We start from the raw sequence: 44110 nt of genomic DNA, 5'->3' as shown, positions 1-44110 counted from the left end.
CGGATGAAGCGGGAACGATCTCCCGCTTCGATGGCAACTTCTTGTTTGTCATGTAAATCCTCCCGGGGCATATTGTCCCCTATTCGGAAGTCCATGAAACCCGGATCATCTCAACCTGACCCCAGCTTTGTGACCCCAGCTTTGGGGTGAGGTGCAGCTTGTCGGCATGGACCGGCGTTGCGCCGCGTGGCCACGGCCAGGCATCGCGCCGCGCGCGCAGCTGCATGCGTATCGCGGCCGACGGCCACAGGGCCAGGAACAGACGCGAAGTCGATTGCTGGCCCATGATCTTCTTTTAGAAGCAGTGCTCCGGCGCCGGGAAGCTGCCGTCCTTCACGGCCGCGACATAGGCCATGACGGCCGCGTCGATGCTGGTCTGGCCGTCCATGAAATTCCTGACGAAGCGCGCCTTGCGGCCCGGGAACACGCCCAGCAGGTCGTGCATCACCAGCACCTGGCCCGAGCAATCGGGACCGGCGCCGATGCCGATGGTCGGCACCGACAGCATCTCGGTGACCTCCTTGCCCAGCGCGGCCGGCACCGCCTCGAGCAGCACCACGGCCGCGCCGGCCGCCTGCAGCGCCAGCGCGTCGTTCTTCAGGCGCTCGGCGCCTTCGCCGGTCTTGCCCTGCACCTTGAAGCCGCCCAGCTGGTGCACGAATTGCGGGGTCAGGCCGATGTGGGCGCACACCGGAATACCGCGCTCGACCAGCAGGCGCACGGTGTCGGCCAGCCAGGCGCCACCCTCGATCTTGACCATGTGGGCGCCGGCGCGCATCAGCTGCACCGCGCTGTCGTAGGCCTGCTGCGGATTGCCGTAGCTGCCGAAGGGCATGTCGGCCAGCACCAGCGCGTTCTTGTTGCCGCGCGCGACCGAGGCCGTGTGATAGACCATGTCCGCCACCGTCACCGGCAGGGTCGAGTCGTGGCCGGCGCAGACCATGCCCAGCGAATCGCCGATCAGGAGGATCTCGACACCGCAGCGGTCCATCAGCGAGGCGAAACTGGCGTCGTAGCAGGTCAGCATCGCGATCTTGTCGCCGGCTGCGCGCTTGGCGAGCAGCGCGGGAACGGTCACGGCCTTCGGCAACGCGGGCACCGGCGTCGGCACCGTGGCGGCGCCGGTCGAGGCCATATCCTTACCCTGCAAATAAGAGCTCATACAAATCCTTTGGTAAAACTGGAACGTCCAGATTCGCGTAGTGTAATGCGGCGCCCGCGAACCTGCAGGCAAATGGTCATGAACGGAAGATGAAGTAGACGGCGCCGACCAGGCACAGGCCCGCCCAGACGTAGTCCAGCTTGAATGGTTCGTTCATGTAGAACATCGCGAACGGCACGAACACGGTCAGGGTGATCGCCTCCTGCATGATCTTCAGTTGCGCCAGCGAGAACTGGGTATGGCCGATGCGATTGGCCGGCACCTGCAGCAGGTATTCGAACAGCGCGATGCCCCAGCTGATCAGGGCCGCCACGTACCATGCGCGGTGCTGCAGGCCTTTCAGGTGGCCGTACCAGGCGAAGGTCATGAAGACGTTCGACAGGATCAGGAGGCCCGTGGTCTGGGCCCAGACGGGCAGGTTCATGGCGTGCGCTTTCTACGCGAGCTTGGCGATGGTCTGGCCGGCCACCAGCGCCGCGAAATTGCGCGCCGGGCCATGGCCGGGAATGTCGATGTCGGGGGCGATCTCGAGCAGCGGCTGCAGCACGAAGGCGCGTTCATGCATGCGCGGATGCGGCACCGTCAGGGTCGGGCTGGCGATGACTTCGTCGCCGTACAGCAGCAGGTCGAGGTCGAGCGTGCGCGGCGCGTTGTGGTAGGGCCGCTCGCGGCCATGGGCCTGTTCGATGTCCTGCAGCGCTTGCAACAGGTCGTGGGGCGCCAGCGTGGTGTCGAGGCAGGCCACGGCGTTGATGTAGTCGTCGCCGCTCGAATCGATCGGGGCGGTGCGGTACAGGCTCGAGGTGTGCAGCAGCGTGCTGCCGCCCTGCCGTGCCAGGCGCGCCAGCGCGTCGAGCACGTTCGCCTGCGCATCGCCCAGGTTGGCGCCGATCCCGACCCAGGCCTTCATTCCTCGCTACCGCCCGCTGCCGGAGCCGGGGTGCCTTCGCCACTGGATTTGCGCGGACCGCGACGCGGACGGCGCTTCTTCGGCGCGCCGTTGGCGGCGCCGCCTTCGCGCTCGCGCGTGCTGGCCGCAGCCACCAGGCGCTCGCGGTCGCCGCCTTCGGCCGCATAGAACTCGGTCCACCATTCGCCAACTTCGGCCGGCAATTCTCCCGAGGCGCAGCGCAGCAGCAGGAAGTCGTAGCCAGCGCGGAAGCGCGGGTGCTCCAGCAGCTTGTACGGCGCGCGGCCGGCGCGGCGCTCGAAGCGCGGCTGCATGGCCCAGATGTCACGCATATCGGTGGCGATGCGGCGCTGCAGGGCCAGGTTCTCGGTCTGCGTTTCGAGAACGGCGTCGGCCGCCAGGTGCAGCGCGGGAATCGGCGACTCGCCGGCGGCGCGGTAGGCGGTCCATTTTTCCAGCACCTGGTGCCACAGCAGCGACGCGAACAGGAAGCCGGGCGAGACGCCCTTGCCGGCTTTGACGCGCGCGTCGGTGGAGTCCAGGGCCAGGGTCACGAACTTCATGCCAATCGGCTGCTCCAGCACCACGTCCAGCAGCGGCAGCAGGCCATGGTGCAGGCCGGCCGAACGCAGCTCCTTGAGGCAGGCCAGTGCGTGACCCGACAGCAGCAGCTTGAGCATCTCGTCGAACACGCGCGCCGCCGGCACATTGTCGATCAGCGGGGCCATGACGGGGATCGGCGCGCGCGTGGTCGGCTCGATCGTGAAGCCCAGCTTGGCCGCGAAACGCACCACGCGCAGCATGCGCACCGGGTCTTCGCGGTAGCGCGCCTCGGGCATGCCGATGATGCGCAAGGTCTTGGCGCGGATGTCCTCGATGCCGCCGTGGTAGTCCAGCACCGACTGGGTGGCCGGATCGTAGTACATCGCGTTGATGGTGAAGTCACGGCGCGCCGCGTCTTCGTGCTGCGGACCGAAGCTGTTGTCGCGCAGGACGCGGCCGTGTTCGTCCTTCGGCGCGTTGTCGCTGCCGTTGCCACGGAAGGTGGTCACCTCCAGCAGGTCCTGGCCGAACATCACGTGCACGATCTGGAACCGGCGGCCGATGATGAAGGCGCGCCGGAACAGTTTTTTGACCTGCTCGGGCGTGGCGTCGGTGGCGATGTCGAAGTCCTTGGGCTTCACGCCCAGCAGCAGGTCGCGCACGGCGCCGCCGACGACGAAGGCCTTGAAGCCGGCTTCCTGCAGGGTTTGCGTGACGCGGATCGCGTTGGACGAGACGTTCTTGGGATCGATGCCGTGTTCGGCCGGGCCGAGGATGGTCGGTTCGGTGGCGTCGCGCTGGTCTTTCACACCCAGGATTTTACGGATGAATTTTTTAATCATTGAATAGTTGGATGGTTGGCCAGCCCTGTTGCTGCGCGTAGCTCGCGAGCGCGGCGCTCGGATTGGTCGCGACCGGATGGGAGACGATGGACAGCAGCGGAATGTCGTTGTGCGAATCGCTGTAGAAATGGCTGCGGCCGAAGCTGCCGAACGGCTGCCCCAGGCGTTCCAGCCAGGCGTGCATATGCGTGATCTTGCCGGGGCCCGAGGTTGGCGTGCCGGCCAGGCGTCCGGTGAGATTGCCGTCGGCGTCGCGCTCGGGCATGGCCGCGATATGGTGCTCGACGCCGAAGGCGGCCGCGATCGGCGCCGTGATGTAGTGGTTGGTGGCGGTGATGATCGCCACCAGGTCGCCGGCGGCCTGGTGCTCGCGCACCAGCTTCAGGGCTTGCGGCTTGATCGCGGGCTCGATCACTTCGCGCATATAGCGCGCGTGCAAAGCCTCGAGCTCCAGGCGGGGAAAGCCCGCCAGGGTGCCGAGCGCGAACTCGAGGTATTCGACCGGGTCGAGCACGCCGGCGTTGTACTGGGCGAAGAAGGCGTCGTTGCGGGCGCGGTAGGCATCGCCGTCGACCGCGCCGACCCGCGCCAGGAATTCGCCCCATTCGTGGTCCGAATCGAGCGGCAGCAGGGTGTGGTCGAGGTCAAACAGGGCAAGGTTTTTCATTCTTTGGGTTCAAGCGGCAGGTTCTCTTGCAACAGCAGGTCGCGCAGCAGGGGCAGCGTGACCGGGCGCTGGGTCTCGAGCGAATACTGGTCCAGCGCGTCCAGCATGGTCGACAGGGAACGCATGTCGCGTTTGAAGTGAGACAACAAATAGGGTAACACGCTGGCCGACAAGGTCAAACCGCGCGCCTCGGCGGCGTGCGTCAGCGCTTCGATCTTCTGGTCGTCCGACAGGCCGTGGATCTGGTACACCAGGCCCCAGCCCATGCGGGTGCGCAGGTCTTCGCGCACCTGCAGCACGGCCGGCGGCACCGGCCCGGTGCAGACCATGTAGGCGCCGTGCTCGCGGATCTGGTTGAACAGGGCGAAGGCGTCGATCTGGCGCTGCGGGCTCAGGCGGTCGCAATCGTCGAGCAGGTAGAGCGTGACCTCTGGCGCGTGCAGGAAATCGGCGGCAGGCGCGTCGGCCGCGATATAGCGCGACGCCGGGCTGGCCGCCAGACCCTGCAGCAGGTGGGTCTTGCCGGCGCCGGTATCGCCCCACAGATAGGCGAAGTGTTCACGCGAGCTGCGCTCGGCGAACAGGTGCATCAGGTGCGCCATCTCGGCATTCGCCCCCACCTGGAAGGTGTCGAGGCTCTGGGCCGGTTCGGCGCCTAAATCGAGCACCAGCTGTTTCATGGCGTGGGCCGTTTCATGCCTGACGTGAGGAAAAATGGCATGCCAGTAAGGTCAAGTTTCGCTGTTATATTCGTTAAACGGGATATTGGATGAACCGTTTTGCTAAAATAGTGGATTGACCAGTTTCGCCGGTCGCCTCCTATTTTACCGCCTCCGCTGCCAAATACCATGAGCCAACCATCTAATGTTTCTCTCTCCTACCGCGACGCGGGTGTCGACATCGATGCCGGCGACGCCCTGGTCGAAGCGATCAAGCCCCTTGCCAAGCGCACCATGCGCGAAGGCGTACTGGGCGGTATCGGCGGCTTCGGCGGTCTGTTTGAGATCAGCAAGAAGTTCAAGGAACCGGTCCTGGTCTCGGGCACCGACGGCGTGGGCACCAAGCTCAAGCTGGCGTTCGAACTGAATCGTCACGACACGGTCGGCATCGACCTGGTCGCCATGAGCGTCAACGACATCCTGGTGCAGGGCGCCGAGCCGCTGTTCTTCCTCGATTACTTTGCTTGCGGCAAGCTGGACGTGGCGACCGCCACCGCCGTGGTCTCGGGCATCGCCAAGGGCTGCGAAGAGTCGGGCTGCGCGCTGCTGGGCGGCGAAACCGCCGAAATGCCGGGCATGTATCCGGACGGCGAATACGACCTGGCCGGCTTCGCCGTCGGCGCGGTCGAAAAATCGCAGATCATCGACGGCTCAAGAATCGTGCCGGGCGACGTGGTGCTGGGCCTGGCCTCGTCGGGCATCCACTCCAACGGCTACTCGCTGGTTCGTAAAATCATCAGCGTCGCCAAGCCCGACCTCGAGGCCGATTTCCACGGCCGCAAGCTGTCCGACGTGCTGATGGCGCCGACCCGCCTCTACGTCAAGCCGCTGCTGGCGCTGATGGCTTCGATGGAAGTGAAGGGCCTGGTGCACATCACCGGCGGCGGCCTGGTCGAGAACATCCCGCGCGTGCTGCAGGATAACCTGACCGCGGTGCTGGACGCTTCGTCGTGGACCATGCCGCCGCTGTTCAAGTGGCTGCAGCAGCACGGCGGCGTGGCGGATGCCGAGATGCACCGCGTGTTCAACTGCGGCATCGGCATGACCGTGATTGTCTCGAAAGAAAACGCCGATGCGGCGTTCGCCCAGCTGGAAGCGGCCGGCGAGACCGTGTACCGCATCGGCGAGATCCGCGCCCGCGAAGAAGGCCAGGCGCAGACTGTCGTGCTGTAAGGGCAGGACTGCCGAAAGCAAGACGGGCGCACGAGGGCGCCCGTTATTCATTGCGCGCTGTCGTTATCGCGCCGCGCCGCTGCCGATGTGCCGGTCCAGGAATTTCTCGACCCGCTCCCAGAAATCGATACGGTTCTTTTCCAGCGTCCAGCCGTGGCCTTCTTCGGGATACTGGACCCACTCGACCTGCTGGTTGGTGCGCATGACCGCGTTGCGCAATTGGGTGCCGTGGTTGAGCGGCACCCTTTCGTCGACTCCGCCATAGGCCAGCAGCAGCGGCTGGGTAATGCGCGCCGCCTGCTGGATCGGCGAGGTGGCCTTGAAGCGTTCGGCATCCTTGATCGGGTCGCCCAGCATCTGCGGCAGGGTATAGGCTTTGAGCTCGTCCGTCGCATCCGAGCTGTACACCCAGCCGTTGTCGAACAGCAGTCCCAGGTCGGTGACGCCGACCCAGTTGATGCCGCACTTGTACAGATCGGGATCGTTGATCAGGCCCATCAGGGTGGCATAACCGCCATAACTGGGACCGGCGATGCAGATGCGCTTCGGATCGACGATGCCCTTGTCGATGGCCCAGCGCGCGCCGTCGGCGATATCGTCCTGCATCTTGAGTCCCCATTGCTTCAGGCCAGCCTGGAAGTGGTGGACGCCGAAACCCAGGCTGCCGCGGAATTCCGGTTCGAGCACCGCGTAGCCGCGCGAGGCGAGGAACTGCGATTGCTCATCCCAGCCCCAGGAGTTGCCGCGCACATAAGGGCCGCCGTGCACCAGCACCACCAGTGGCAGTCCGCCCGGCTTGGCGCCGGCGGGCAGGGTCAGCAGGGCGGGAATCTCGAGCCCGTCGCGTGCCTTGTAGCGCACGAATTCCTGGCGGCCCATCTGCGCGGGAACGATGCCGGGACGGGAGTCGGCGACCTTGTTCACTTGCCCGGTCTGGCGGTTGTACAGGTTGTAAAAGAGCGGGATGCGGTCAGAATACGAGGCCACCAGCGCCCATGGCGAATCGGCCTGGGCCGGCACCGACAAGACATTGATGGTGGCCGGCAGCGCCTTGTCGACGGCCGCCTGCAGGGTTTTCATGCCAGGATCGAACCATTCGTTCGACAGCGCATCGGTACGCAGCAGCATGCCCAGGATCTTGTCGCGGTTGACGATCAGGCTGCCGTCGACGTCGTAGCCGGCGGTGCTCAGCAGTGGCTCGGCGCCGAGCTTGCCGGTGGCCACGTCGTAGGCGTACAGCGAGAAGAACTTCTTGCCGCCGCGCGCCAGCACGTACAGCGTGCCGTCCGGCCCGAAGCCGACTGGTTGGATGGCGTTCTGGTCGTTGCCGAAGATCGCGTAGCTGGCCAGCTCGCGCCAGCTGCCGTCGCCGGGCTCGCGGTAATGCAGGGTGATGCGGCCGTCCTCGCTGGTGCTGGCCAGGCGCGGTTCGCCCTTGTGGTCGAGCAGCCAGCTTTTTGCATTGCCTGGGCGCGGCACGGCCTGGGTCGAACCGGTGCGGGTGTTCAGGCGCAGCAGATTCACGTAACGGACCTCGCGCTTCATGTCCAGGACTGGGCTAATGATATAGACGTGATCCGAATCCTGGGCGCCGCGCTGGCCCAGCATGAAGGTATTCCAGGGCAGCAGTCGCCGGCCCTTGGGGCTGCCGGTGACGATGCCGCCGCCGGTACGCTCGGCCAGTTGCACGAATTGCGCGCCGTCGCGGTCGACCGCGTACAGGCCGGGCGCCTTGCGGGTGTCGCCCAGACCGAGGCTGCGGTCGCGGGTATTGAAGATCAGGCGCTCGTTGTTGACCCACTCGAAATCGCCGACGTCGGCGTCGTTGTACGAGGCGACGATCTTGCCGCTGTTGTTCTGCAGGTCGATGACGACCAGGAAGTCGCGCTGCCCCTTGGTGCTGGAGCGCGCCGCCAGGTGGCGGGCATCGGGCGACAGCTTGGCGCCGCCGAAGGCGGCATTGGCGAAGAAGGCGGAGATCGGCGGTGGCGTGGGGGCGGCCGGCGCCTGGGCCAGGGCGGCCGGCGCGCCGCACAGCACGAACGCGGCCATGGCGGCGACGCGAACGGCGCGGGTAAAGACGAGCATGGTTTTTCCGTGAAAAGATCGTTGTTATATTGCCGATGTCGGCAAGAACGAGCCTAACATTCGTCGACCGTCTGGAATCTCATCAATTTTCACGGAAGGGAGCCGGTTGTCCTTCGATGATCGGCTACTCCGGTGCGCGGATATAGTCGACCATGCCCTCGCTGCCCCGGCTGGGCGGCGCGGTGAGCAGGCTGGCCACCACCACGGTCAGCATCCCGGCAGGCATCCCGAACACCCCGGCCGCCATCGGCAGGATGCCGAACCAGGCGGCATCCATGCTGCCGCCCAGGGCTGGACTCGTGCTCAGCATGTAGCAGAGGCAGACCGCGAAGCCGGCGAGCATGCCGGCGATCGCCCCCTGGTGGTTGGCGCGCTTCCAGAACACGCCCAGCACCAGCGCAGGAAAGAGCGTAGAGCCCGCGAGCGAGAACGCCGCAGCCACGAGCGACAGGATGTCGGCCGGCTTCTGCGACGCCACGTAGGCGGCGATGAACGCCACCCCCAGCAGCAGCAGCTTGGAAATCGTGACCCGCTTCTGGGTCGAGGCGCTCGGGTTGACCATCTTGTAGTAGACGTCGTGCGACAGCGCATTGGAGATCGCCAGCAGCAGGCCGTCGGCGGTCGACAACGCCGCCGCCAGGCCGCCGGCCGCGACCAGGCCCGCGATCACGTAGGGCAGGCCGCCGATCTCGGGCGTGGCCAGCACCAGCACGTCGGCGTCGATCGCGAATTCGGCCAGCTGCACGATGCCGTCGCCGTTGATGTCGGCCACGCTCACCAGCGGATTGGCTTTATCGACATTGGCCCAGTACGAGATCCAGGTGGGCAGCGCCGAGAAGTCGCTCCCCACCAGCGAGGTATAGATGTCGTACTTGGCCAGCACCGCCAGCGCCGGAATCGTCAGGTACACCAGCAGGATGAAGAACAGGGTCCAGAACACCGAGACCCGGGTGTCGTTAACCGACGGCGTGGTGTAGGCCCGCATCAGGATGTGAGGGAGCGCCGCGGTGCCGAACATCAGGCAGAACACCACGGCAAGGAAGTTGTTACGGCGCTTATCCGATTCTTCTTTCGTGGCGCCGGGGAAGGGCTGTGCGTGCGGTTCGGGCGGCCGTGCCCGCGCCAGGTTGGCGTCGCGCCGCTCGCTCCATTGCGAGCGCGCCTCGTCCACCGAGTTCGGATAGGTGGCCAGCGTGCGCTCGGCCTGGCGCACCTCGTTCAGCGAGGCATTGCGCGCGCGCGCAGCCGCCAGCTGGTGCTGGGCTTCCAGCTTGCCGGCCTCCCACGATTCCGGCAGCGCCTCCAGCCGCGCCGCGTACTGCTCGGCGCGGCGGCGGAACTCGGCGCGCACCTGTTCTTCGCGCGGGTCCCTGGCCAGTTCGGCCTCGCGCGCGGTCAGCTTGGGCATCAGCGAGCCATAGGCCACCGCCGGGATCGGGTTGTCGGCGTGCTTGGCCGACAGCCACATGGTCGGAATCAGGAAGGCGACCAGCAGGATGATGTACTGCGCCACCTGGGTCCAGGTGATGGCGCGCATCCCGCCCAGGAACGAGCACACCAGGATGCTCGCCAGGCCCAGGAAAATCCCGACCGAGAAATCGACCCCGGTGAAGCGCGAAGCGATCAGGCCGACCGCGTAGATCTGCGCCACCACATAGGTGAACGAGACCAGGATGGTGGCGCCGACCGCCATTGCGCGCACAGGGCCGCCGCGTCCTCCGGCGCCGCCGCCGTAGCGCGCAGCCAGGAAGTCGGGCACGGTGTATTGCGCGAACTTGCGCAAATAAGGCGCGATCAGCAGCGCGACCAGCACGAAGCCGCCGGTCCAGCCCATGATGAAGGCCAGGCCGTCGAAGCCCTGGAGATAAAGGCCGCCGGCCAGGCTGATGAAGCTCGCCGCCGAGATCCAGTCGGCGGCGGTGGCCATGCCGTTGAACATGGCCGGCACGCGCCGTCCGGCGACGTAGTATTCGGTGACGCTCGAGGTGCGGCAGATCACGCCGATGATCGCGTACAGGGCGATGGTGGCGAACATGAACAGGTGGCCGATCCACAGGCGCGGCATGCCTTCCTGCTCGAGCAGGGCGACGGCGACCAGGAACAGCGCGAAGCAGCCGGTGTACCAGAGATAGTAGCGCGCCAGCTTGCTGAAATACGGTGGCTTGCCGCTCATCGTGGCGCATCCCCGGGCTTGGCCGCAGCATTCGCAGCCGCATCGCGGTCCAGCCGGCGCATGCGCCAGGCATAGAAGCCGATGATGGCCAGCGACACCAGCGAGGCGCCTTGCGCCGCCATGTAGAACGACAGCGGCCAGCCGAATACCTCGACACGCGCCAGCTCGCGCGCGAAGAACACGGTGCCGAAGCCGGTCGCCAGCCACAGCGCCAGCAGCAGCAGGGTCATCTTGCGGGTGCGTTCCCAGTGCAGGGCGTTGGCGGCGCGGCGGCGCGCCGCGTCGTCCTGGTGGGGGTCAAGGGGCGGCGTCGGGTTCATGGAGCGGAGGAGGGAAGGTCAGGCGGAACAGGCTGCCGGGGAAGCGCTTGGACTGGCTGCGTGGATTGTTGAAGATGTCGATCTCGGCGCCGTGCTGCTGGGCGATCTCGCGCACGATCGCCAGGCCCAGGCCGCTGCCCTGGGTATTGCTGCCCAGGATGCGGTAGAAACGCTCGAACACGCGTTCGCGCTCGTTGGGGGCGATGCCGGGGCCGGTGTCCTCGACCTCGAGCAGCGCCCGCTCGCCGTCGCGCCGCACGCGCACCGTGACGCTGCCGCCGGCCGGGGTGTAGCGCAGCGCATTGTCGATCAGGTTCGACAGCAGCTCGCGCAGCATCAGCGGCTGGCCGGCGATGACGACCGGGCCTTCGTCGGCGGCCGGCGGCTCGAAGCCCAGGTCGATCTCGCCCGCGAACGAGGCCTGCACCCAGTCCCGCACGGTCTCGCGCGCGAGCACCGGCAGGTCGATCCCGGCGAAGGCCAGGCCGGCCTGCGGCTGATTTTCGGCGCGCGCCAGCGCCAGCAGCTGGTTCACCAGGCGCGTGGCCGACTCCGAACTCTTGGCCAGCTGTTCCAGCGAGCGGTGGATCTCGGCCGGGTCGAGCTGGCGCAGGGCCAGTTCGGACTGCATGCGCATGCCGGCCAGCGGGGTCTTCATCTGGTGCGCGGCGTCGGCGATGAAGCGCTTCTGCATCGCCATCGATTCGCCCAGGCGCTCGAGCATGTCGTTGAAGGAGCCGACCAGCGGCGAGATCTCTTCCGGCACCTGGCGCGGATCGATCGGCGACAGGTCGTCCTGGGGCCGCGCGCGGATGCGCTGCTGCAGCTCGGCCAGCGGGGTCAGGCCGCGCGACAGCGCAAACCACACCAGCGCCAGGATCACCGGCAGGATGATGAACTGGGGCAGGATCACGCCCTTGATGATCTCGTTGGCCAGGTGAGCACGTTTGTCGAGCGTCTCGGCCACCTGCACCAGCGCAAGGGGAGGCAAATGAGGCGGCTCGAGCGGCGGCTGCGGGGAGCGTTCGTGCAGCGGGTCGAGGTTGATATAGGTGTAGGCGACCCGGATCGGCGTGCCGTGGATGCTGTCGTTGCGGAACTCGACCGCGCCGCTGCGCGCATGCTCGTCGGCCGCGTTGACCCGTGGACGCGGCAGGTCGCGGTCGCCGTCCAGCAGTTCGCCGTCGGGCCCGGCCAGCAGGTAATAGACGCTGTCGACGTCGTCGGCGCGCAGGATGTCGCGGCCGGACGGATGCAGCTGGCCGGCGGCCTTGCCGCCCACGCTGCGGATCTGCTGGCCCAGCACCGTGACCCGGTCTTCGAGCGCGTCGTCGAAGGGCTGGTTGGCGATCGACTTGGCGACGAGATAGGTGATGGCGATGCTCATCGGCCACAGCAGCAGCAGCGGGGCCAGCATCCAGTCGAGGATCTCGCCGAACAGCGAGTGCCGGATGTTTTCGTCCGGCTCGGGATTTGGCGGGACGTAGGTCGGCTCGGCCGTCGTGGCCGGGGTGTGCTCGGATCCGGCCGTGAAACCGGCGTCGCGTTCGTTCACCTGTCGGCGACGGTTGCCGCTGCCGTTCCTGCGGCGCGTTCGGCGGCGGCGCTTGCTGCGGCCTCGGAGTATTTCTCGAGGCAGTAGCCCAGGCCGCGCACGGTGGCGATGCGCACGCCGCCGACTTCGATCTTCTTGCGCAGGCGGTGCACGTAGACCTCGATCGCGTTGTTCGAGACTTCCTCTCCCCATTCGCACAGGTGGTCGACCAATTGTTCCTTGGATACCAGGCGCCCGGTGCGCGCCAGCAGCACCTCGAGCAGGCCGAGCTCGCGCGCCGACAGGTCGAGCATCTGGTCGTTGATGTAGGCGCTGCGGCCGACCTGGTCGTAGACCAGCGGGCCGTGGCGCACCACGGTCGGGCCGCCGCCGGCGCCGCGGCGGGTGAGGGCGCGCACCCGCGCCTCGAGTTCGGACAGGGCGAACGGCTTGGCCATGTAGTCGTCGGCGCCCAGGTCGAGGCCTTCCACGCGCTGCTCGACGGAATCGGCGGCGGTGAGGATCAGGACCGGCAGCAGCGAGGCGCGGGCGCGCAGGCGGCGCAGCACTTCGAGCCCCGACATCTTCGGCAGGCCCAGGTCGAGGATGAGCAGGTCGAACTCCTGGGTGGAGAGGGCGGTGTCGGCATCCTGGCCGTTCTTGACGTAATCGATGGCGTAGCCGGACTGGCGCAGGGATCGCGTCAGGCCATCGGCAAGTACGCTATCATCTTCGGCGAGCAGAATTCGCATAGTGGCACCTCGGTTAACGCGTTAGACAAACTCAAGACCATATTGTGTTTGATTTGTCGCAACAATGCGAGCCTCGCCCCATTCATTGACAAAATGGTCACGCATTAGTGCTTGCAAAAACCACTGGATTTTTATACAGTAGTGGCTCTTGAAGTGCGCGTGCGCGCCCACACCTTGCCTACTCCACGATTGAAAGTACACCATGGACGACAAAAAATCCGCATTGAACGCCGCTGAAAAGGGCAAGGCGCTGGCAGCCGCCCTGGCGCAAATCGAAAAGCAGTTCGGCAAGGGCTCGGTCATGCGCATGGACACCAGCGCACCGGTCGAGGAAGTGCAGACTGTTTCCACCGGCTCGCTGGGCCTCGACATCGCCCTGGGCGTCGGCGGCCTGCCGCGCGGCCGTATCGTCGAGATCTACGGCCCTGAATCGTCGGGTAAAACCACCCTGACGCTGCAGACCATCGCCCAGATGCAAAAACTGGGTGGCACCTGCGCCTTCATCGACGCCGAGCACGCGCTCGACGTGACTTATGCCCAAAAACTGGGCATCAACCTGGGCGACCTGCTGATCTCGCAGCCAGATACTGGCGAACAGGCGCTCGAAATCACCGACGCGCTGGTGCGTTCGGGCAGCGTCGACCTGGTGGTCATCGACTCGGTGGCGGCACTGACCCCGCGCGCCGAGATCGAAGGCGATATGGGCGACTCCCTGCCGGGCCTGCAAGCGCGTCTGATGTCGCAAGCGCTGCGCAAGCTGACCGGTTCGATCAACCGTACCAACACGCTGGTGATCTTCATCAACCAGATCCGCATGAAGATCGGCGTCATGTTCGGCAGCCCAGAGACGACCACCGGCGGTAACGCACTGAAGTTCTACGCCTCCGTGCGCATGGACATTCGTCGTACCGGTTCGATCAAGTCGGGCGACGAAGTGATCGGTAACGAAACCAAGGTCAAGGTCGTCAAGAACAAGATCGCGCCACCGTTCAAGGAAGCCCACTTCGACATCCTGTACGGAGCAGGCACCTCGCGCGAAGGCGAAATCCTGGACCTGGGCGCCGACAACAAGATCGTCGAGAAGTCGGGCTCGTGGTACAGCTATAACGGCGAGCGCATCGGTCAAGGTAAAGACAACGCCCGTCAGTTCCTGATGGATCGCCCAGCCCTGGCGCGTGAGATCGAGAACAAGGTCCGCGCCGCCCTGGGCGTGCGCGAACTGCCGCCTGTCGCTGCTGGCGGTGACGACAAGCCGAAGCTGCAGGCAGTTGGTGAGTAATCGCCTGGCGAGGGCGGCGCGGCAGGGTAGCGTCGTGGCCGTCCGCGCCATGTTGTCGATGATGGTGTCGCCATGCCAGCACCCGTACTGAGCCTCAAGGCGCGCGCGCTGCGCTACCTGTCGCAGCGCGAGCACAGCCGGTTCGAGTTGCGGCGCAAGCTGGCCAAGTATGCCCAGGAAGACGAAGACGTCGACGCCCTCCTGGATTTCCTTGAAAAGAATAACTGGCTGTCGCAGGAACGTTTCGCCGAATCGCTGATCAACCGTAAGGCCAGCCGCTACGGCAATAGCCGCGTGGTGGCCGAGCTGCAAAGCCATGGCGTTACCGGCGATGCGCTGGTCGAGATCAAGGCCGGGCTGTCCGATAGCGAGACCGCGCGCGCCGTCGAAGTCTGGCAGCGCAAGTTCGGCACCGTCGCCACCGATGCGGCGATGCGGGCCAAGCAGATGCGCTTTCTGTTGCAGCGCGGCTTTTCCCAGCGTGCGGCGCGGGTGGCGATGCAGGGTAGCCCTGCGGACGATGAGCCGTAGTTAGATAGAGCGGAACTCTAGCCCCATCATCGGTATCTGATGCTACGTATGCTGGCAAGGAAGCACGCCATCACATGACTGATCTTTGCCGCGAAAACCAAGCGACCGAGATCGAAGACGTTGGATGTGAATCGCATGTGTCAGTAAAGAGTTAGCATATGAAACATGGCCCGCCACCATCACTCTCGCAGCGAGAACGGCGCTACCCGTGGCGAGTCTGACGGTAACGTTAGGCACTGCCGCCGGCATATTGCTGGTGGGAGGCGGGAAAGTTACGCCTGTCAGGTACGAGTGCGGTCAGTAAGACGGCTCGGGGCAGGAAGAGGACGATGAGCACGTTTGTTCACGTCTTTGATAGCAGCGTCATCTCCCGATATGCGCAGGCATCTATCTAAGGCGCCAGCGTGGAGCGCCATTCCCGATATGCTCAGGCATATTCCTCAACGGGCGATGGTGCTGCACGCTGGCGCTTTTTTCGTCTGATCATCTCCAGCCCTCAACGAGCCCTATCCCAAACACATATCTTTCATTCATGCTGTGAATGGCATGGCGCCTCTCATTAAAGACAGGCGAATAATATAAGCGGCAAACGCGCCGTTATATTGCCCTGAAGTCCCTTCATCTCCTCGTAGTATCCCTTACCGACCTTTCTTTCCCATGCGCCGCTGTGGACGCTGTGCTAAACTTTGCGGGTTTAAGCAGCGCCGCATGAGCGGTTGTTGTCGCAGAAGCTGCGGCAACGTGCACGAAGCACACCGGCTGCATCACTAACCGCCGTCTCGACGGCACTGGTATTTATGCCTTTGTCACCTCCCGTATCGCGCTCGCTCCGGCATACGCGCGCCATCACAGTCGAAGCGTTCGCGCGCGACGATGGCTTGTGGGACCTCGATGCCAGCATCCGCGATGTGAAGACGCGTACTGTCGCGCTTGCTTCCGGCGAACGGCCCGGCGGCACGCCGGTGCACGATCTCAAGCTGCGTGTGACCATTGACCGCGACCTCAACATCGTCGATGCCGAAGCCGCATCCGATGCCGTCCCGTATCCGGGCTACTGCGATACCATCGGCCCTGCCTACAAGAAGTTGATCGGGCTCTCGCTCGTGAACCATTTCCGGTTGCATCTGAAAGACCGCCTATCCGGCGTGCTCGGCTGCACCCATTTGACCGAATTGGCCCAGGTGCTGCCGACCGCAGCCTTGCAAGCCTTTGCTGACGACAATGTCGATGCCCCAGGCGGGCTCGGCGGCTCGTCAACCGACCGTCCATTTGAGCTCGACCGTTGCCATGCCCTGCGCAGCGACGGCCCTGCCGTGGCCAAATACTACCCACGCTGGTCGATCAAGGCCGTCTCGGGTTAGCGTTCGTCGTTTTATTTTTTGTAGTTCAACCGTATTTCTAATTCAGTAATAGAAGAAGGGAAGCCAGCATGAAGATCCATGAGTACCAGGGCAAAGAGATCCTCCGAAAATTCGGGGTGACCGTTCCGCGCGGCATTCCGTGCATGTCGGTGGAAGAGGCTGTCAAGGCAGCTGAAGAACTGGGCGGTCCGGTCTGGGTGGTCAAGGCCCAGATCCACGCTGGCGGCCGCGGCAAGGGCGGTGGCGTCAAGGTCGCCAAGTCGATCGAGCAAGTCAAGGAATACGCTGACCAGATCATGGGCATGCAGCTGGTGACCCACCAGACCAGCCCTGAAGGCCAGAAAGTGCGTCGCCTGATGATCGAAGAAGGCGCCGACATCAAGCAGGAACTGTACGTCTCGCTGGTCACCGACCGCGTGACCCAGAAGGTCGTGCTGATGGCGTCGTCGGAAGGCGGCATGGACATCGAAGAAGTCGCGCACAGCAACCCTGAAAAAATCCACAACGTCGTGATCGATCCGGCCGTCGGCCTGACCGACGCCGACGCTGACAGCATCGCCGCCAAGATCGGCGTGCCGGCCGGCTCGATCGCCGACGCCCGCGCCAACCTGCAAGGCCTGTACAAAGCCTACTGGGAAACCGACGCATCGCTGGCTGAAATCAACCCGCTGATCGTGACCGGCTCGGGCAAGATCATCGCCCTGGACGCGAAGTTCAACTTCGACGCCAACGCGCTGTTCCGTCATCCAGAGATCGTCGCCTACCGCGACCTGGACGAAGAAGATCCAGCCGAAGTCGAAGCATCGAAGTTCGACCTGGCCTACATCTCGCTGGACGGCAACATCGGCTGCCTGGTGAACGGCGCCGGCCTGGCCATGGCAACCATGGACACCATCAAGCTGTTCGGCGGCGAGCCTGCCAACTTCCTGGACGTGGGCGGTGGCGCTACGGCCGAGAAAGTGACCGAAGCATTCAAGATCATGCTGAAGAACCCGGAACTGAAGGCCATCCTGGTCAACATCTTCGGCGGCATCATGCGTTGCGACGTCATCGCCGAAGGCGTGATCACCGCATCGAAAGCCGTGTCGCTGCAAGTGCCGCTGGTCGTGCGCATGAAGGGCACCAACGAAGACCTGGGCAAGAAGATGCTGGCTGACTCGGGTCTGCCAATCATCGCTGCAGACACGATGGAAGACGCAGCGAAGTCGGTCGTTGCCGCCGCCGCTGGTAAAGCCTAATTCGCTAAGGAAATAAAAATGTCGATTCTGATCAATAAAGACACCAAAGTCATCACCCAGGGCATCACCGGCAAGACCGGCCAGTTCCACACCCGCATGTGCCGCGACTACGCGAACGGCAAGGAAGCCTTCGTCGCAGGCGTGAACCCGAAGAAAGCCGGTGAAGATTTCGAAGGCATCCCGATCTACGCATCGGTCAAGGAAGCCAAGTCGGAAACCGGCGCCACCGTGTCGGTCATCTACGTCCCACCAGCAGGCGCAGCCGCAGCAATCTGGGAAGCCGTCGAAGCCGAGCTGGACCTGGCAATCTGCATCACCGAAGGCATCCCTGTCCGCGACATGATGGAAGTCAAGGATCGCATGGCCAAAGCCGGTTCGAAGACCCTGCTGCTGGGCCCGAACTGCCCAGGCCTGATCACCCCTGACGAAATCAAGATCGGCATCATGCCGGGCCACATCCACAAGAAGGGCCGTATCGGCGTCGTGTCGCGTTCGGGCACCCTGACCTATGAAGCAGTCGGCCAGCTGACCGCACTGGGCCTGGGCCAATCGTCGGCAGTCGGCATCGGCGGCGACCCGATCAACGGCCTGAAGCACATCGACGTGATGCGCATGTTCAACGACGATCCTGATACCGACGCGGTCATCATGATCGGCGAGATCGGTGGTCCGGACGAGGCGAACGCCGCTCACTGGATCAAGGACAACATGAAGAAGCCAGTGGTTGGCTTCATCGCTGGCGTCACCGCGCCTCCAGGCAAGCGCATGGGCCACGCCGGCGCGCTGATCTCGGGCGGCGCCGACACCGCGCAAGCCAAGCTGGAAATCATGGAAGCCTGCGGTATCAAAGTCACCAAGAACCCGTCGGAAATGGCACGTCTGCTGAAGGCGATGCTGTAATTCTGACGATCTCTTGATCGACAGCTAAGACGGGGAGCTTCGGCTCCCCGTTCTGTTTGCGGTTACATTTTTCGCTGCCAATCTTCGTCGCCTGACAAAAATTGCTGTATGGCACTGACAAAATTTGTCACCTGATGGGCCAAATTTTGTCGTGCCACAGCGTTTTGTTGTCGGTGTATTCATAAAATCGACCGTTTCTTGCTGCTTTTGAGCTGGCACGCCGCTTGCGTATAGGAAAGCGTAGCAGCTGAGCAGTACAAGATACGTAGTCCTACTTTTTGAAATACCACTCCTGGAGAGAAAAATGAACTTCAAGCAAATGCCAAGCAAAAATGCCCAAGGCGGCTTCACCCTGATCGAACTGATGATCGTTGTTGCGATCATCGGTATTCTGGCCGCAGTTGCAATTCCGCAGTACAGCAACTACACCGCACGCGCTAAAGCATCGAACGCTCTGAGCGTAGTGAATCCATACAAGACGGCAGTAGCAATGTGCGTTCAGGAAAACGGCTCGGCCACCGGCTGCAATGCGACTGCTCGCCCAGGCTCGTTCCCAGCATTTGTCGCAACCGCTGAAGTCGATGACGTGACCGTGACCGACGCTGGCGTGATCACGATGACCCTCAAAAATATTGGCGATGGCACCGAGGACAAAGACGTTGTCTTCAAACCGGTTGCGACCGCTAGCGCTGTTGCATGGAACGTGACCACGACCGTGACCAACGAAGCAGTCAAGGAATCGCTCCTGAAAAATAGCGTCGCTCTGGGCAACGACGAAGAAGCAGAAACCGACCCAGGCCAAGGCTAATCGTTTCACTCAACAAAAAGCCCGCTTCACAGCGGGCTTTTTGCTTTCCAACTTACTTCGCAGCAGGCTGCTGCTTGAGATACTGATCCAACCATCCCACCACAGTGTAATGCCACTGCACCGAGTTCGCCGGCTTGAGCACCCAATGATTCTCATCCGGGAACACCAGCAGCTTGCTCTCCACACCCATGCGCTGTAGCGCGGTAAAGGTCCCCAGTGCCTGCGCGGTAGGAATCCGGAAGTCCAGGTCACCCTGAATCACCAGCATCGGCGTCTTCCACTTGTTCACATGATGAACCGGATTGAAGCGCTCATGGTTCTCCGGCACCTTGAAGTAAGGCCCGCCGCTCTCCCAGTCGGTAAACCACTGTTCCTCGGTCGAGTACGCCATGCCGCGCGTATCGAACACGCCATCGTGATTCACGATGCACTTGAACTCATCCGACCAGTTACCCGCAATCCAGTTCATCATATAGCCGCCATACGACGCCCCCAGCGCGCAATCGCGTGAACGATCGAGCCACGGGAATTTCTGCACCGCCGCGTCATACCCCTTCTGCAGGTCGACCAGCGGCTTGCCGCCCCAGTCGTTGCTGATCGAGTCCGTGAACTTCTGGCCATAGCCGGTCGAGCCGTGGAAGTCGATGAACACGGCCGCGTAACCCGCGCCCGCATACACCTGCGGATTCCAACGATAGCTCCAGCTGTTGCCGAAGCTGCCCTGCGGGCCGCCGTGAACGATGAAGGCGACCGGATACTTCTGGCCCGGCTGCGCATTCCACGGCTTCATCACATAGCCGTACACGGTCTCGCCATTGGCGCCGGCAAACGAGAACTGCTCCGACTCGCCAAAGCGCACGTCCTTCAAACGCTCCGTGTTCACATCGGTCAGCTGCTTCGACTTGCCGCCCAGCTTCATCGAGAACAGTTGCGCGCCCGATTGCAGGTTCGCGTGGGTGTAGACCAGCGTGTCGCGACGCAGGTCATACGCGCCGACCGCGCCCTTGTCGGTCAGCGGCGTCACCTTGCCGTTGGCGACGTCGATCGAGAACAGGCGGTGCTGGCCGATGTCTTCGGCATCGACGATCAGCGCCTTGCCGTCCGCGCGCCACACCAGGTTGCCGGCCGAGCGGTCCCAGTCGGCCGCCAGCTTGCGCTTCTGGCCGCTGGCCACGTCCATCAGCATGACCTGGTAGCGGTCGGCCTCGAAGCCGGGACGCGCCATCGCGAGATAGGCCAGGGTGCGGCCATCCGGCGAGAAAGTGCCTTTCGTATCCCAGGCCGGGTTGTCCTGGGTCAGGTTGCGCGGCGCCGCGCCGCCCGCGGCCGGCACGCTGTACAAATCGAAGTTGGTCGACCAGGCTTCGGTCTTGCCGGCGATGCGCGCCGAGAACACGATGGTCTTGCCGTCCGGGCTGAAGCGGTATTCCTCGCGGTCGCCGAAAGGTTTCGATGGCACGTCGCCGTCGAGCGAGCCGGACAGGCTCACCGGCTCGCTGCCGACCTTGCCATCCGCACCCAGCGGCGCCGAGAACAGCACCGCATTGCGGTGGTCGCTCCAGGTATCCCAGTGACGCACGAACAGACGGTCATAGACCTTGCCCGTGGCCTTGTCCTTTTCCTTGGCATCCAGGCGCGCTTTGGTGCAGGCCAGGTCGGCGCAGTCGCGGAACACGGCCAGGCTGAAGGCCAGGCGGTCGCCGCTCGGCGCAAGGCGGAAGTTGTCGACGTCCAGCGGCAGGTTCGTCACCTGCACCGGCTCGCCGCCCGCGATCGGCTGGCGCCACACCTGCGACGAGCCCGAGCGCGCCGACAGGAAGTAAACGGCATCGCCCGACGGCGACCATTCCGGATCGCTGCTGCTGGACGCATGCTGGCTCAGGCGCTGCGGCGCCGGCTTGGCGGCGCGCAGGTCGACCATCCACAGTTGGGTATTGCCGCGGTTCTTCTCCATGTCCGTGCTGCGCACGGTATAGATCACGCGTGTGGCGTCCGGCGACACGGCCGGGCTGCCCACCCTTTCCATATTGACCAGGTCTTCCACGGTAAAGCCGCGCGGCGCGGCCGTCGCGGTGGTGGCGGCCAGCAGGGCCGCTGCCATCGTCAGCAAACGAAATTTCATTCCATCCTCGTCGATCAGTGCCGCAGCCGGGTGCCGCAGCAAGCCGGCAATTTACCACGTTGCATTACAGGTATGTGAATTGCTACCTGGCCGCCGTCTTACACACTGTTGAGTATCGGAACAGCATTTTTTCAGCAGATATGACACCATTCGGTTTCAAAAATAATGGTTCAACTTCGGGACGTGTAATGACGGAATCTTTTAAAGCGGGACAAGACAGGATCATGTACCGCACGGGCGCCGCCGCCCGGCTGGCCGGTCTGCCAGTGGAAACCCTGCGCGTATGGGAGCGCCGCTACAGCCTGTCGGACGCCCAGCGCTCCGAGCGCGGCCAGCGCCTGTACTCCGCCGAACAGGTGACGCGCCTTGGCTTGCTCAAGCAACTGGTCGACCAGGGCCATTCGATCGGCGTGCTGGCCGGTCTCAACCGTGACCAGCTGCAATCGATGCTGGGCCTGGACGGCCAGGCCAGGGCCGTGGCGGAGGCGCCGGTGCGGGTGCTGCTGGCCGGCGCCATGCTGGCGCGGCGCGTGGCCGCCATGGGGCAGGGCGCGCTGGGGCTGGACGTGCGCGGCCATTGCGCCGACCTCGCGCAGGCGGTGCACATGCCGCAGGATAGCGGCGCCGACGTGCTGGTGGTCGAGCAATCCGAGCTCGACGAACGGGCGCTGCCGGCCGTCGCCGCCGCGCGCGATGCAACCGGCGTCGGGGCGGTCGTCGTGCTGTATCGCTTCTGCTCGAGCGCCACCATTCGCGCCTTGCGCGCGCAAGGCTGCCTGGTGGCGCGCATTCCGGCCGACCTGAACGAGCTGGCGCTGCTGTGCCAGTCGGCCCTGACCGGCCATCGCCCGCCGCTGCAGGAGCCGCTGACGGCGGCCGTGGCGCCGCCGCGCTTTGCCGACGAAGACCTGGCCAACATCACGGCGGCCGGCAATCGGCTGAGCTGCGAGTGTCCGCGCCACCTGTCGGACTTGCTGCTGATGGTGGGAAGCTTCGAGCGCTACAGCCAGCATTGCGCCTCGCGCAATCCGGAAGACGCGGCGCTCCACGCCGAGCTGGCGCTGGCCTCGGGCCGCGCGCGGGTGGTGCTGGAGGGGGCGATGGAAAGGCTGGCGATCGAGGAAGGATTGCCGCTGCCGAAAGGCTGGGCCTAGACGATCTTGCCGCGGTCGGCCAGCAGCGCCTCGTAGGTCATGTTCTGCAGCAGCGTGTAGTGGACCGGATCGAGGTCGATGAACTGCACGCCATAGCTGTACATCTCGGCCTGGCCGTTCGCCGGTCGGCCGACCGCCAGGTTCCTGATGCTGGCCCGGGTGCGCACCTGCGTCTCCCGGTTGTCGGGCGGGACCGCCAGCGCGAACCGCAGATCCACGATGTCTTCGTCGGGCGGCAAGGGCTGCGACGAATCGATGCGGGCGCCGGTCACCGACACGTTCGCCAGCTGGCAGTCGATCGGCGTCGCGCCATCCTTCACGCCGACCACGCGCACCGGCAGGTCGGCGCGCACCCGCATCGCGCCGCGCAGGCTGGTGCCCTGGATCGAGGTCGGAAAGGACAGGTGGACGTAGAACAGCGGGCGTGCAAAGACGCGCTCGACCGTGCAGGCGAATGAACACACGTTTACGCCCGAAAATACCCGAATCGTCACACGCTCGCCTTCGGTCAGACCGATCGGCACGCCGTCCTCGAAAGGAATCTTGAGGATCAGGTACTCGTCCCTGACGTAGCCGATGAGGCTGGAGAAATGCGAGACTGGCTTGAGCCGCCGGTGCGTGATGAGCTGCAGGCGGACGCCAACCTGCATGTTCAGCGTTTCGAATTCGTATTCCTGGGGCGTCAGCTCATGGGCTTGGGCGCTGTTCATATCGGCAAAACAAGCGGGCGGCCATTGCCGCAGAGAAAAGCTGGCATGATAGCAGCAGCTTTACCTCCGAAATGTATCTTAATGTCACTGCTTGCTGCCGACGGCCGGTAGCAATAAGTTAATGGTGGCCGTATTCGCTTGTCAGCGAAGAAGAAGGAGCCCGCTCAGCTCAGGTTGAGTTGCCACGACACGCCGAAGCGGTCGTTCAGCCAGCCGAACTTGCGGCTGAAGCCATAGTTGTCGGGCGGCATCAGCAGCTTGCCGCCTTCCGCCAGCAGGGTGAAGGCGGTGTCGAACTCGGCCTCGTCCTCGCACTCCACCAACAGCGACATTGACGGTGTGAAGGTGAACGCGTGTTTGGCCGGACTGTCGATGCAGATCACGGGCTGGCCGGCGAGGATGAAATCGGCCCGCTTGACGGTTCCTTCGGGGCCCATCTCGCCGCTCTTGTAGTGCTCGATCTGCTGAATTTTGGAATGGGCGAACAGCGAGACATAGAAGCGCATCGCTTCCTCGGCCGCCCCTTCGAACATCAGGAATGGAGTGATGCTGCGTGCCATTGGCGACTCCTGTTGAATGACGATGATGGAGCGCAGCGCTCAGCGCGCCGGTTTCCAGCCGCCCGCCATGGCGTCGGCGAAACTCTGGCCCATGATCTCGACCGCCTTCTGGTTGGCGCTGATGAGCCGGCTGAATGACTGTTGCTGGACCGACACGGCATTCCTGGTCAAGGCTTCGGCACACGACTGCGAGGCGGAGATGAAGGCCTTCATTGTCTCTTCCATGATGATCTTGGACGAGCTGATCCAGAGCTGCTCCAGGCTGGCGCGGGTCGAATCCGCGTAGACGTTGGCGATCTTCAGGAATGTATCTTGATAGGGCAGGGCGTTCAGCTGGACAGTCGCTGCGGTGAACTGCGGGTATGCGGTCGTCATGACACATCCTCTCGGGCAGATAGCAGGTTGGAGTGGAGAAAGACGCATTGCGCGTCGCCCATCAGTATAGGCCGAGTATTGACGTTGTCTACAGCATTGGGCAAGTTGTCGAACTGCTCAGGCGTCGATATCCGCCGTCCAATCCCCGCTTTTGCCGCCATGCTTCTCCATGACCCGCACATTGGTCATCACCATCCCTCGATCGACCGCCTTGCACATGTCGTACACGGTCAGCAAGCCTACCTGCACACTCGTCAACGCTTCCATCTCGACGCCGGTCTTGCCAATGGTTTCCACCTGCGCCCGGCAATGCACGCTATTGGCCGCCTCGTCGATCTCGAAATCCACCGCCACGCGCGTGATCGGCAGCGGATGGCACAGCGGCACCAGGTCGCTGGTGCGCTTGGACGCCATGATCGCCGCGATGCGCGCGATCCCGATCACATCACCTTTCTTGGCATTGCCCGAGGTGATCAAGGCCAGCGTCTCCGGCTTCATGCGGATGGTCCCGGCCGCCACCGCGGTGCGGTGCGTGTCCTGTTTCGCGCCGACGTCGACCATATGGGCCTGGCCGGTGGCGTCGAAGTGGGTCAAGTGGTCTGCGGTGGGGATTGGATTCGTCATTACTCGGTCGGTGTGTTCGGATTACAAAAAGGTTCGCTGAGCAGCAACATGCACGCGGATGCAGGTATGATAGCACCGTGAAATCCGTCGTCCGTCCAGCAATGGCGCGCCGCTGGCGCTCCTCCTTGTCCGTCATGGCCCTGTGCATGGCGACCGCCTTCCCCGTCGCAGCGCAGTCCGACGTGTTCAGGCGGCCCGATTCGACCCGCCTGCCCACGCTCGGCGACACCGCGCGCGGCGACCTGTCGCCCGTCGTCGAACGCAAGCTGGGCGAGGAGTTCATGCGCGACGTCCGGCGCGATCGCGATTACCTCGACGATGAGCCGATCTCCGAATACCTGAACAATTTCGGCAACGGCCTGGTCGCCGCCGTGCCCGGCGCGCGCGGCGAGACCAATGCCGACTTTCACTTCTTCGCCGTGCGCGATCCGGCCCTGAACGCGTTCGCGATGCCGGGCGGCTTCATCGGCGCCCACTCGGGCCTGATCATCGCGGCCCAGACCGAATCGGAACTGGCCGGCGTGATGGCGCACGAGATCGGCCACGTCACCCAGCGCCATATCGCGCGCAGGATCAGCCAGCAGCGCCAGGACGTCCTGCTGCCGCTGGCGTCGATGATCCTGGCGGCGCTGGCGGCCCGGGCCAGCTCGGATGCGGCCATGGGCGTGCTGATGGGCGGCCAGGGCTTGGCCGTGCAGCGCCAGCTGAACTTCAGCCGCGACGCCGAGCGCGAGGCCGACCGCGTCGGCTTCCAGATCATGGAGGCGGGCGGCTACGACACCACCGGCATCGTCGCTTTCTTCCGGCGCCTGCAGGCCGCCTCCAGGCTGTATGGCGACCTGCCGCCCGGCCTGGCCAGCCTGAGCAGCCACCCGCTGACCCAGGAGCGCATCACCGACATGCAGGCGCGCATCCGCGAGATTCCCAAGAAGCAGCGCGTCGACAGCCTCGATTTTCATCTGGTGCGGGCGCGCGCCCGCGTCCTGCAGGACGGGAGCGAGCAGGGCCGGCGCGACACGCGCACCGCCTTCGAGGCCCAGCTCAGGGATCAGCCCCACCGCCAGTGGCAGGCCGGGGCCCAGTATGGCCTGTCCTACCTGGCGCTCAAGGAGAACGACCTGGCCGGCGCCCAGCGCTGGCTCGACAAGGCGATCGAGACCATGAAGCCGCGCGAAGGGGTGCTGTCGGTGGCGCCGTCGAACGTGGGTGATGGCGCGACCATGTTCGCCGGGCTGGCGCTGGAGATCAAGATGGCGCCGGGCCAGCCGAGGTCCGTGCTGGAAGAAGCGGTCAAGGAAGCGGATGCGGCGCGCCAGCGCTACCCGCTGTCGCGCGCGCTCGCGCACCAGTACGCACAGGCCCTGATCGCGACCGACCGCTTCGATGAAGCGGCGCTGTACCTGCGCGACCAGGCCCAGCAGTATCGGGAAGAACGCAAGCTGCACGACATGCTGGCCAGGACCTATGCCAAGCAGGGCAAGATCGCGCTGCAGCACATGTCGCTGGCGGAATCGTACGTGCTGGCCGGCGCCGTGCCGGCGGCGATGGCCCAGCTCGAGCTGGCGCGCAAGGCCAGCGATGCGTCGTTCTACGACCAGGCCGTGATCGATGCGCGCGTGCGCGAACTGCAGGAGAAACAGAAGAAGGCGAAAGAAGAGGCCGAAGAGCGCTGACCGCGCCTACGGCGCCGGCGTCCGGTTGAATCCGAACCTGGCCGGTATCTCTTCGCCCACTACGCGCTCGACGGCAAGCTGCCGGCCAGCCCACGGCAGGACCAGGCGCCGGTCGCCACTTTCCAGCCACGCCATCACCGCCTCGTCCGACGCCGCGGCGCCGTCGAGCTCGAGCAGGCCCAGTACCTGGGCCACGTCGCGGTCATCCAGCTGCGCCACCGTTTCGCCCGCCACGAACACCAGCGCGCCGGCGTCGCTCAGACAGACCCGCTCGACATCGGCCAGCGCCTGCCCGGTCTGCAGTACCAGCCCCTGCTGCGGATCGGTGCGCGCGATGAAGGGCGTGGCCTCGAGGTTCACGTACACGCGCTGCGGCCCGTTCTGGAAATACCAGTTGCCGAGCTCGTCGTGCAGGTAGTTGCGGTTGATGAAACCCACCAGCGCGGGATTGTTCAAGCGGTCGCCCGCCGCGTTGGCGCGCTGGGCCGCTTCGTCGCGCATGCGCCAGCCGCCGCGCGCGTCGAGCGCGAGCCAGCCGTAGCAGTGGGGCACGTTCGGCCACTTGGCCATTGCCTGTTTTACGATTTCATCCATAGTGTTATGCAGCATCGCACGGTTCCGCGAGCGCCAGCGCGCGCGTGCCATTGACGGAGTCGAAATGGTGCAGGATGCGCTGCGGCAGCCAGTCGATCCGTCCGGGGAACGGGCCGACCGCAAAGCCGACATGCCCGCCCTGTTCGGGATACTCGAGCGTCACCGCGCTCGATGCCGACGTCGGCAGGTGAATGCCCGGCAGGAAGGGATCGTTGCGGGCATTGAGCACCAGGGTCGGCACGGTGATCTCGTGCAGCACGTGACGGGCGCTGGCGCGATGCCAGTAGTCGTCAGTGTCGCGGTAGCCGTGCAGGGGCGCCGTGACGACGTTGTCGAAGGCATACAGATCGCGCGCGGCGAGCAGGGCGGAGCGGTCGAACAGGCCAGGGAATTGTTCCAGCTTCGCCAAACATTTCGGCTTGAGCGTCTGCAGGAACATCCGGGTGTACAGCATATTGAAGCCGGACGACAGCGCTTCGCCGCCGCGCGCCAGGTCGAGCGGGGCCGATACGGCGCAGGCCGCATCGACGATCCCGGCGCCATGGCCCGATTCGCCCAGCCACCGCAGCAGCGCGTTGCCGCCCAGCGAGACGCCGGCCGCATACAGCGCGCCGTCATGGGATGCGCGCAGCTTGCGGACGATCCAGTCGACTTCGCCTGCGTCGCCCGAGTGATAGAAGCGCGGCGCCAGGTTGGCTTCGCCGGAGCAGCCGCGAAAATGCGGCACCACGCCCGACCAGCCGCGCGTGGCCAGCGCCGCCATCAGGCCGCGGGCGTAATGGCTGTTCGAACTGCCTTCCAGACCATGGAACAACACCACCAGCGGCTGGCCGGGCTGGCCATCCACGAAGTCGAGGTCGACGAAGTCGCCGTCCGCGCTGTGCCAGCGCTCGCGGCGATAGATGACCGGCGGCTTGGCGATGCAGGTCGCCGGATAGATCGTTTGCAGGTGGCCGCCAGGCAGCCACGAGGGGGTAGGGTAGTGCATAAAAAAGAGGCACCGCAGTGCCTCGTGGGAGCAAAATCAGTGGTGCTTGAGCACGGTGCCCGGCGCCAGGCGATACTGGGTGCCGCAGTAGGGGCACTTGGCCTCGCCGTGGTGGTCGAAGTCGAGGAAGACGCGCGGGTGCGAGGACCACAGCGGCATTGCCGGGTTGGGGCAATAGGCCGGCAGGTCCTTGGCCGTGAGCTCCACCACAGGCATCGTCTTTTGATTCATCTGTTTCTCCGTCAGGCAAGTTGGGCAAAGACTGGATTTTAACGGATTCGCTCTATTGCCGAAATGACCGTAAAATAATGCGTTCAGCATAAAGAGCAAGAGCGACGCCTGTTATATTGAGCGTCCGACCCGCGCCACATCCATCCATGCGTTTCATGCCCGACCGTTTCAAGCCTGCCGCCTGCGTCGACATCCCTGTTGGCCGTTGCAAGAATGCCACACGTTTTGTCGTGATGCGTGCTGTGCCGCGCGCCGCATGAGCGCGGTCGACAAGCCAGGCCAGCTTTCCGCCTCCATCGGCGACGCGCCGAACCGCGATGCCTGGAACGAAGGTTTCAAGACCGGCCTGCCGACCCTGTTCGGCATTGCCGCCTGGGGCCTGGTGGTCGGCATCGCCATGGTCAAGAGCGGCCTGTCCGTGCCGCAGGCGCTGGGCATGACCTTATTGGTGTTCGCCGGCTCGGCCCAGCTGGCCTCGCTGCCGCTGATCGCCGCCCAGGCCCCGATCTGGGTCATCTTCGCCACCGCCCTGGTGGTCAACCTGCGTTTCGTGATTTTTTCGGCGCTGCTGGGGCCGCATTTCGCCCATCTGCCGTGGCGGCAGCGCTTTTACCTTGGTTATATCTCGGGCGACCTGACCGTTGCGCTCTTCCTGCAGCGCTATCCGACCCTGGAGCCGGTAGCGGGCAAGCTGTCCTATTTAAAAGGGTTGATGTACCCGAACTGGTTCGCCTGGCAGATCGGTTCCTGCATCGGCATCTTCCTTGGCAGCGCGGTGCCGGCCGAATGGGGACTCGGCTTTGCCGGCACCCTGGCCATCCTGTGCATCATGGTGCCGCTGATGATCAATAACGCGGCGCTGTGCGGCGTGCTGGTGGCCGCCGCGATCTCGGTGCTGGCCTACGACTTGCCGTACAAGCTGGGGCTGCTGCTGGCGGTGCTGGTGGGGATGGTCACCGCGATGGTGATCGAAGAAACGCTGGCGAAAGCGAAGGTGCGCCGTGGCTGATTGGGAAATCTGGGTCGTGATCGGCGTGCTGTGCGTGGCCACCGCCGCCACCCGCAGTTCGTTCTGGATGATTGGCCACCGCGTGACGATTCCGCCACGGGTGCAGGAAATGCTGCGTTACGCGCCGGCCTGCGCGCTGGCGGCCATCATCGGGCCCGACTTCCTGATCGATACGCAGGGAGAAGTCCAGTTCACGCTGGCGAATCCGAAGCTGCTGGCCGGCGTCGCCGCCTTTGCCTTTTATATGTGGCGTCGTAACATGCTGCTAACGATTTTATTCGGCATGCTTGTATTTACTGCGCTCCGCGTACTGCACGTTTTCGGCCCCGCCGGCTAGCAGGCCCCGAAAAATCTGCTGCGCGTTGCGGTGCCGGTTTGCGATGCTCGCTGTACATCCGTACAGCTGCGCTTCTCAACCGCCACCGCTGCCGCTCGCGACGATTTTTCGAGGCCTGCTAATGTACAATGACGTTTTTTCACTATTGCCACGCCGACCAAATGGACGCTCTCCGTTTCACCCGCCTGCAAGACCTGATCGACCAACAAGCGCTGCAAGGCAAGCGCGTCTTTATCCGCGCTGACCTGAACGTCCCACAAGATGACGCTGGCAATATCACCGAAGACACGCGCATCCGCGCTTCGGTGCCGGCGATCCAGGCTGCAGTGAAAGCAGGCGCCGCGGTGATGGTCACGTCCCACCTGGGCCGTCCGACCGAAGGTGAATTCAAGCCGGAAGACAGCCTGGCGCCGGTCGCCAAGCGCCTGTCCGAGCTGCTGGGCCAATCCGTCGAATTGAAACAGAACTGGGTGGACGGCGTCGACGTCGCCCCCGGCTCGGTTGTGCTGCTGGAAAACTGCCGCGTCAACAAAGGCGAGAAGAAGAACAGCGACGAGCTGGCGCAAAAAATGGCCAAGCTGTGCGACGTCTACGTAAACGATGCCTTCGGCACCGCCCACCGCGCCGAAGCGACCACCCACGGCATCGCCAAGTTCGCCCCGATCGTGGCCGCCGGCCCGCTGCTGGCCGCCGAACTGGATGCCCTCGGTAAAGCCCTGCATCAGCCGCAGCGTCCGCTGCTGGCGATCGTCGCCGGCTCGAAGGTATCCAGCAAGCTGACCATCCTGCAAAGCCTGGCCGACAAGGTCGACAACCTGGTCGTCGGCGGCGGCATCGCCAATACCTTCATGAAGGCCGTTGGCCTGAACATCGGCAAGTCGCTGGCCGAGAACGACCTGGTCGATGAAGCCAAGGCCATCATCGAGAAGATGTCCTCGCGCGGCGCCCAGGTGCCGATCCCCGTCGACGTCGTGTGCGCGAAGGAATTCGCTCCGACCGCGGCCGCCACCGTCAAGGACGTCGCCGACGTGGCCGACGACGACATGATCCTCGACATCGGCCCGAAAACCGCCGCCATGCTGGCCGAACAGGTCGCCAAGGCCGGCACCATCGTCTGGAACGGTCCGGTCGGTGTCTTCGAATTCGACCAGTTCGCCGAGGGCACCAAGACCCTGGCGCTGGCCATCGCCCAGTCCCAGGGCTTCTCGATCGCCGGTGGTGGCGACACCCTGGCTGCGATTGCAAAATATAAAATTGCCGACCAGATCGGCTACATCTCGACCGGCGGCGGCGCCTTCCTGGAATTCTTGGAAGGAAAAACCCTGCCAGCTGTCGACATCCTGCTGCAACGCAGCGCTCACTAGAACTAGCCTGAGACCCTAGCGCAGCCAGTCTGCGCTTTGTTTTTATACAAGGACAATCCATGTACCGTGGCACCAAGATCGTCGCAACCATCGGCCCTGCTTCGACCGACTTCGATATTCTCGTCAAAATGATCCGCGCCGGCGTCGACGTCGTGCGCCTGAACTTCTCGCACGGGAAGGCGCAGGACCATATCGATCGTGCTGCCCTGATACGGCGCGCCGCCGAAGAATGCGGCCGCGAAGTGGCGATCATGGCCGATATGCAGGGTCCGAAGATCCGCGTCGGCAAGTTTGAAGAAGGCAAGATCTTCTTGACCAATGGTGACCGCTTCATCCTGGATGCCAAGTGGGGCGATGACGGCGAGCTGGGAAACCAGGAACGCGTCGGCCTGGATTACAAGGCGCTGCCGCGCGACGTCAAGCCGGGCGACAAGCTGCTGCTGAACGACGGCCTGATCGTCCTGATCGTCGACCGCGTCGTGGGCCACGAGATCTACACCACGGTCAAGGTTGGCGGCGAACTGTCGAACAACAAGGGCATCAACCGCCAGGGTGGCGGCCTGACCGCGCCGGCGCTGACCTCGAAGGACATGGAAGACATCAAGACCGCGATGAGCTTCCAGGCCGACTACCTCGCCATCTCGTTCCCGAAAAGCGCGACCGACATGGAAATGGCGCGCCAGCTGGCGAACATCGCCGGCGAGCCGTATGGCCACAAGCCGATGATGATCGCCAAGATCGAGCGCGCCGAAGCGATTCCGCTGCTGCAAGAGATCCTGGACGCGTCGGACGGCATCATGGTTGCCCGCGGCGACCTGGCCGTCGAAGTCGGCAACGCCGCCGTGCCGGCGCTGCAGAAGCGCATGATCCGCATGGCGCGCGATTCGAACAAGCTGGCGATTACCGCGACCCAGATGATGGAGTCGATGATCGTCAACGCCGTGCCGACCCGCGCTGAAGTGTCGGACGTGGCCAACGCCGTGCTGGACGGCACCGACGCCGTCATGACCTCGGCCGAGACCGCATCGGGCAAGTACCCGATCGAGACCGTCGAGATGATGGCCGCGATCTGCGTCGAAGCCGAGCAGTCCGAATACAACAAGATCGACGTCGACTTCCTGAACAAGCAGTTCACCCGCATCGACCAGACCATTGCCTATGGCACGCTGTTCACCGCCCACCACCTGGCCGTGAAGGCGATCGTGGCGCTGACCGAGTCGGGTTCGACCGCCCTGTGGATGAGCCGTCACAGCATCGACACCCCGATCTTCGCCCTGACGCCGCTGCAGGCGACGCAGCGCAAGGCATCGCTGTACCGCAACGTGCGAGCATTCCACCTGCTGCAGGAAGGCGGCAGCCACGCCGTGCTGCGCAAGGCCGAGGAACTCTTGATGAAAGAAGGGTTCGTACGCAAGGGCGACCTGATCGTCGTCACCTGGGGTTCGCCGATGGGACAAGCCGGTGGCACCAATGCGCTCAAGATCGTGCGCGTTGGCGAATATGATTAAAGGGAATCAACGAGTAGCCTGAGACGCGAACAGCGACATTTGCCCGGCGCCGTCCAGGACGGATGGCGCCGCGCTCGGCATTCGGGATTCCCGAACAAGTTTCTTTATTGTTTTGGAGTACAACCATGGCACTCGTATCATTGCGTCAATTGCTGGACCACGCCGCCGAAAACGGTTATGGCCTGCCTGCATTTAACGTCAACAACCTGGAGCAGGTGCAGGCCATCATGGCCGCCGCCGATGCTGCCAACAGCCCGGTCATCATGCAGGCCTCGGCCGGTGCACGCAAGTACGCGGGCGAAGCCTTCCTGCGTCACCTGATCGACGCGGCCGTCGAAGCCTACCCGCACATCCCGGTCGTCATGCACCAGGACCACGGGCAGTCGCCGGCCGTCTGCATGGCCGCGATCCGTTCGGGCTTCTCGTCGGTGATGATGGACGGTTCGCTCGAGGCCGACGGCAAGAGCGTCGCCAGCTATGAGTACAACGTCGAAGTGTCGAAAGAAGTCGTCAAGTTCGCGCACTCGATCGGCGTGACCGTCGAGGCCGAACTCGGCGTGCTGGGTTCGCTGGAGACGATGCAAGGCGACAAGGAAGACGGCCACGGCGCGGACGGCAAGATGACCCGCGAACAGCTGCTGACCGACGTCGACCAGGCGGCCGACTTCGTCAAGCGCACCCAGTGCGACGCTTTGGCGATCGCGATCGGCACCTCGCACGGCGCCTATAAATTCACGCGCAAGCCGACCGGAGACATCCTGGCGATCGACCGCATCAAGGAAATCCACGCCCGCATCCCCAACACCCACCTGGTGATGCACGGCTCGTCGTCGGTGCCGCAGGAACTGCTGGCCATCATCCGCGAATTCGGCGGCGACATGAAGGAAACCTATGGCGTGCCGGTCGAAGAGATTCAAGAGGGCATCAAGCACGGCGTCCGCAAGATCAATATCGACACCGACATCCGCCTGGCGATGACGGCCGCGATCCGCAAATACATGTTCCAGAACCCGTCGAAGTTCGACCCGCGCGACTACCTGAAGCCGGCGCGCGAAGCGGCGATGGAAGTGTGCAAGGCGCGCTTCCTGGCGTTCGGCTGCGAAGGCCAGGCCGGCAAGATCAAGCCGATCCCGCTGGAGAAGATGGCCGAGCGTTACAAGGCCGGCGAGCTGGCGCAGATCGTCCAATAAGTCGGATTGCCGGCTTTTTTGACGTAAAATATCGTATTGGACAGGCCAACCAGGCCTGACTTTCTCAACCGGCGGACCTTTCCGCCGGTTTCCGCTTTCCTGATAGCCCATCTATGAACAGCCTCTACCAATCCTCCATCCAGTCCCTGCCACTGCTCGGTCACGGCAAGGTGCGCGATAACTATGCCGTCGGCGACGACAAGATCCTGATCGTCACCACCGACCGCCTGTCGGCCTTCGACGTGGTCATGAACGAGCCGATCCCGGGCAAGGGCATGGTGCTGAACCAGATGAGCGATTTCTGGTTCGAGAAGCTCGGCCACATCGTGCCAAACCACCTGACCGGCGTGGCGCCGGAAAGCGTGGTCGCCGAGAACGAGGTGGAGCAAGTGCGCGGCCGCGCCGTCGTGGCCAAGCGCCTCAAGCCGATCATGGTCGAAGCCGTCGTGCGCGGCTACATCATCGGCTCGGGCTGGAAGGACTATCAGCAAAGCGGCGCGATCTGCGGCATCCAGCTGCCAGCCGGCCTGCGCCAGGCCGACAAGCTGCCGGAACCGCTGTTCACCCCGGCCGCCAAGGCCGATATCGGCGAGCACGACGAAAACATCTCGTTCGCCGAAATGGAACAGCGCATCGGCGCCGAGCTGGCCGCCAAGATGCGCGAAGTTAGTATCAAGCTCTATAGCGCCGCCGCCGAATATGCTGCCACCAGGGGCATCATCATCGCCGATACCAAGTTCGAATTCGGCCTCGATGAAAACGGCGTGATGCACCTGATGGACGAAGTCCTGACCGCCGATTCGTCGCGCTTCTGGCCGGCCGACTCGTACGCGCCGGGCATGTCGCCGCCGTCGTTCGACAAGCAGTTCGTGCGCGACTATTTGGAAACCCTGACCGACTGGGGCAAAACCGCACCGGCGCCAGCGCTGCCGGCGGACGTCATCGAAAAAACCCAGGCCAAGTATTTCGAGGCCATCGAACGCCTGACCGGCGAGAAGCTGAAGGCGTAAGCAGATGACGGATCAAGCAAAGCCGTTGGTCGGCGTGATCATGGGTTCGTCGTCCGACTGGGACGTGATGCAGAACGCGGTCGCCATCCTGAAGCAGTTCGGCGTGCCGTTCGAAGCGCAAGTGATCTCGGCCCACCGCATGCCGGACGAGATGTTCACCTATGCCGAACAGGCGCGCAGCCGCGGCCTGCGCGCCATCATCGCCGGCGCCGGCGGCGCGGCCCACCTTCCTGGCATGGTGGCTGCCAAGACCATCGTGCCGGTGCTGGGCGTGCCGGTGCCGTCGAAATACCTGCGCGGCGAGGATTCGCTGCTGTCGATCGTGCAGATGCCTAAGGGCGTGCCGGTGTCGACCTTCGCCATCGGCGAAGCCGGCGCCGCCAACGCGGCCCTGACCGCGGTGGCGATCATCGCCGCGGGCGACGAGCTTCTTGCCGACAAGCTGGAGCAGTTCCGCCGCGACCAGACCGCCACCGCCCAGGCCATGACTCTTCCCGTATAAGTAATATGACTCAACCGTTCCTCCCATCCGCCGATCCGTCGACCTGGCTTGGCGTGATGGGCGGCGGCCAGCTTGGCCGCATGTTCGCCCACGCCGCCCAGGCGATGGGCTACAAGGTCGCCGTGCTCGAGCCGAGCGCCGATTGCCCGGCCGGCCACGTAGCCGACCGCACCATCGAAGGCGATTACGCCAATGGCGCCGCATTGACCGAACTGGCGGCGCTGTGCGCGGCCGTCACCACCGAATTCGAGAACGTCCCCGCCGACAGCCTGGCGCAGCTTGCCGCCGACAGTTTCGTCGCGCCGTCGAGCCTGTGCGTGCAGATCGCGCAAGACCGCATCCTCGAAAAGAAATTCTTCGTCGACTGCGCGCCCGCATCGAAGGTGATGCCGGCCCCGCACAAGACCATCGCCTCGCATGCCGATATCGACGCCATTGGCGACGACCTGCTGCCGGGCATCCTCAAGACCGTGCGCATGGGTTACGACGGCAAGGGCCAGGTCCGCGTGCGCTCGCGCGAGGACGTGCGCGCCGCCTTCGACAGCATGGATGGCGTGACCTGCCTGCTCGAGAAGATGCTGCCGCTGGCCTATGAGGTGTCGGTGCTGACCGCGCGCGGCCACGATGGCGAGTCCGTCGTGTACCCGATCGCCGAGAACGTGCACCGCGACGGCATCCTGTTCACCACCACCGTGCCGGGACCGAACGTGTCCGCGGCCTGCGCGCAGCAGGCGCAGGACGCGGCGCGCGCCATCGTCGCCCAGCTGGGTTACGTGGGCGTGCTGTGCATCGAGTTCTTCGTGCTCGAAGATGGCACGCTGGTCGTCAACGAGATGGCGCCGCGTCCGCACAACAGCGGCCACTACACGATCGATGCCTGCATCACCAGCCAGTTCGCGCAGCAGGTGCGTGCGATGGCGCGCCTGCCGCTGGGCGACGTGCGCCAGCATTCGCCGAGCGTGATGCTGAATATCCTGGGCGACGTGTGGTTCGAAGGAAGCAGCGATACCGCCCGTGAACCGGCCTGGGACCAGGTGCTGGCGCTCCCTGGCGCCAACCTGCACCTGTACGGCAAGAACGATCCGCGCCGCGGCCGCAAGATGGGCCACGTGACCTTCGTGGCGCCGACCTTGGCAGCGGCGCAGGACAGCCTGCGCGCCGCCTGCGCCATCCTGGGCATCGAGGAATAAGATGGACCAGCAGCAGATCGACCTGGCCGCCCGCGCCCTCGAGGCCGGCCAGCTGGTCGCCTTCCCGACCGAGACCGTGTATGGCCTGGGCGCCGACGCCGAGAATCCGGCGGCGGTGGCCGCCATCTACGCCGCCAAGGGCCGCCCGCAAGACCATCCGGTGATCGTGCACCTCGCGCCGGAGGCGCCGCTCGACTACTGGGCCTGCGACATCCCGCCGCAGGCGCAAGCGCTGGCGGCCGCCTTCTGGCCAGGCCCGCTCACCATGATCCTCAAGCGCGCCCCGAACATCCCGGACGCCGTCAGCGGCGGCCAGGACACGGTCGGCCTGCGCTGCCCCGCGCACCCGGTAGCGCTGGCGCTGCTGCGCGCGTTCAAGGGCGGGAATGGCGGGATCGCCGCGCCGTCGGCGAATAAATTCGGCCACGTCAGCCCGACCCTGGCCGAGCACGTGCAGCAGGAATTCGGGAGCGATGGCAGCGTGGCCATGGTGCTCGATGGCGGCCCCTCGCAGGTGGGCATCGAATCGACCATCGTCGACTTGTCGCGCCTGGACACGCACGGCCCGGTACTGCTGCGTCCAGGCCAGATCGGTGCCGAGGCGATCGCCGCCGTGATCGACCAGGTGCCGGCCGCGCCGGACGCCGCGGCGCCGCGCGCCTCGGGCACGCTCGAATCGCATTACGCGCCACACACGCCGGTGGCGATGCAGGAGCACGCAACCCTGCTCGACACCCTGGCCGCGCTGCACGGCGCCGGCCGCAAGGTGGCCCTGATCCACATGAACGACATGCCGGCCACCCACGCCGCACTGCGCCTGCCGGCCGCGCCCGGCGGCTTCGCCCACGCGCTGTACGCCGCGCTGCGCGCGATGGACGGGCAGGGGGCCGACGTGATCCTGGTCGAGGCGCCGCCGCAGGGTGGCGACTGGCTGGGCGTCAATGATCGCCTGCGCCGTGCCGCCCACGGTTCAACGGGCATCGTGCACGGTTTGCTCAACAGCCAAACAAAAATTTAATTTATATCAATAAGGCGAATGACGAAGCTCAAACGCTCCGCGTTTCGAGCTCGTCTGTTACAAACGCGTCTCTTTCTGTCGGGAAAACGGTGGTTATAATCCCATCCCTCGGGCTTACCCATCTCTTTTGATAGGTGTGGTAGCCAAATGCCAACGTGCAATGGAATTTGCTATACAAGCGGTTTCAACGCTGGCATAGTTATCACGATACGAATAGCACGGGCGTTCGTTTCAAAATAATTTCTATCCAGGAGACACAATGCGTCACACCAAATTCGCGCTGGCCGCTCTGACGGCCGCGCTCCTGACCGCATGCGGCGGCGGCACCAGCCCGGCCGGCGGCGACCAGACCACCAAGCTCACCTTCACCAATATGGTGTCGTTCGGCGACAGCCTGTCGGACGTGGGCACCTACCGTGTCGGCGCCGTTGCGGCGGCCGGCGGCGGCAAGTTCACCATCAATGGCGACAGCACTGCCAAGAACGTTGACCTGACTGGCAAGATCTGGCTCGACTTCATGGCCGCCCAGCTCAAGCTGCCGGCCCCGTGCGCCGCCCAGACCGGCCTGCAGGGCGATGCCTCGCTCGGCTTCAACGTGCCGATCGTGAACCACCCGAATTGCTTCAACTATGCGCAAGGCGGTTCGCGCGTGATCAACCCGATCGGCCCGGGCAATGCCGCCACCGGCTCGCCGATCGGCGAAATGACCACCCCGATGGTCACCCAGATCGCGAATCACTTGGCCAAGACCGGCAACAAGTTCACCGGCACCGAACTGGTGACTGTGCTGTCGGGCGGTAACGACGTGCTGATGCAGCTGGCCGCCGTGACCAATGCCGGCACCGCCGCCGGCGCACAAGCCTTCGCCACCGCCCTGGCCACCCGCCTCGCGGCCGGCGCGACCAACCCGCAAGCCGCGGCGCAAGCCATCGGCGTGGCGATCGCCACCGAGAATGCACGTCCGGGCAAGACCGACCAGACCGTGGTGCAGGCAGCGGTGCGCGCCGCCGCGATGCAGCCGGGTAACCAGGCGGTCGCACAGCCGGCCGTGTATGGCCCGATCGTGGCCGCCGCCCAGGCCGACGGCACCGCTGCCGGCAATACCGCGGCCGGCGCCTACGCCACCGCCAACGCGACCGCCATGGTCACCGCGCTCGGCACCGCCGGCGCCCAGATGGCTGGCCTGGTCAAGAACGAACTGCTGGCCAAGGGCGCCAAGTACGTCATCGTCGCCAACCTGCCGGACGTCGCCAGCACCCCGACCGCCAAGTCGCGTCCCGTCGCGATTCAGCAACTGGTGACCGCCATGGTCAACGCCTTCAATACCCAGCTGAAAGCCGGCCTGGGCGCCGACGATGCGCGCGTGCTGTACACCGACCTGTACACCGTCAGCAACGACCAGGTGAAGAACCCCGGCCCATACGGCCTGACCAACACCAGCGCCCCGGCCTGCGCCGAAAATGCACTGGGCACGACCTCGCTGATCTGCACCGCGAACAACACGGTCGCAGGTGATGTGAGCCGCTACATGTTCGCCGACGGGATCCACCCGACCCCGTTCGAGAACGACCTCATCGCCCGCTACGTCTTCAAGGACATGGCAATCAAGGGCTGGCTGTAAGCAGCGGCGGGCCTGCCCTGGCGGCGGGCCCTCACACACATATCAGGAGATAGCATGAAAGTTCGTTTCAACAGCATGATCAAGGTGCTGGGTGTGGCTGCCGGGCTGGCATTCGCGTCCGGCGCATACGCGCAATCGGCCGGCCAGATCACGGCCAAGATCGGTTTCAACCGCTTGATGCCGAAGGTCGAGAGCGGCGACATCACCGCACCGGCGCTGCCGGGCACCAAGGCCGACGTCGGCAACGACATGCAGCCGGTGCTGATCCTGTCGTACAGCCTGACCGACAATATCTCGGTCGAAGGCGCGCTCGGGACGCCGTACAAGCACAGCATCTACGGCGCCGGCGCGATCGCGGGCACCGGCAAGCTGGGCGAGGTCGAGGCGCTGCCGCCGACCGCCTTCGTGCAATACCGCTTCGGCGCGCCGACATCAAGCTTCCGTCCCTTCATCGGCGTCGGCCCGACCTATGCCTACTTCATGAAGGAACGCGGTTCGGGCAAGATGACCGCGATCACCAATCCGGGCAGCGACGTGCCGACCACCTTCAAGATCGACAACAAGCTGACCTATAGCGCGCAAGTCGGCGTGGCGATGAACTTCGACGAGCGCTGGTTCGCCGACGCCACCGTCATCAAGACCCGCCTGCGCACCGACGTGCACTTCTCGACCGGCCAGACCCAGTTCATGAAACTGGATCCGGTGGCGATCGTGCTGGCGGTGGGTGACAAGTTCTAAGCGAAGTTCTAAGCGTTCTTCGTTAGCTTCAACACGTCGTCCCCGCCTTCGCGGGGACGACGTTTTTACGTCTGTGGTGCAAGTTCAATGCACCCCACGCGCGTACTGCGTGAAGTGCTCGGCGCTGAGCGCGCTCTGGTAGAGAAACCCCTGGTAGAGATAGCAGCCGGCATCCGACAGGAACTGCCGCTGCCCCGGCGTCTCGACCCCTTCGGCAATCACCTGCAATCCAAGGCTGTCGCCCAGCGCGATGATGGAGCGCACGATCGAGGCGTCGTTCTGGTCGGTCAGCACGTCGCGCATGAAGGAGTGGTCGATCTTGAGCTGGTCGAGCGGCAGCTTGCGCAGGTAGGCCAGCGATGAATATCCGGTGCCGAAGTCGTCCAGCGAAAAACTCAGGCCGCGCCGCTTGAGCGTGGCCATGGTGTGCGCGGTCTGGACGAAGTCGGTGATGACCAGGCTTTCGGTCAGCTCGAGTTTCAGGCTGGATGGCTGCACCCCGCTGTGCACGAAGATCGCCTGCAGCATGGGCACGAAATCCGGCTGGTTGAACTGGCGCGCACTGACGTTGACCGACAGCGTCAGGCCGGCCGTCTCGGGCGAGCGCTGCCAGCGCGCCAGCTCGGCGCAGGCGGTGCGCAGCACCCATTTGCCGATCTCGACGATGATCCCGCTCTCCTCGGCGGCGCGGATGAACTCGGCCGGATAGAGCACCCGGCCATTGGGCAGGCGCCAGCGCAGCAGCGCCTCGGCTCCGAGCACCCGGCCCGAGCGGTCGAGCTGGGGCTGGTAGTGCAGCATGAACTCGTCATGCTGCAGCGCGCGCCGCAGGCTGCCTTCGAGCTCGGCGCGCGCCGACCAGGCGGCTTGCACTGCCGGATCGTGGAAGCGGAAGGTGTTGCGGCCCGCGGCCTTGGCCTGGTACATCGCGGCGTCGGCCTGGCGCAAGGTCGATTCCACCGTGTCGTGGACGCCGCACAGCGTGACCACGCCGATGCTGACCGACACCGAGTAATTCAGGTCGCCCAGCTGGAACGGCGTGGCCAGGGCCGCCACGACCTTGGCGGCGACGATTTCGGCCTGGTTCGCGGCCAGTTCGCGCGCGTCCTCCACCGGCTGGATCAGCACCACGAACTCGTCGCCCCCCAGGCGCGCCACCATGTCGGCCTCGCGCACGCAGTGCTCAAGACGGCGCGCCACCGCTTGCAGCAGCTGGTCGCCGGCGGCGTGGCCCTGGCTGTCGTTGAGGAATTTGAAGTTGTCGAGGTCGCAGAACATCAGCGCCCCCCATTTGCGCGTGCGCGTGCTCGTGAGCAGGGCGCGGCGCAGGTGGTCGAGCAGGTTGGCGCGGTTGGGCAGGTCGGTCAGGTGGTCGAAGAAGGCCAGGTGGAAGATCCTGGCCTCGTTGATCTTGCGTTCGCTGATGTCGGTGCCGATCACCAGGATCTTCTGGCAGGCGCCAAGGGTGTCGTCCGGGCCCAGCAGGGTCCAGCTGGTATCGGTGTCGATCGTCGTGCCGTCGCGCCGGATATGGGCCAGCTCGCCCGCCCACTCGCCCGACTCGAGCGTCTGCCTGAAGGCGGCCTCGTACAGCGCGGGCTTGTCGCACAGCAGGTCGCAGAAGCGCTTGCCCACCGCCTCTTGCGCGCTCCAGCCATACAGGCGCTCGGCGCCGTGGTTCCAGTAGCTGATGACGGAATGCATGTCCATCGCGATGATCGCGTCCCGCGCCCGTTGCAGGAACGAGGCTTGTTCCTGCATCTTGAGGTCGGCCTTCTTCAGGCGCGTGAAGTCGGACATGAAGCCTTCCAGCATGCCGGGCGCGCCGCCCGACAGGTTGAGCGAGCCCTGTTCGCAGATCCAGCGTACGTCGCCGCTCGCGGTGCGGATCCGGTAGGTCACCTGGTAGGCGCGGCCCTGGGCCAGCGCCAGGGCGACCGCACCGTCCACCAGGACGCGGTCTTCGGGAAGAATGATGGAGCCGAATGGCAGGCCGGGCCGCGCGGTGAAGGCGGCCGGCGAGTAGCCGGTCAGCTTTTCGACACCCTCGCTGATGAATTCGATGGTCCAGTCGCGGTCGTTATGACAGCGGAAGACTGCGCCCGGCAAATTACTCAGCAGCAGGTCGAGCGACAGGGCGCCCGATTGTTCGGGCAGGGACGGGTCAAGCATGGGCTGCGTCGTACTCATCTGCGCACTCATTTGTTCTCACGCTCAAGAAGTAGAGACTGGCACGATCTTCATGCGTCGTGCATCGATGGTAGCGTAAATATCCATGCACACAGAGTGGACCTGAGGCTGATAGCGCTAAAGATTGTCAAATGAGAACGCCATACCACGGAATGTGACATGTTCAACAATCACTTTCACACTCGCAACCCAAGATGCATGGAATGCCGGCTGTATTTTCTTTTTAACAACCTGCATGCTAGACTGCCCGGCCCCCATCCCGAGCGATCCCTTTGACGTGACCCTGCGCCGACTTGTTGTCCTGTTTGCCGCCTTCCTTGGCGCCGGCGCCGCGCATGCTTCCGGCGACCGCGACGGCTTGCGCGCGCTGCGCATCGGCGCGCCCGAGGCGCCGGCCATCGACGGCGTGCTCGACGAGGCGGTCTGGCAGCGCGCGCCCTTGTACGACGATTTCCACAAGCATTTGCCGCGCGACGGGCAACCCGCCCCAGGGAGCTTGCGCACCACGGTGCAGTTGCTGGTCGACGATGGCGCGCTGGTGTTCGGCATCCGCGCCTGGGATCCGGCGCCCGAGCGGCGCCGCGGCCAGCTGGCGCGACGCGACAAGGTCGGCCCCGACCAGGACTTCATCGGTATCTGGATCGACCCGGCCGGCCATGGCCGCTCGGCCCAGTTCGTGCGCATCAATACCCTGGGCGTGGTCAGCGACGGCATGCACCGCGCCGACGACGACGAATCCGACCTGGGTCCGGACTTCCCGGTCGAGACCGCCGTCAAGATCCTGCCCGACGGCTACAGCATGGAAGTGCGCTGGCCGCTGTCGAACCTGCGTTTCCCGTATGCGGACGGACGCAACTGGCGCATGATGGTCGAGCGCAGCGTCCCGCACGCGCAAGGAGCCTTGCTGGTGACGGCGCCGTTCCGGATCGACGCACTGAGCCACCTGAGCTTCCTGCAGGAGATCGCGGGCATGGACTCCACCGTGGAAGCGGTGCGCGACCGCGGCTTCGTCGAGCTGCGTCCCGAGCTGACGGTGCGCAGCGAGCGCGCGGCGACGCCTGGCCAGCGGATGCGCGGCTCGCAGGCCGAGCTGGGCCTGGAAATCAATGCGCGCCCGCGCGCCGACTGGGTGTTCAACGCCACCATCAACCCGGATTTCTCGCAGGTCGAGATCGACGAGCCGGTGTCGCAGGGCGCCAGCAACGTGGCGCTCAGCCTGCCCGAGAAGCGCGGCTTCTTCCTGGAGAGCGCCGACGTGCTGGGCCTGCCGTTACCAAGCTTCTATTCGCGCACCGTGAACGATCCCGAATACGGCTTGCGCGCGACCTGGCGCGGCGCGCACATGGACGCCACCGCGATGAGTCTGCGCGACGAGCCGGGCGGCCTGGTGCTGCGCGGGCGTCCCTATGAAACGCTGGAATATGCGCAGACCCGGCGCACGATGGCCAGCCTGGCGCGTGCGCGCTGGCACCAGGACGGCCTGCTGCTGGGCGCCTTCGCCTCGCAGCGCGACTACCACCGCTTCGGCAGCAACGAGGTGCTGGGCCTCGATGCGCAATGGCGCGGCGAGACCGACGGCGGCGTCCAGCACCAGCTGTCCGGCGTGGTGATGGCCTCGCGCACGACCGCCGGCTTCACGGAGGATGACTTGCCGGCGCAGGTGGATGGACGCTCCGGCGGCTACCTGTGGGGCAAGTACCTGCACAAGACCGCACGCTGGTGGCACGAGGCCGAGGTGGAGGCGATCGCGCCGGGCTTCGTGAACGACAACGGCTTCGTGCCGCAGGCCGGCATCGCCCGCATCACGGGATCGATGAACCGCATCCTGGGTCCGCAATCCCTGGGCTCATTGGAACTGTACGAATTCGAGACCTATCTGATCGTGCACGAGATGCGCACGCTGGCCGACGACGTCAGCGGCCAGCGTGGCGGCGAGACGGTCGAGAGGAAGCTCCGTCCCGGCGTGTGGATGGCGGCGCCGCTGCAGACCGGCCTGTGGTTCGAACTGGGATTCGACCGCCAGCGCGCCGGGCCGGGCGGGCGCCTGCACGATACCCGGGTCGTCAACTTCGGCGTCGAGACCACGCCGGCGCCGTGGATCTCGAAGATCGCGGCGGAGGTCGCGCTGGGGCGCCAGCTCGACGTCGATGCCGACCGCGTGGGACCGGGCGGGAACGTGATCCTGGACGTGGGGCTGCGCTTTCCCTTGCGGCGCGGCTGGTCGCTCGAACTGGACCACCACGTGAACCGGGCCTGGGTGCAGGGCACGCTGGGCCAGCCCGCGTTTTCCGACACCGCCTGGCGCTGGCTGGCGATGCTGCATTTCAGCTCGCGCGATTCGCTGCGCCTGCTGGCCCAGAACACCTGGGCCGCGCGGCGCGACGACGGCGTGACCCAGCTGG

Annotated in this window: 41 protein-coding genes (1 of these 41 running past the window's edge); 21 read left to right on the top strand and 20 right to left on the bottom strand. The window is 64.8% G+C overall.

Going from position 1 to position 44110, the window contains the following annotated elements; all coding sequences use genetic code 11:
• Positions 1-295: 295 nt before the first annotated feature.
• From panB to hda, 6 genes are all read right to left on the bottom strand, one after another.
• Positions 296-1162 (bottom strand): 3-methyl-2-oxobutanoate hydroxymethyltransferase, encoded by an 867-nt coding sequence (gene panB / locus J3U95_RS11205; RefSeq protein WP_370662060.1) that lies wholly within the window; start codon positions 1160-1162, stop codon positions 296-298.
• 76 nt (positions 1163-1238) lie between these two features.
• Positions 1239-1586, bottom strand: a complete 348-nt coding sequence (locus tag J3U95_RS11200; protein ID WP_005664942.1) for a DMT family protein — start codon at positions 1584-1586, stop codon at positions 1239-1241.
• A 12-nt stretch (positions 1587-1598) separates the two neighbouring features.
• Positions 1599-2072 carry a 2-amino-4-hydroxy-6-hydroxymethyldihydropteridine diphosphokinase gene (gene folK / locus J3U95_RS11195; RefSeq protein ID WP_208278675.1) on the bottom strand — a complete coding sequence of 158 codons (474 nt, stop codon included), beginning with the start codon at positions 2070-2072 and terminating at the stop codon, positions 1599-1601.
• On the bottom strand, positions 2069-3457 hold the full coding sequence (pcnB, locus tag J3U95_RS11190) for a polynucleotide adenylyltransferase PcnB (protein ID WP_208278674.1): 1389 nt from the start codon (positions 3455-3457) through the stop codon (positions 2069-2071). The genes folK and pcnB overlap by 4 nt, the downstream gene beginning before the upstream one ends.
• Entirely contained in the window at positions 3450-4124 is a 675-nt protein-coding gene (locus J3U95_RS11185) for an HAD family hydrolase (RefSeq protein WP_208278673.1), read from the bottom strand. Before J3U95_RS11185 ends, pcnB begins: the two co-directional genes overlap by 8 nt.
• Entirely contained in the window at positions 4121-4804 is a 684-nt protein-coding gene (gene hda, locus J3U95_RS11180; RefSeq protein ID WP_208278672.1) for a DnaA regulatory inactivator Hda, read from the bottom strand. Before hda ends, J3U95_RS11185 begins: the two co-directional genes overlap by 4 nt.
• A gap of 168 nt (positions 4805-4972) precedes the next feature.
• Between hda and purM the strand changes: the two genes are divergently transcribed.
• Positions 4973-6016 carry a phosphoribosylformylglycinamidine cyclo-ligase gene (gene purM / locus J3U95_RS11175; RefSeq protein ID WP_147935622.1) on the top strand — a complete coding sequence of 348 codons (1044 nt, stop codon included), beginning with the start codon at positions 4973-4975 and terminating at the stop codon, positions 6014-6016.
• A 63-nt stretch (positions 6017-6079) separates the two neighbouring features.
• On the opposite strand, the gene J3U95_RS11170 is transcribed toward purM, so the two are convergent.
• From J3U95_RS11170 to J3U95_RS11150, 5 genes are all read right to left on the bottom strand, one after another.
• Positions 6080-8104 carry a S9 family peptidase gene (locus J3U95_RS11170; protein WP_208278671.1) on the bottom strand — a complete coding sequence of 675 codons (2025 nt, stop codon included), beginning with the start codon at positions 8102-8104 and terminating at the stop codon, positions 6080-6082.
• Positions 8105-8228: 124 nt separating this feature from the next.
• Complete coding sequence (locus tag J3U95_RS11165) at positions 8229-10277, bottom strand: sodium:solute symporter family protein (protein WP_208278670.1); 2049 nt, start codon at positions 10275-10277, stop codon at positions 8229-8231.
• Positions 10274-10597, bottom strand: coding sequence for a DUF4212 domain-containing protein (locus J3U95_RS11160; protein ID WP_208278669.1), 324 nt, complete (start codon positions 10595-10597; stop codon positions 10274-10276). Before J3U95_RS11160 ends, J3U95_RS11165 begins: the two co-directional genes overlap by 4 nt.
• Positions 10575-12152 (bottom strand): sensor histidine kinase, encoded by a 1578-nt coding sequence (locus J3U95_RS11155; protein ID WP_208278668.1) that lies wholly within the window; start codon positions 12150-12152, stop codon positions 10575-10577. Before J3U95_RS11155 ends, J3U95_RS11160 begins: the two co-directional genes overlap by 23 nt.
• Positions 12149-12883, bottom strand: coding sequence for a response regulator transcription factor (locus J3U95_RS11150; protein ID WP_109346120.1), 735 nt, complete (start codon positions 12881-12883; stop codon positions 12149-12151). The genes J3U95_RS11155 and J3U95_RS11150 overlap by 4 nt, the downstream gene beginning before the upstream one ends.
• A 202-nt stretch (positions 12884-13085) precedes the next feature.
• Between J3U95_RS11150 and recA the strand changes: the two genes are divergently transcribed.
• The 6 genes from recA (at position 13086) to J3U95_RS28330 (ending at position 19000) form a co-directional block, all read left to right on the top strand.
• Complete coding sequence (gene recA, locus J3U95_RS11145) at positions 13086-14162, top strand: recombinase RecA (RefSeq protein ID WP_208278667.1); 1077 nt, start codon at positions 13086-13088, stop codon at positions 14160-14162.
• 72 nt (positions 14163-14234) lie between these two features.
• Positions 14235-14693: a recombination regulator RecX gene (gene recX / locus J3U95_RS11140; RefSeq protein ID WP_208278666.1), complete on the top strand. Its 459-nt coding sequence runs from the start codon at positions 14235-14237 to the stop codon at positions 14691-14693.
• A 797-nt stretch (positions 14694-15490) separates the two neighbouring features.
• Entirely contained in the window at positions 15491-16054 is a 564-nt protein-coding gene (locus tag J3U95_RS11135) for a DUF2889 domain-containing protein (RefSeq protein WP_005664964.1), read from the top strand.
• A 68-nt stretch (positions 16055-16122) separates the two neighbouring features.
• Complete coding sequence (gene sucC, locus J3U95_RS11130; RefSeq protein ID WP_208278665.1) at positions 16123-17292, top strand: ADP-forming succinate--CoA ligase subunit beta; 1170 nt, start codon at positions 16123-16125, stop codon at positions 17290-17292.
• Between the two features lie 18 nt (positions 17293-17310).
• Positions 17311-18192 (top strand): succinate--CoA ligase subunit alpha, encoded by an 882-nt coding sequence (gene sucD, locus J3U95_RS11125; RefSeq protein ID WP_208278664.1) that lies wholly within the window; start codon positions 17311-17313, stop codon positions 18190-18192.
• 304 nt (positions 18193-18496) lie between these two features.
• Complete coding sequence (locus tag J3U95_RS28330) at positions 18497-19000, top strand: pilin (RefSeq protein WP_208278663.1); 504 nt, start codon at positions 18497-18499, stop codon at positions 18998-19000.
• A gap of 52 nt (positions 19001-19052) precedes the next feature.
• Here J3U95_RS28330 and J3U95_RS11115 read toward each other — a convergent pair whose 3' ends face one another.
• Positions 19053-21122 carry a S9 family peptidase gene (locus tag J3U95_RS11115; protein WP_208278662.1) on the bottom strand — a complete coding sequence of 690 codons (2070 nt, stop codon included), beginning with the start codon at positions 21120-21122 and terminating at the stop codon, positions 19053-19055.
• Between the two features lie 224 nt (positions 21123-21346).
• On the opposite strand from J3U95_RS11115, the gene J3U95_RS11110 reads away from it, so the two are divergent.
• Entirely contained in the window at positions 21347-22276 is a 930-nt protein-coding gene (locus tag J3U95_RS11110; RefSeq protein ID WP_229519767.1) for a MerR family transcriptional regulator, read from the top strand.
• Here the strand turns inward: J3U95_RS11110 and J3U95_RS11105 are convergent.
• The 4 genes from J3U95_RS11105 to moaC all read right to left on the bottom strand — a co-directional run bounded on the left by J3U95_RS11105 (position 22273) and on the right by moaC (position 24545).
• Positions 22273-22986, bottom strand: coding sequence for a flagellar brake protein (locus J3U95_RS11105; RefSeq protein ID WP_208278660.1), 714 nt, complete (start codon positions 22984-22986; stop codon positions 22273-22275). The two genes, J3U95_RS11110 and J3U95_RS11105, sit on opposite strands and share 4 nt — an antisense overlap.
• Before the next feature lie 164 nt (positions 22987-23150).
• Positions 23151-23546, bottom strand: coding sequence for a VOC family protein (locus J3U95_RS11100; RefSeq protein WP_208278659.1), 396 nt, complete (start codon positions 23544-23546; stop codon positions 23151-23153).
• A gap of 39 nt (positions 23547-23585) precedes the next feature.
• Entirely contained in the window at positions 23586-23921 is a 336-nt protein-coding gene (locus J3U95_RS11095) for a hypothetical protein (RefSeq protein WP_208278658.1), read from the bottom strand.
• 117 nt (positions 23922-24038) lie between these two features.
• A complete protein-coding gene (gene moaC, locus J3U95_RS11090; protein ID WP_208278657.1) occupies positions 24039-24545 on the bottom strand; it encodes a cyclic pyranopterin monophosphate synthase MoaC in 507 nt (168 codons plus the stop codon).
• 101 nt (positions 24546-24646) lie between these two features.
• Between moaC and J3U95_RS11085 the strand changes: the two genes are divergently transcribed.
• Entirely contained in the window at positions 24647-26218 is a 1572-nt protein-coding gene (locus tag J3U95_RS11085) for a beta-barrel assembly-enhancing protease (RefSeq protein ID WP_208278681.1), read from the top strand.
• 6 nt (positions 26219-26224) lie between these two features.
• Here J3U95_RS11085 and J3U95_RS11080 read toward each other — a convergent pair whose 3' ends face one another.
• The 3 genes from J3U95_RS11080 to J3U95_RS11070 are packed head-to-tail and all read right to left on the bottom strand — an operon-like array spanning position 26225 to position 28031.
• Positions 26225-26812, bottom strand: coding sequence for a DUF2946 family protein (locus J3U95_RS11080; protein ID WP_208278656.1), 588 nt, complete (start codon positions 26810-26812; stop codon positions 26225-26227).
• Between the two features lie 4 nt (positions 26813-26816).
• Entirely contained in the window at positions 26817-27800 is a 984-nt protein-coding gene (locus tag J3U95_RS11075) for a YheT family hydrolase (protein WP_208278655.1), read from the bottom strand.
• Positions 27801-27836: 36 nt separating this feature from the next.
• A complete protein-coding gene (locus tag J3U95_RS11070; protein ID WP_005664989.1) occupies positions 27837-28031 on the bottom strand; it encodes a zinc-finger domain-containing protein in 195 nt (64 codons plus the stop codon).
• A 256-nt stretch (positions 28032-28287) separates the two neighbouring features.
• Between J3U95_RS11070 and J3U95_RS11065 the strand changes: the two genes are divergently transcribed.
• From J3U95_RS11065 to J3U95_RS11015, 11 genes are all read left to right on the top strand, one after another.
• A complete protein-coding gene (locus J3U95_RS11065) occupies positions 28288-29040 on the top strand; it encodes an AzlC family ABC transporter permease (RefSeq protein ID WP_208278654.1) in 753 nt (250 codons plus the stop codon).
• Positions 29033-29377, top strand: a complete 345-nt coding sequence (locus tag J3U95_RS11060; protein ID WP_208278653.1) for an AzlD domain-containing protein — start codon at positions 29033-29035, stop codon at positions 29375-29377. Before J3U95_RS11065 ends, J3U95_RS11060 begins: the two co-directional genes overlap by 8 nt.
• Before the next feature lie 161 nt (positions 29378-29538).
• The gene (locus tag J3U95_RS11055) at positions 29539-30741 is read left to right on the top strand and encodes a phosphoglycerate kinase (RefSeq protein ID WP_208278652.1); all 1203 of its coding nucleotides are present in this window, start codon (positions 29539-29541) and stop codon (positions 30739-30741) included.
• Between the two features lie 59 nt (positions 30742-30800).
• A complete protein-coding gene (gene pyk, locus J3U95_RS11050; protein ID WP_208278651.1) occupies positions 30801-32249 on the top strand; it encodes a pyruvate kinase in 1449 nt (482 codons plus the stop codon).
• 125 nt (positions 32250-32374) lie between these two features.
• The gene (gene fba, locus J3U95_RS11045; protein ID WP_208278650.1) at positions 32375-33439 is read left to right on the top strand and encodes a class II fructose-bisphosphate aldolase; all 1065 of its coding nucleotides are present in this window, start codon (positions 32375-32377) and stop codon (positions 33437-33439) included.
• A 113-nt stretch (positions 33440-33552) separates the two neighbouring features.
• Positions 33553-34449, top strand: coding sequence for a phosphoribosylaminoimidazolesuccinocarboxamide synthase (locus tag J3U95_RS11040; RefSeq protein ID WP_208278649.1), 897 nt, complete (start codon positions 33553-33555; stop codon positions 34447-34449).
• Positions 34450-34453: 4 nt separating this feature from the next.
• A complete protein-coding gene (purE, locus tag J3U95_RS11035) occupies positions 34454-34951 on the top strand; it encodes a 5-(carboxyamino)imidazole ribonucleotide mutase (RefSeq protein WP_208278648.1) in 498 nt (165 codons plus the stop codon).
• Positions 34952-34956: 5 nt separating this feature from the next.
• On the top strand, positions 34957-36141 hold the full coding sequence (locus J3U95_RS11030) for a 5-(carboxyamino)imidazole ribonucleotide synthase (protein ID WP_208278647.1): 1185 nt from the start codon (positions 34957-34959) through the stop codon (positions 36139-36141).
• Position 36142: 1 nt separating this feature from the next.
• Entirely contained in the window at positions 36143-37159 is a 1017-nt protein-coding gene (locus J3U95_RS11025) for an L-threonylcarbamoyladenylate synthase (RefSeq protein ID WP_208278646.1), read from the top strand.
• A 259-nt stretch (positions 37160-37418) separates the two neighbouring features.
• On the top strand, positions 37419-38780 hold the full coding sequence (locus J3U95_RS11020; RefSeq protein ID WP_208278645.1) for an SGNH/GDSL hydrolase family protein: 1362 nt from the start codon (positions 37419-37421) through the stop codon (positions 38778-38780).
• A gap of 54 nt (positions 38781-38834) precedes the next feature.
• The gene (locus J3U95_RS11015) at positions 38835-39518 is read left to right on the top strand and encodes an OmpW/AlkL family protein (protein ID WP_208278644.1); all 684 of its coding nucleotides are present in this window, start codon (positions 38835-38837) and stop codon (positions 39516-39518) included.
• A gap of 84 nt (positions 39519-39602) precedes the next feature.
• On the opposite strand, the gene J3U95_RS11010 is transcribed toward J3U95_RS11015, so the two are convergent.
• The gene (locus J3U95_RS11010) at positions 39603-41690 is read right to left on the bottom strand and encodes a putative bifunctional diguanylate cyclase/phosphodiesterase (protein WP_229519766.1); all 2088 of its coding nucleotides are present in this window, start codon (positions 41688-41690) and stop codon (positions 39603-39605) included.
• A 253-nt stretch (positions 41691-41943) separates the two neighbouring features.
• On the opposite strand from J3U95_RS11010, the gene J3U95_RS11005 reads away from it, so the two are divergent.
• On the top strand, positions 41944-44110 hold the 5' portion of the coding sequence (locus J3U95_RS11005) for a carbohydrate binding family 9 domain-containing protein (RefSeq protein WP_229519765.1). The gene runs 155 nt beyond the window's last position; the window shows 2167 of its 2322 coding nt (coding positions 1-2167); the start codon lies at positions 41944-41946; its stop codon lies beyond the right edge, outside the window.

Source organism: Massilia oculi (genome assembly GCF_017582745.1).
GTDB lineage: Bacteria > Pseudomonadota > Gammaproteobacteria > Burkholderiales > Burkholderiaceae_D > Telluria > Telluria oculi_A.
Note: the sequence above shows the minus strand (reverse complement) of the source record. Positions and strands in the feature narration are given on the sequence as shown.

Bases quoted from the DNA above. Each gene is read 5' to 3' on its own strand.
- panB (WP_370662060.1), bottom strand. From the start codon at position 1,162: ATGAGCTCTTATTTGCAGGGTAAGGATATGGCCTCGACCGGCGCCGCC.
- J3U95_RS11070 (WP_005664989.1), bottom strand. From the start codon at position 28,031: ATGAATCAAAAGACGATGCCTGTGGTGGAGCTCACGGCCAAGGACCTG.
- purM (WP_147935622.1), top strand. From the start codon at position 4,973: ATGAGCCAACCATCTAATGTTTCTCTCTCCTACCGCGACGCGGGTGTC.
- J3U95_RS11115 (WP_208278662.1), bottom strand. From the start codon at position 21,122: ATGAAATTTCGTTTGCTGACGATGGCAGCGGCCCTGCTGGCCGCCACC.
- J3U95_RS11065 (WP_208278654.1), top strand. From the start codon at position 28,288: ATGAGCGCGGTCGACAAGCCAGGCCAGCTTTCCGCCTCCATCGGCGAC.
- sucC (WP_208278665.1), top strand. From the start codon at position 16,123: ATGAAGATCCATGAGTACCAGGGCAAAGAGATCCTCCGAAAATTCGGG.
- J3U95_RS11020 (WP_208278645.1), top strand. From the start codon at position 37,419: ATGCGTCACACCAAATTCGCGCTGGCCGCTCTGACGGCCGCGCTCCTG.
- J3U95_RS11100 (WP_208278659.1), bottom strand. From the start codon at position 23,546: ATGGCACGCAGCATCACTCCATTCCTGATGTTCGAAGGGGCGGCCGAG.
- J3U95_RS11085 (WP_208278681.1), top strand. From the start codon at position 24,647: ATGGCGCGCCGCTGGCGCTCCTCCTTGTCCGTCATGGCCCTGTGCATG.
- recA (WP_208278667.1), top strand. From the start codon at position 13,086: ATGGACGACAAAAAATCCGCATTGAACGCCGCTGAAAAGGGCAAGGCG.
- J3U95_RS11160 (WP_208278669.1), bottom strand. From the start codon at position 10,597: ATGAACCCGACGCCGCCCCTTGACCCCCACCAGGACGACGCGGCGCGC.
- J3U95_RS11025 (WP_208278646.1), top strand. From the start codon at position 36,143: ATGGACCAGCAGCAGATCGACCTGGCCGCCCGCGCCCTCGAGGCCGGC.
- J3U95_RS28330 (WP_208278663.1), top strand. From the start codon at position 18,497: ATGAACTTCAAGCAAATGCCAAGCAAAAATGCCCAAGGCGGCTTCACC.
- hda (WP_208278672.1), bottom strand. From the start codon at position 4,804: ATGAAACAGCTGGTGCTCGATTTAGGCGCCGAACCGGCCCAGAGCCTC.
- pcnB (WP_208278674.1), bottom strand. From the start codon at position 3,457: ATGATTAAAAAATTCATCCGTAAAATCCTGGGTGTGAAAGACCAGCGC.
- J3U95_RS11150 (WP_109346120.1), bottom strand. From the start codon at position 12,883: ATGCGAATTCTGCTCGCCGAAGATGATAGCGTACTTGCCGATGGCCTG.
- purE (WP_208278648.1), top strand. From the start codon at position 34,454: ATGACGGATCAAGCAAAGCCGTTGGTCGGCGTGATCATGGGTTCGTCG.
- J3U95_RS11135 (WP_005664964.1), top strand. From the start codon at position 15,491: ATGCCTTTGTCACCTCCCGTATCGCGCTCGCTCCGGCATACGCGCGCC.
- J3U95_RS11075 (WP_208278655.1), bottom strand. From the start codon at position 27,800: ATGCACTACCCTACCCCCTCGTGGCTGCCTGGCGGCCACCTGCAAACG.
- sucD (WP_208278664.1), top strand. From the start codon at position 17,311: ATGTCGATTCTGATCAATAAAGACACCAAAGTCATCACCCAGGGCATC.
- J3U95_RS11200 (WP_005664942.1), bottom strand. From the start codon at position 1,586: ATGAACCTGCCCGTCTGGGCCCAGACCACGGGCCTCCTGATCCTGTCG.
- J3U95_RS11110 (WP_229519767.1), top strand. From the start codon at position 21,347: ATGTACCGCACGGGCGCCGCCGCCCGGCTGGCCGGTCTGCCAGTGGAA.
- J3U95_RS11030 (WP_208278647.1), top strand. From the start codon at position 34,957: ATGACTCAACCGTTCCTCCCATCCGCCGATCCGTCGACCTGGCTTGGC.
- J3U95_RS11095 (WP_208278658.1), bottom strand. From the start codon at position 23,921: ATGACGACCGCATACCCGCAGTTCACCGCAGCGACTGTCCAGCTGAAC.
- pyk (WP_208278651.1), top strand. From the start codon at position 30,801: ATGTACCGTGGCACCAAGATCGTCGCAACCATCGGCCCTGCTTCGACC.
- fba (WP_208278650.1), top strand. From the start codon at position 32,375: ATGGCACTCGTATCATTGCGTCAATTGCTGGACCACGCCGCCGAAAAC.
- moaC (WP_208278657.1), bottom strand. From the start codon at position 24,545: ATGACGAATCCAATCCCCACCGCAGACCACTTGACCCACTTCGACGCC.
- J3U95_RS11105 (WP_208278660.1), bottom strand. From the start codon at position 22,986: ATGAACAGCGCCCAAGCCCATGAGCTGACGCCCCAGGAATACGAATTC.
- folK (WP_208278675.1), bottom strand. From the start codon at position 2,072: ATGAAGGCCTGGGTCGGGATCGGCGCCAACCTGGGCGATGCGCAGGCG.
- J3U95_RS11185 (WP_208278673.1), bottom strand. From the start codon at position 4,124: ATGAAAAACCTTGCCCTGTTTGACCTCGACCACACCCTGCTGCCGCTC.
- J3U95_RS11015 (WP_208278644.1), top strand. From the start codon at position 38,835: ATGAAAGTTCGTTTCAACAGCATGATCAAGGTGCTGGGTGTGGCTGCC.
- J3U95_RS11040 (WP_208278649.1), top strand. From the start codon at position 33,553: ATGAACAGCCTCTACCAATCCTCCATCCAGTCCCTGCCACTGCTCGGT.
- J3U95_RS11080 (WP_208278656.1), bottom strand. From the start codon at position 26,812: ATGGATGAAATCGTAAAACAGGCAATGGCCAAGTGGCCGAACGTGCCC.
- J3U95_RS11165 (WP_208278670.1), bottom strand. From the start codon at position 10,277: ATGAGCGGCAAGCCACCGTATTTCAGCAAGCTGGCGCGCTACTATCTC.
- J3U95_RS11055 (WP_208278652.1), top strand. From the start codon at position 29,539: ATGGACGCTCTCCGTTTCACCCGCCTGCAAGACCTGATCGACCAACAA.
- recX (WP_208278666.1), top strand. From the start codon at position 14,235: ATGCCAGCACCCGTACTGAGCCTCAAGGCGCGCGCGCTGCGCTACCTG.
- J3U95_RS11170 (WP_208278671.1), bottom strand. From the start codon at position 8,104: ATGCTCGTCTTTACCCGCGCCGTTCGCGTCGCCGCCATGGCCGCGTTC.
- J3U95_RS11010 (WP_229519766.1), bottom strand. From the start codon at position 41,690: ATGCTTGACCCGTCCCTGCCCGAACAATCGGGCGCCCTGTCGCTCGAC.